46 protein-coding genes and 1 tRNA gene (2 of these 47 only partly in view) are annotated in these 57,671 nt (G+C 66.6%); 21 read left to right on the top strand and 26 right to left on the bottom strand.

All coding sequences use genetic code 11. From position 1 onward, the window contains the following. Positions 1-137, bottom strand: the beginning of a protein-coding gene (locus ACW179_RS15795; protein ID WP_492060416.1) for a class I SAM-dependent methyltransferase. Its footprint begins 916 nt before the window's first position; the window shows 137 of its 1,053 coding nt (coding positions 1-137); the start codon lies at positions 135-137; the stop codon falls past the left edge of the window. Between the two features lie 7 nt (positions 138-144). Then, complete coding sequence (locus tag ACW179_RS15800) at positions 145-1,374, bottom strand: class I SAM-dependent RNA methyltransferase (protein ID WP_492060418.1); 1,230 nt, start codon at positions 1,372-1,374, stop codon at positions 145-147. Between the two features lie 282 nt (positions 1,375-1,656). On the opposite strand from ACW179_RS15800, the gene ACW179_RS15805 reads away from it, so the two are divergent. Beyond that, a complete protein-coding gene (locus ACW179_RS15805; protein WP_492060419.1) occupies positions 1,657-2,283 on the top strand; it encodes a hypothetical protein in 627 nt (208 codons plus the stop codon). 90 nt (positions 2,284-2,373) lie between these two features. Here the strand turns inward: ACW179_RS15805 and ACW179_RS15810 are convergent, their stop codons facing one another. Further along, the gene (locus tag ACW179_RS15810; RefSeq protein WP_492060420.1) at positions 2,374-3,105 is read right to left on the bottom strand and encodes a TlyA family RNA methyltransferase; all 732 of its coding nucleotides are present in this window, start codon (positions 3,103-3,105) and stop codon (positions 2,374-2,376) included. A 99-nt stretch (positions 3,106-3,204) separates the two neighbouring features. Between ACW179_RS15810 and ACW179_RS15815 the strand changes: the two genes are divergently transcribed. After that, a complete protein-coding gene (locus tag ACW179_RS15815; RefSeq protein WP_492060421.1) occupies positions 3,205-4,689 on the top strand; it encodes an amidase in 1,485 nt (494 codons plus the stop codon). Positions 4,690-4,720: 31 nt separating this feature from the next. Here ACW179_RS15815 and ACW179_RS15820 read toward each other — a convergent pair whose 3' ends face one another. From ACW179_RS15820 to ACW179_RS15850, 7 genes are all read right to left on the bottom strand, one after another. Next, positions 4,721-5,086, bottom strand: coding sequence for an iron chaperone (locus ACW179_RS15820; protein WP_492060422.1), 366 nt, complete (start codon positions 5,084-5,086; stop codon positions 4,721-4,723). A 26-nt stretch (positions 5,087-5,112) separates the two neighbouring features. Then, the gene (locus ACW179_RS15825; protein WP_492060423.1) at positions 5,113-6,876 is read right to left on the bottom strand and encodes a class I adenylate-forming enzyme family protein; all 1,764 of its coding nucleotides are present in this window, start codon (positions 6,874-6,876) and stop codon (positions 5,113-5,115) included. Between the two features lie 175 nt (positions 6,877-7,051). Then, positions 7,052-9,037, bottom strand: a complete 1,986-nt coding sequence (locus tag ACW179_RS15830) for a serine hydrolase domain-containing protein (protein WP_492060424.1) — start codon at positions 9,035-9,037, stop codon at positions 7,052-7,054. An 81-nt stretch (positions 9,038-9,118) separates the two neighbouring features. Next, positions 9,119-11,839 (bottom strand): valine--tRNA ligase, encoded by a 2,721-nt coding sequence (locus ACW179_RS15835; protein WP_492060425.1) that lies wholly within the window; start codon positions 11,837-11,839, stop codon positions 9,119-9,121. Positions 11,840-11,990: 151 nt separating this feature from the next. Continuing rightward, positions 11,991-12,545: a pole-organizing protein PopZ gene (gene popZ, locus ACW179_RS15840; RefSeq protein WP_492060426.1), complete on the bottom strand. Its 555-nt coding sequence runs from the start codon at positions 12,543-12,545 to the stop codon at positions 11,991-11,993. Between the two features lie 127 nt (positions 12,546-12,672). Further along, positions 12,673-14,112: a TolC family outer membrane protein gene (locus tag ACW179_RS15845; protein WP_492060427.1), complete on the bottom strand. Its 1,440-nt coding sequence runs from the start codon at positions 14,110-14,112 to the stop codon at positions 12,673-12,675. A 147-nt stretch (positions 14,113-14,259) separates the two neighbouring features. Beyond that, the gene (locus tag ACW179_RS15850; RefSeq protein WP_492060428.1) at positions 14,260-14,832 is read right to left on the bottom strand and encodes a protein-L-isoaspartate O-methyltransferase family protein; all 573 of its coding nucleotides are present in this window, start codon (positions 14,830-14,832) and stop codon (positions 14,260-14,262) included. Between the two features lie 337 nt (positions 14,833-15,169). Between ACW179_RS15850 and ACW179_RS15855 the strand changes: the two genes are divergently transcribed. Further along, a tRNA-Asn gene (locus ACW179_RS15855) sits at positions 15,170-15,244 on the top strand. Between the two features lie 201 nt (positions 15,245-15,445). Beyond that, positions 15,446-15,862, top strand: coding sequence for a hypothetical protein (locus tag ACW179_RS15860; RefSeq protein ID WP_492060429.1), 417 nt, complete (start codon positions 15,446-15,448; stop codon positions 15,860-15,862). A gap of 4 nt (positions 15,863-15,866) precedes the next feature. Here the strand turns inward: ACW179_RS15860 and ACW179_RS15865 are convergent, their stop codons facing one another. From ACW179_RS15865 to ACW179_RS15875, 3 genes are all read right to left on the bottom strand, one after another. Then, positions 15,867-16,304 carry a VOC family protein gene (locus ACW179_RS15865; protein WP_492060430.1) on the bottom strand — a complete coding sequence of 146 codons (438 nt, stop codon included), beginning with the start codon at positions 16,302-16,304 and terminating at the stop codon, positions 15,867-15,869. A 66-nt stretch (positions 16,305-16,370) separates the two neighbouring features. Then, positions 16,371-18,299, bottom strand: a complete 1,929-nt coding sequence (locus tag ACW179_RS15870; protein ID WP_492064333.1) for an ABCB family ABC transporter ATP-binding protein/permease — start codon at positions 18,297-18,299, stop codon at positions 16,371-16,373. After that, entirely contained in the window at positions 18,227-19,069 is an 843-nt protein-coding gene (locus tag ACW179_RS15875) for a hypothetical protein (RefSeq protein WP_492060431.1), read from the bottom strand. Before ACW179_RS15875 ends, ACW179_RS15870 begins: the two co-directional genes overlap by 73 nt. Positions 19,070-19,163: 94 nt before the next feature. Here ACW179_RS15875 and ACW179_RS15880 point away from each other — a divergent pair, with 94 nt between their 5' ends. Both ACW179_RS15880 and ACW179_RS15885 read left to right on the top strand, forming a co-directional pair. Beyond that, the gene (locus ACW179_RS15880; protein WP_492060432.1) at positions 19,164-19,772 is read left to right on the top strand and encodes an LOG family protein; all 609 of its coding nucleotides are present in this window, start codon (positions 19,164-19,166) and stop codon (positions 19,770-19,772) included. A gap of 69 nt (positions 19,773-19,841) precedes the next feature. Further along, entirely contained in the window at positions 19,842-20,141 is a 300-nt protein-coding gene (locus tag ACW179_RS15885; protein ID WP_492060433.1) for a DUF8200 family protein, read from the top strand. 13 nt (positions 20,142-20,154) lie between these two features. Here the strand turns inward: ACW179_RS15885 and ACW179_RS15890 are convergent. The 5 genes from ACW179_RS15890 to ACW179_RS15910 form a co-directional block, all read right to left on the bottom strand. Further along, positions 20,155-20,918, bottom strand: a protein-coding gene (locus tag ACW179_RS15890) for an IS5 family transposase (RefSeq protein ID WP_492059466.1) whose coding sequence is annotated in 2 segments (ribosomal slippage) — positions 20,155-20,580 and positions 20,583-20,918 — 762 coding nt in all. Because the reading frame shifts where the segments join, the coding sequence is not laid out codon by codon here. A gap of 149 nt (positions 20,919-21,067) precedes the next feature. Further along, positions 21,068-21,211 (bottom strand): hypothetical protein, encoded by a 144-nt coding sequence (locus ACW179_RS15895; protein WP_492064334.1) that lies wholly within the window; start codon positions 21,209-21,211, stop codon positions 21,068-21,070. Between the two features lie 607 nt (positions 21,212-21,818). Continuing rightward, positions 21,819-22,964: an acyl-CoA dehydrogenase family protein gene (locus ACW179_RS15900; RefSeq protein WP_492060434.1), complete on the bottom strand. Its 1,146-nt coding sequence runs from the start codon at positions 22,962-22,964 to the stop codon at positions 21,819-21,821. 129 nt (positions 22,965-23,093) lie between these two features. Further along, the gene (locus ACW179_RS15905) at positions 23,094-24,308 is read right to left on the bottom strand and encodes an acyl-CoA dehydrogenase family protein (RefSeq protein ID WP_492060435.1); all 1,215 of its coding nucleotides are present in this window, start codon (positions 24,306-24,308) and stop codon (positions 23,094-23,096) included. 150 nt (positions 24,309-24,458) lie between these two features. Then, positions 24,459-25,340 (bottom strand): nicotinate-nucleotide--dimethylbenzimidazole phosphoribosyltransferase, encoded by an 882-nt coding sequence (locus tag ACW179_RS15910; protein WP_492060436.1) that lies wholly within the window; start codon positions 25,338-25,340, stop codon positions 24,459-24,461. Positions 25,341-25,450: 110 nt separating this feature from the next. Between ACW179_RS15910 and ACW179_RS15915 the strand changes: the two genes are divergently transcribed. After that, a complete protein-coding gene (locus tag ACW179_RS15915; RefSeq protein WP_492060437.1) occupies positions 25,451-25,678 on the top strand; it encodes a DUF1289 domain-containing protein in 228 nt (75 codons plus the stop codon). A gap of 6 nt (positions 25,679-25,684) precedes the next feature. On the opposite strand, the gene ACW179_RS15920 is transcribed toward ACW179_RS15915, so the two are convergent. Then, positions 25,685-26,014 (bottom strand): hypothetical protein, encoded by a 330-nt coding sequence (locus ACW179_RS15920; RefSeq protein ID WP_492060438.1) that lies wholly within the window; start codon positions 26,012-26,014, stop codon positions 25,685-25,687. A 251-nt stretch (positions 26,015-26,265) separates the two neighbouring features. Here ACW179_RS15920 and ACW179_RS15925 point away from each other — a divergent pair, with 251 nt between their 5' ends. Continuing rightward, positions 26,266-26,778, top strand: a complete 513-nt coding sequence (locus tag ACW179_RS15925; RefSeq protein WP_492060440.1) for a TIGR02281 family clan AA aspartic protease — start codon at positions 26,266-26,268, stop codon at positions 26,776-26,778. A gap of 25 nt (positions 26,779-26,803) precedes the next feature. Here the strand turns inward: ACW179_RS15925 and dusA are convergent, their stop codons facing one another. The 6 genes from dusA to kdpA form a co-directional block, all read right to left on the bottom strand. Beyond that, positions 26,804-27,838: a tRNA dihydrouridine(20/20a) synthase DusA gene (gene dusA / locus ACW179_RS15930; protein WP_492060441.1), complete on the bottom strand. Its 1,035-nt coding sequence runs from the start codon at positions 27,836-27,838 to the stop codon at positions 26,804-26,806. A 340-nt stretch (positions 27,839-28,178) separates the two neighbouring features. Then, complete coding sequence (locus ACW179_RS15935) at positions 28,179-28,868, bottom strand: response regulator (RefSeq protein ID WP_492060442.1); 690 nt, start codon at positions 28,866-28,868, stop codon at positions 28,179-28,181. A gap of 7 nt (positions 28,869-28,875) precedes the next feature. Continuing rightward, positions 28,876-31,566: a DUF4118 domain-containing protein gene (locus ACW179_RS15940; RefSeq protein ID WP_492060443.1), complete on the bottom strand. Its 2,691-nt coding sequence runs from the start codon at positions 31,564-31,566 to the stop codon at positions 28,876-28,878. A 4-nt stretch (positions 31,567-31,570) separates the two neighbouring features. Further along, positions 31,571-32,140, bottom strand: a complete 570-nt coding sequence (gene kdpC, locus ACW179_RS15945) for a potassium-transporting ATPase subunit KdpC (protein WP_492064335.1) — start codon at positions 32,138-32,140, stop codon at positions 31,571-31,573. A gap of 45 nt (positions 32,141-32,185) precedes the next feature. Next, the gene (kdpB, locus tag ACW179_RS15950; RefSeq protein WP_492060444.1) at positions 32,186-34,255 is read right to left on the bottom strand and encodes a potassium-transporting ATPase subunit KdpB; all 2,070 of its coding nucleotides are present in this window, start codon (positions 34,253-34,255) and stop codon (positions 32,186-32,188) included. An 11-nt stretch (positions 34,256-34,266) separates the two neighbouring features. Further along, positions 34,267-35,979, bottom strand: a complete 1,713-nt coding sequence (gene kdpA / locus ACW179_RS15955) for a potassium-transporting ATPase subunit KdpA (protein WP_492060445.1) — start codon at positions 35,977-35,979, stop codon at positions 34,267-34,269. Between the two features lie 623 nt (positions 35,980-36,602). Here kdpA and ACW179_RS15960 point away from each other — a divergent pair. Continuing rightward, entirely contained in the window at positions 36,603-39,425 is a 2,823-nt protein-coding gene (locus ACW179_RS15960; RefSeq protein ID WP_492060446.1) for a TonB-dependent receptor, read from the top strand. A gap of 116 nt (positions 39,426-39,541) precedes the next feature. On the opposite strand, the gene ACW179_RS15965 is transcribed toward ACW179_RS15960, so the two are convergent. Further along, positions 39,542-40,267 (bottom strand): N-formylglutamate amidohydrolase, encoded by a 726-nt coding sequence (locus ACW179_RS15965; RefSeq protein WP_492060447.1) that lies wholly within the window; start codon positions 40,265-40,267, stop codon positions 39,542-39,544. Between the two features lie 68 nt (positions 40,268-40,335). On the opposite strand from ACW179_RS15965, the gene ACW179_RS15970 reads away from it, so the two are divergent. The 12 genes from ACW179_RS15970 to ACW179_RS16025 all read left to right on the top strand — a co-directional run. Beyond that, a complete protein-coding gene (locus ACW179_RS15970; protein ID WP_492060448.1) occupies positions 40,336-41,268 on the top strand; it encodes a transglutaminase family protein in 933 nt (310 codons plus the stop codon). A gap of 104 nt (positions 41,269-41,372) precedes the next feature. Beyond that, on the top strand, positions 41,373-42,203 hold the full coding sequence (locus tag ACW179_RS15975; RefSeq protein ID WP_492060449.1) for a transglutaminase-like domain-containing protein: 831 nt from the start codon (positions 41,373-41,375) through the stop codon (positions 42,201-42,203). 171 nt (positions 42,204-42,374) lie between these two features. Next, positions 42,375-45,671, top strand: coding sequence for a transglutaminase family protein (locus ACW179_RS15980; RefSeq protein ID WP_492060450.1), 3,297 nt, complete (start codon positions 42,375-42,377; stop codon positions 45,669-45,671). Further along, on the top strand, positions 45,664-48,192 hold the full coding sequence (locus tag ACW179_RS15985; RefSeq protein ID WP_492060451.1) for a circularly permuted type 2 ATP-grasp protein: 2,529 nt from the start codon (positions 45,664-45,666) through the stop codon (positions 48,190-48,192). Before ACW179_RS15980 ends, ACW179_RS15985 begins: the two co-directional genes overlap by 8 nt. Then, on the top strand, positions 48,189-49,088 hold the full coding sequence (locus ACW179_RS15990) for a transglutaminase family protein (protein WP_492060452.1): 900 nt from the start codon (positions 48,189-48,191) through the stop codon (positions 49,086-49,088). Before ACW179_RS15985 ends, ACW179_RS15990 begins: the two co-directional genes overlap by 4 nt. Before the next feature lie 105 nt (positions 49,089-49,193). Continuing rightward, positions 49,194-49,562 (top strand): hypothetical protein, encoded by a 369-nt coding sequence (locus ACW179_RS15995; protein WP_492060453.1) that lies wholly within the window; start codon positions 49,194-49,196, stop codon positions 49,560-49,562. 67 nt (positions 49,563-49,629) lie between these two features. After that, a complete protein-coding gene (locus tag ACW179_RS16000) occupies positions 49,630-50,919 on the top strand; it encodes a TolC family protein (RefSeq protein WP_492060454.1) in 1,290 nt (429 codons plus the stop codon). Next, on the top strand, positions 50,916-52,169 hold the full coding sequence (locus ACW179_RS16005; protein ID WP_492060455.1) for an efflux RND transporter periplasmic adaptor subunit: 1,254 nt from the start codon (positions 50,916-50,918) through the stop codon (positions 52,167-52,169). The genes ACW179_RS16000 and ACW179_RS16005 overlap by 4 nt, the downstream gene beginning before the upstream one ends. A gap of 9 nt (positions 52,170-52,178) precedes the next feature. Further along, positions 52,179-55,304 carry an efflux RND transporter permease subunit gene (locus ACW179_RS16010; RefSeq protein WP_492060456.1) on the top strand — a complete coding sequence of 1,042 codons (3,126 nt, stop codon included), beginning with the start codon at positions 52,179-52,181 and terminating at the stop codon, positions 55,302-55,304. Continuing rightward, positions 55,301-55,480: a hypothetical protein gene (locus tag ACW179_RS16015; RefSeq protein WP_492060457.1), complete on the top strand. Its 180-nt coding sequence runs from the start codon at positions 55,301-55,303 to the stop codon at positions 55,478-55,480. The genes ACW179_RS16010 and ACW179_RS16015 overlap by 4 nt, the downstream gene beginning before the upstream one ends. Continuing rightward, positions 55,477-56,676 carry a 3-oxoadipyl-CoA thiolase gene (gene pcaF / locus ACW179_RS16020; RefSeq protein WP_492060458.1) on the top strand — a complete coding sequence of 400 codons (1,200 nt, stop codon included), beginning with the start codon at positions 55,477-55,479 and terminating at the stop codon, positions 56,674-56,676. Before ACW179_RS16015 ends, pcaF begins: the two co-directional genes overlap by 4 nt. A gap of 113 nt (positions 56,677-56,789) precedes the next feature. Further along, positions 56,790-57,671 carry the 5' portion of an acetyl-CoA C-acetyltransferase gene (locus tag ACW179_RS16025; protein ID WP_492060459.1) on the top strand. The gene runs 357 nt beyond the window's last position, so only the first 882 of its 1,239 coding nucleotides appear in the window; its start codon is at positions 56,790-56,792; its stop codon lies off the right edge, out of view.

The raw sequence follows: 57,671 nt of genomic DNA on the forward strand, positions 1-57,671 counted from the left end.
GCCTCGCCGCGGGAGGGCTGGGTGATGGCGCGCGCCAGGCCACCGGCGGCGCTCCACCACGCCGCCTTGGCGGCGGCCCGAGCCCGCTGGCTCGCCGCGTCTAGCGCAAAGGCACCTCGGTCACGTCGCCCGTCCATCCTGGCCTCACCGCGAAAACACGCCCACCAGTTCAATATGGGGCGACCAGACGAACTGGTCCACCGGCAGCACCTTATCCAGAGTGAAGCCGGCGTCGATCAGCATTCGAGCGTCGCGGGCGAAGGTGGCCGGATTGCACGACACGCTGATCACCCGCGCCACCTTGGACTTGGCGATCTCGACGGTCTGCTCCAGGGCACCGGCGCGGGGCGGGTCGATAACCACCACGTCGGTCTTGGCCAGTTCAGTGCTCAGCACCGGGCGGCGCACCAGATCGCGTGCCTCGGCAGTGATGGGCTTCAGGCCCGGCGCGCCGCCGATAGCCGCCTTCATTGCGGCAATGGCCGGCGCAGAGGAGTCGGCCGCATGAACAGCGGCGATCTCGGCCAGGCGGAAGGTGAAGGTGCCGGCGCCGCAATAGAGGTCGGCGATCCGGTTGGCACCCTGGGCAGCCTCGACAGCGAAAGCCACCATGGCCCGCTCGGCCTGCGGGACCGCCTGCAGGAAGGCGCCGGCCGGCAGGCCGACAATGGCCGAGCCCAGCTTCACCATAGGCTGGCGGGCCATATAGACGACCTCACCGGCCAGGGTGACGCGGGCGAAGTCGGCCTCGCCCGCCGCCATCGCCGCCAGCATCCGGGCGTCGGCCGACAAGCCGCCGCTCTTGGCTTCGACGCCGGTGATGTCGATATCCAGCCCCGTGGCCGTCAGGGTCACGTGCAGGGTTGGGGCGGACTTGGGATGCTCCAGGAACGGCTGGGCCAGACGCGCCAGGGCGGGAAAGGCGGCGACGATGCGCGGATCGGTGACCGGGCACTGCTCGATCTTGACCAGGTTCCACGAGCGGCGCTCCTTGAACCCCAGACGCACACCGCCCTTGCCGCCACGGGCGTGCAGGGCCACGCGGCGGCGCGAGGCCGCCGGCGCCGCGAAGGTCGGCAGGATCAGCGTCTCGATGCCCTCACGGGCCAACTGGAACCGCACCTGATCGCCCTTCCAGGCCAGATAGGGCTCGGCCGACCAGTGCTGGAACGCGCAGCCGCCGCAGTGACCGAAATGCTTGCAGGCCGGCGCGACGCGGTCCGGGCTGGCGTCCAGCACCTCGATCAACTCGCCGCGCGAGCCGTCCATCTGGGCCGTGACGCGCTCACCCGGCAGGGTCAGGGGCACGAAGGCCTCGCCGCGCGCGATGCCGTCGCCCTGGGCGCCGACCGCGTCGATGATCAGTTCACGCATTCCGTATCCAATTCTCGCGGCGGGAACCCTCAAAAGGTCCAGCCCTTTCATGCCCGCCGGCCCGTGTGGCCGCGCGGCGCAGAGGCCCTTCAAGGGCCTGCCCGGCTGTCCATACCCGCAAATGGCGCGCTTGGCATGAACGAAGATGAACACCTCGCTCAACGACCGTTCATGTTGGCGCGGGCAATCTTCACCGGTCAGCAGCGCCAGGCTTGGCGAGCGACAGAAAAAAGACACGCCCGACTGGGAAAGACACGCGACATGACCAACAGGACCCCCAAGATGAAAACCGCTCTGTGCGCCGTCGCCGCCATTGTCAGCGGCGCCCTCCTCCCGACCCTGGCCAGCGCCCAAGCTTACGGAGCGCCGCGCCAGACCTACGGGGCCTATGACAACTCCGGGACCTATTACGACCCTTGCGCCCGCAGCACGACCAACCGGGGCACGGGCGGCGGACTGGCCGGCGCGGGCATCGGCGCCGCCATCGGCAGTGGCATTTCGGGCAACGGCGCCCGGACCGAAGGTGCCGTGCTGGGCGGTCTGCTGGGCGCGGTGATCGGCTCGAGCATCGGCAAGAAGTCGGCCGCCTGCACCCCCGGCGTGGCTCCCCCGCCCCCGCCGCCGCCCTCGGCCTATAACGAAAGCGACAGCGCCCCCGTCGACAGCCGGGCCGGCTATGACGACCCGACCTATGGCGACCGCTATGGCGATGCACGCTATGAGGAAGCCCGCCGCGAAGCCGACCGCGATGCCCATCGCCGTGACAGCTATCGCGTCACCGACCGCGGGCCGGACGTCAACGGCTGCACCCTGGCCGAGAGCCCGATCTATCTGCCCGACGGCCGGGTGCAGAAGCGCTTTGTTCGGGTCTGCCCCGACGCCGCCGGCCGCTATCAGGTCGTGGACTAAGGCCTCAAGAGTCCTCGCCAAGTCTCTGAACAGGCTGGCCTCTTGCTGATGAACTAAACGGCCGCCGGCATTTCGCCAGCGGCCGTTTTTCTATTGGCGTCGGGCCCAGATCAGGCCTTCGACCTGACCATCACCGCCCCGGATCGGGCTCTCGGCCTGGCCCATGATCGTCCAGTCGGCCTCTTCCAGGAAGGCGATGATCTCGCGATGGACGCGGGCGATGGTCTCGGGATCCTTGACCAGCCCGCCCTTGCCGACGTGCTCGCGGCCGGCTTCGAACTGCGGCTTGATCAGCGCGACCATTTCGGTGCCGGACACGGCCAGTTCCATCACCGCCGGCAGGGCCTTGGTCATCGAGATGAAGCTGACGTCGCTGACGATGATGTCGGGATCTTCCTCGATCCAGCTGGTGTCGAGGATGCGAGCGTCGGTGCCCGACAGGTCCACCACTCGCTCATGCTCCACCAGGCTGTGATGCAGCTGCTCGCGCCCGACATCCACCGCATAGACCTTGGCGGCACCGCGCGTGAGCAGCACCTCGGTGAAGCCGCCGGTCGAGGCACCGATATCGATGGCGACCTTGCCTTCAACCTCGATGGGCCAGAGGTCCAGCGCATGGACCAGCTTCAGCGCGCCGCGGCCGACCCACGGGTGAGCCAGGGAGGCGCGAATCGACACGTGCTCCTCGACCATCTCCGAGGGCTTGAGAACCACAACGCCATCGGCGCGCACCAGCCCGGCCTCAATGGCTTCACGGGCCTTGGCGCGGCTGTCAAACAGGCCGCGCTCCATCATCAGAACATCTACACGTCTACGGGTCATGCGCGCGGTTTAGCACGGACTTGCGGTCCAGGTCGCTTCAGGATCAACTGAACGCCGTTCACCGGCGCGCCAAGACGCCGGTCGCCTGGGAGGGTAAACATGAACTTCAGTCGCCGCGGCCTGCTGGCCGCCTCGGCCGCGATCGCCGCCGCTCCATCGGTGCAGGCCAAGCCCAAGGGTGCCGCGCCCGCCCCCTGGACGCCCGACGCCACCGAACTGGCCGGCCGCATCCGCCGCAAGGAGGTCAGCACCGCCGAGGTGGTCGAGGACGCCATTCGCAAGGCCGAAGCCCTCCAGCCCAAGGTCGGTGCCATCGTCACCTCGGACTTTGATCGCGCTTTGGACAAGGCACGGTCCGGCGGCATGACCGGGCCGTTTGCCGGCGTGCCTTTCCTGATCAAGGACCTGGATCCCTATATCGGGCTGCCCACCCGGTTTGGGTCACGCAGCTCGCTGGGTGCCCGCCCGGTCAAGGCCCAGACCGCCTTTATCGACGCCTATGACCGCGCCGGCCTGATCGTGATTGGCAAGTCGTCGACCCCGGAATACGGCTTCCTGCCCACCACCGAGCCGATGGGCTTCCTGCCGACGCGCAATCCCTGGAACCTGAGGCACTCGTCCGGCGGCTCGTCGGGCGGGGCCGCAGCGGCGACAGCCTCCGGCATCGTGCCCTTCGCCCATGCCACCGACGGCGGCGGCTCAATCCGTATCCCGGCCGCCAACTGCGGGCTGTTTGGCATGAAGCCCTCGCGTGGACGGATGCTCGACGGACGCCCCAACAACAAGGGCATAGACCTCTCTGTCGCCCACTGCGTCTCCCATAGCGTGCGCGATTCCGCCGCTCTGTTTGCGATCAGCGAGGACACCGAGGCCGGGTCGAGCTTCGCCCCGATCGGCGTGGTCACCGGCCCCGGCAAGGGTCGCCTGAAGGTCGGCCTCCTGATGGAGACCGGCACAGGATTTCTTCCTGACCCCGAGGTCGTTCTGGCCGTCGAGTCTGCCGCCAAGCTGATGGAGAGCCTGGGACACAAGGTTGAGACGACCCACTGGCCCATCGATGGGAACCAGTTCGGGCGCGACTTCACCGCCCTGTGGTCAACCGGTGCGGCCGAACTGGCAGCCGGGGTCAGCAAGGCCATGGGGCGCGCGGCCGACGCCTCGGTGCTTGAGCCGTTCACCCTGGGCATGGCGGAGCTGGTGCGCGGCCTGAAGCCCGGCGACATAGCCGCAGCCGTCGCGCGCCTGCAGGCCGCCGCCAAGGCCTATGATACCTGGCTGACCCGCTATGACGTGATCCTGTCGCCGGTGCTGGGCCATGTACCGGCCGATCTCGGCTTCGTCAGCGGCGATGTGACCTTCGAGACGCTGCAGGCGCGGCTGCTGTCCTATGTCGGCTATACGCCGCTGCACAATGTCGCCGGGGCTCCCGCCATGAGCGTGCCCCTGCACTGGACGGCCGACGGCCTGCCGGTCGGGGTTCACTTCGCAGGACGGATCGGCAGCGAAAAGCGGCTGTTCGAGCTAGCCTATCAGCTGGAGGCGGCCCAGCCCTGGGCGCACCGCAAGCCCCCGACGTCTCTCTAAGGCCGACGGCCCCCGTGTGATGCGGGGGCCGTTACCCACAGGCCGGGGCCATGCGCGCCTTCACGTCGGCGACGATGTCGGCGATGATCTCAAACTTCATGGCGTCGGGCTTGCTCCAGCGAATGCAGCCCTTGCCGAAACTGGCCTTGCCCAGGCTCGCGCCGAACCGGGCGATCGCGTCCTGACCGGCATAGAGCGCGATGTGCTGCTTCTGGCTGTTGAAGGCGATCCATGGGGTCTTCGGGTCGCCATAGGCCGGCATGCCGAAAGCCATTCGCTCATGCTCGGCTCCGAAGGCCTCCAGACAGAGGCTTCGGAGCCGCTCCAGCGCCGGGCGGCGCTCGTCGGAGACCTCCAGCAGGAAGTCATCGACGGTCTGCGCCTTGGACTGAACCATGTCGCCCCCTTCCCGGGAGGGCTGGATCAGCCCTCCACAAACACCTTTTTCAGTTCGTTCTTCATGATCTTGCCATTGGCGTTACGAGGCAAGGTCTCGTGCCAGAACACCACCTTGATCGGCACCTTGAAGGCCGCCAGACGGTCGGCGACGAAGGCGCGCAGTTCGGCCTCGGTGGCATGGGCCCCCGGCTTGAGCGTAACCACGGCCGCCGGCTCTTCACCCAGGGTCTTGTGTTCGATGCCCACCAGGGCGGCGTCCATCACCGCAGGGTGGTCGTAGAGGCAGTTCTCGACCTCGATGCAGTAGATGTTCTCGCCGCCCCGGATCAGCATGTCCTTGGCGCGGTCGATGATGAAGCAGAAGCCCTCCGCGTCCAGACGCGCCAGGTCGCCGGTTTTGACCCAGCCGTCGATGAAGGTCTGGGCGGTGGCTTCAGGCTTGTTCCAGTAGCCGCGCACCACCTGAGGGCCCTTGCACCACAGCTCGCCGACCTCGCCGATCGGCAGCTCGCGGTGCGGCTCCTCGACGGTCATGATCTTCAGGTCCGTGACGGGCACGGCCGGACCGCAACTGTCAGGACGGTTTTCGTAGTCTTCAGCCGAGTTGCTGGTGGCCGTGGCCGAGGTCTCGGTCATGCCCCAGCCGTTGCCGGGGGCGGCCTTGGGCCAGACTTCCTTGATCTTGCGCACCAGTTCGGGCGCCGACGGCGCGCCGCCATAGGCCACGGCCTCGATGGACGACAGATCGTAGTTCTCGCGATTGGGATGCTCAATGATCTGCCAGGCGATGGTCGGCACGCCGCCCATCGAGGTCAGACGCTCGTCCTGGATCAGCTGCATGGCCTTGTCAGGATCCCACTTGCGGATCATGGCGATCTTGGCACCGCCGAACAGCGACGGATTGAGCACAGCGAAACAGCCCGTGGCGTGGAAGAACGGCACGGAGATCAGCGAGCCCTTCTGCGGCAGGCTGGGATCGGGCTGGGGCGGTGCCTCGCCGCGTCGCAGGAAGCTGCGGGCCCCGGCGGCGGCGGCGGCGAAGATATTGCTGTTGACGTTGCGATGGGTGCCGATGGCACCCTTGGGTTTGCCTGTCGTGCCCGAGGTGTAGAAGATCGTCGCGTCGTCATCGGCTGCGATCGGCGCTGTGGACAGCGGCTTTTCCTCAAGCGCGGCCCAATCGTTGGGGCAACCGATCACGGTCTCCAGACGCGTGACATAGGGATGGGCGATCTCTTCCCTGGCGCGGCTCACATAGACGCGCTCCAGGTCGGGGCAGTTGTCGAAATGCTCGGCCATGCGCTCATAGCGCTCGATATCGACCACCAGGGTCTTGGCGCCTGAGTCCAGCAGGCCGTATTCCAGCTCCGGCCCTGTCCACCAGGCGTTCAGCGGCGTGACGATCGCGCCGATCGACAGGGCACCATAGAAGGCGACCGGCCATTCAGGCAGGTTGCGCATGACGATGGCGACCCGGTCGCCCTTCTTGACGCCTTTGGCTTCCAGATCGGCGGCGAAAACAGTGACGGCGCGATAGAAGGCCTCGAAACTGACCCGCTCGTCCTCATGGATCAGGAAAACCCTCTCGCCGTGCGTGCGCCCGACCAGCAGGGTGTCGCGCAGGGTCGGCGGGGCATTCTTCCAGACCCGGGTCTTGACGCCGCGGATCTCGATCTCCTCCATTTCGCCCGCCGTGCCCGGCTGGGTGATCAGGGCATAGGCCTGCTGGACCGACATGGCGGGCCACGGAATCGAGGCGGGGGTCGGCGCGGATTGTGCCTGGGTCATGTTACTCTCCCGGTATGGTCGCGCCCTTATTCAATGAGCGCGTTCACGAGCGAGAAAGCACAGGCTGAGGCGTGATGCAAACGCCCGTTTGATCGTAAGGGAACATTGATAAGTTAGGCCTGGCCAGCAGGCGATTGAGAAGGTGTTGTGGCGCAAACCCGGGCCTGATCACGCTTCAGGGGCGCGCGACGTAGACATATTCGTGCTGGCTGTCGCGCAGGATCAGCGCCGGACGCCCCGACCGTTCGCTGACCACAAACTGATCGCCGCCAATTCCTGGATCGATGGTGACAAAGGAAATCGTCCCGTCCTGGTTCTGGCGGGAACCGGCATGCGACCGCCACCCTCCAAAATCAAAGAGGAGTCCCGAGGCGTCCTTCGAGACATCGATATGGCCCAGATCCGGGTTCTCGTAGCGGGCCGCCAGAGCGGCAACCAGAGCCTCGGGCGGGGGAACACTCAGCCCTTCGCGCCCGGAAGCATTTCGCGACTGCAGGGCGACAGCCCGAGTGGAGACCTCCTGAGACGCCTCGTTCCTGCCATCATAGAGTACCTCCAGCAGTCGGCGCATGAAGGGCCCCATAAGCGCTCCGCCCTGGTCGGCATTGGTTAGCAACACAGCCCCGACCCCGGCATCTGGGACGATGATGAAGTCGGACTTGTAGCCAACAAGGCTACCTCCATGATGGATGACCTCTACGCCCCAGGTCCTGTCGGTTTCGAGACCCATGCCGTAGGCCATGTTCTCACCCGTCGACACACCGGGTTTGCGGCGTTCAAGCAGATTGCCGGCCGAGACGAGCCGCTTGCCGTCGGGCAGCAGACCCTGTGCAAGCTCGTTCTGGACATAGGCGGCCATGTCATGGGCCGACGACCATGCGCCGCCTGCAGGTCGATAGGGCAGCACGGAAGCGTTGAAATCCATGCTCGCCACGACGGTCGCGCCCGCCAGATCGACTCCATGGGGCGAAGCATGGTTGCCGGCCAGCGCCTCGGGCATGCTGAAGGTCGTGTCTGCCATCCCAAGGGGATTGAAAATCCTTTGCTGCAAAGCGGCGTCATAGGCCGCGCCCAGCTCCATCCCGGGATAGGCGATATGGCCACCGATGTAGCCAGCGGCAGAGGCCATGAGATTGTTGTACTGGAACACCTCGCCAAACCCACTCGTGGGTTCGGTGGTAGCGAGCTGATCGAATGTGACGGATGCCGGCGTGTCCGGACGGGTGTTGAAACTCCACGCCATGTCTTTTCGCGGCAAGCCTGTGCAGGCGCAGACCAGGTGGCGGACGAGCACCTTTTTCGTGACCTCGGGACTCCCCAGCTTGAATGCAGGAAAGACCTCGATGACGGGCTGATCCCAATTCAATCGCCCCTCGTCGACCAGCTGGGCCAACAGAAGCGTCGAAAAGCTCTTGGTATTGGACGCGATCATGAACCGGGTATGGGCGTCGACGGCCTCGGATCGACCCAGTTTCCGCACGCCAAGCCCGCCTTCATAGACGACCTGCCCGTGATCGATCAGAGCCAGCCCAGCGCCCGGAATGCCAAGTTCCCGCATGCTGGTTTCAACGAAGGACTTGATCTGTGCGATCCGCGCCGCGTCCAGACGATGCGCCCGACGGTCGGAAAAGGTTTCGCGCGTGTAGCCCTTGGGCCTGACACTCTGAAAGACAAGGTCAATCGCGGCCCAGCGCTTGTCGGCAACGGCCTCCTGGCTGTCCAGGATCTGCACCGTCCACTGCGAGCCAACCCGCAGGGCAATCGCCAGTGTGGCTCTCAAGGCATTCGGCGGGGTATCGTACTCAAGAAATTGCCGCTCTTCCCAACCGTTCTGGGGGGCCTGAAGCGTCGCCAGCTTGAAGGTCGGGTTGGCTTCCGGGCGGTAGAGCTTCCAGGCCTTGGCGGCCGCTTCCCTAGCGTCAGAAGCGGCCCCCACCTCGACGACAGCCAGTCGACTGTCAGGTTCAGGTGCCGACAGCACCCATACAGCCGGCGATTCTGCATGTGCCGTCCATGCCGACGGAGCGGTGAAGGTGACTCCCGATACGGTCGACGTGACCGTATCGGCGGCCAAAAGAGACGGCACGGCTGTCACCTCGCGTGCCTGCAAAGGGGCAGCGTAAAAGGTGAACAACGCCAGCAAGATCGGCACTAGGCGCATGGCGAGCCCTCCCCCTGATTGACCAAGCCTAGTCAATCAGGTTGAGCGAAGCAAACTCAGGTTGCAGTCGAGATTGGGCCCCTACCCCACCGCCGCCAAACGGCTCAGCGCCGCTTCCAGCTTGGCCTTGGCCGCTTCAGCCTCAGCGAGGCGTTCGCGGTTCTCGGTAATCGCCTCTTCCTTGGCTCGGGCCAGGAAGTCGGGATTGCCCAGCTTCTTGGCGGCTTTCTCGATGTCGGAGACGTGGCCGGCGATTTCCTTGGTCAGGCGGGCCTTTTCGGCTGCCAGGTCGATGAACTCGGCGATGGACAGGGCACCGGTCGCCTCGCCCAGCACGAAGGGCACCGCGCCGGTCGGCGGGGCATCAGCTTCGCGGGCGCTGTCGAGGCGCGCCAGGGTCAGCAGCAGGTCGCGGTGACGGGACAGACGCGCCTTGGTCTCGACGCTGGCACCGATCAGGGTCAGCGGCGGCTTGGCACCCGGCGGCACGTTCATCTCGGCGCGGACCGAGCGGATCTCGCTGACCGTGTCGACCAGCCAGCCGATCTCGGCCTCGGCGTCGGCGTCGATCCAGCTTTCGGGAAGCTCCGGCCACTTTTCGACAATCAGCATGCCGTCGCGGGCGGCGCCGAACTCGGCGGTCTTGTCCCACAGCTCCTCGGTGATGAACGGCATCACCGGGTGCAGAAGCTTCAGGATCACGTCCAGCGCCCAGGCGGCGGTGGCGCGGGTCTCGGCCTTGGCTGCGGCGTCATCCCCGTTGAGGATCGGCTTGGCCAGTTCCAGATACCAGTCGCAGAACACGTTCCAGATGAACTTGTAGAGCGCGCTGGCCGCCGCATCGAAGGCCGGCGCTTCAAGGGCGCGGGTCACCTCGGCGACCGTCTTCACCGTTTCGCCGCGGATCCACTTGTTGATCGGCTGCTGGACGGTGGCGGGATCGAAGCCCTCGACCCGCACGCACTCGTTCATCTGGGCGAAGCGCGAGGCGTTCCACAGCTTGGTGCCGAAGTTGCGATAGCCTTCAATGCGTTGCTTGCTCAGCTTGATGTCGCGCGCCTGTCCCGACATCGCCGTCATGGTGAAGCGCACCGCGTCGCAGCCCAGTTCGTCGATCAGGACCAGCGGGTCCATCACATTGCCCTTGGACTTGCTCATCTTGGCGCCCTTCTCGTCACGGACGAGGGCGTTGATGAACACCTGCTTGAACGGAACCTCGCCCATGAAGTGGATGCCCATCATCATCATCCGGGCGACCCAGAAGAAGATGATGTCAAAACCGGTGACCAGGGTGCTGGTCGGATAGAAGCGCGCCACGTCGCTGGACTTTTCAGGCCAGCCCAGGGTCGAGAACGGCCACAGGGCCGACGAGAACCAGGTGTCGAGGACGTCTTCGTCGCGCTTCAGTGCGGTCGGCGCGCCGTAGTGCGCCGCTGCAGCGGCCAGGGCCTCTTCTTCGGTCTCTTCGACGAAGATCTCGCCATCCGGCCCAAACCACGCCGGGATGCGGTGACCCCACCAGAGCTGGCGCGAGACGCACCAGGGCTCGATGTTGCGCAGCCATTCGAAATAGGTCTTTTCCCAGTGCCGGGGCTCAAAAACGGTGTCGCCGTTCTCGACGGCCTTCAGGGCCGGCTGGGCCAGGGTCTTGGCATCCACGTACCACTGGTCAGTCAGGAAGGGCTCGATGACCACGCCCGAACGGTCGCCGTGCGGGACCATGTGCCTGGTCTTCTCGATTTCCTTCAGCCAGCCCTCTTCCTCGGCGCGGGCGACGATGGCCTTGCGCGCGGCAAAGCGGTCCATGCCGACATACTCGGCCGGAACGGCATCGTTGAGCTTGGCCTCGACGGTCAGTATATTGATAACTTCCAGCCCTGCCCGCTTGCCGACGCCGAAGTCGTTGAAGTCATGGGCCGGGGTGATCTTCACCGCGCCCGAGCCCTTGGTCGGGTCGGCATAGTCGTCGGCGACGATAGGAATGCGGCGGCCGACGATCGGCAGGGTCACGAACTTGCCGACCAGAGCCTTGTAGCGCTCGTCGGTCGGGTGAACCGCGACGCCGGTGTCGCCCAGCATGGTCTCCGGGCGGGTGGTGGCCACGACGATATAGTCGCGGGTCTCGAATTCGGTGGCCTTGCCCTCATCGTCGAAGGCGACCGGGTGCTGGTAGGTGACGCCGTCGGCCAGCGGATAGGCAAAGTGCCAATAGGCGCCGTCGACCTCCTTCTGCTCGACCTCGAGGTCGGAGATGGCGGTCTGGAACTGCGGGTCCCAGTTGACCAGGCGCTTGTCGCGATACAGCAGGTTCTGCTTGTAGAGCTGGACGAACACCTTGCGGACGGCGGCCGACAGGCCCTCGTCCAGGGTGAAGCGCTCGCGCGACCAGTCGCAGCTGGCGCCCAGGCGGCGCAGCTGGTTGGTGATGGTCCCGCCGCTCTCGGCCTTCCATTCCCAGACCTTGTCGACAAAGGCCTCGCGGCCCATGTCGCGCCGGCCCACATTGCCGGCGGCGGCCAGCTGGCGCTCGACCACCATCTGGGTGGCGATGCCCGCGTGGTCGGTGCCCGGCAGCCACAGGGCGGCCTTGCCCCGCATGCGGTGGAAGCGCGTCAGCACGTCCTGCAGCGTGTTGTTCAGCGCGTGGCCGATGTGCAGCGAGCCCGTCACATTGGGTGGCGGGATCACGATGACGAACGGCTCGGCGTTCGGATCATCGCTCGGCTTGAAGGCACCGGAGGCCTCCCAGGCGGCGTACAGGCGGGGTTCGGCGGCTTTGGGGTCGAAGGTCTTGTCAAGCATGGCGCTGCGGGTATGCCATCTGCGGCCGCCGCGCGAAACCGGGCGACCTTGGATTCAGGGGAAGTTTGAACGGAAAAAGGCGGCCGCCGGAGCGACCGCCTTCAGATTTTCGAGGTCCGCGCCCGCGTTGCGGCGGGCAACAGACCCGTTTCTATACGCCGCGACCGCGGGCGATGCGGTGAACTTCTTCTTCGACCTTGGCCTCGACGATGCGCGGCAGGTTGTTGTCGAGCCACTCTTTCAGAAGCGGCTTCATCAACTCGCGGACAACATCTTCCAGCGTGCGGCCGTCGCGCGGCATCAGAACGGCGGCCGACAGGCTGCCAAACGCGCTGGCGGCGAGGGTAGAGGCATGGTCACCGACCAGGTTCTCGGCCACTTCATCGCGATTGAACGCCGGCCGCGGAGCCGGCGGCGGGGTGTAGGGCTCAGGGGCCGGTTCGGGTGTCGCGGCATAAACGTCCAGATCGCCCAGGCTCTCGAACCGCTCGGGCTCGGGCTCGGGCTCAAAGGCGGGTTCCGGCTCAATGGGGTCGGTCAGGTCGAGAACGTCTTCTTCGACGGGCTCCTCGAACACGGGTTCCGGTTCGGGCGGCGGCGCGGCGGCGGCCGCCGGCTCCGCAGGCGCATCATCCTCCGAGATGATGCGCCTGATGGAGGCGAGGATTTCCTCCATCGTCGGTTCTTGGGAGCTCTGGTCGGACATGTGTGGGGCCGTCGAAAAGAGGTACGAATCCTTGTGCGCCCCGAAGGCCGCTAGCCCCGATGGTGCAGACTTGAGCAGCTTAAGCAAGCGCAAGGATTGCGGGTGGGCGAAATGGACGCGGTAAGGGCTACTTCGGGGCCGGGGTCGTGACCGGCGCGCCTAGCCTGTCGACGGCCTCCACCACCGGCTCCCATGGCACCCAACCGGCGGCTTGGTTGACGCGGTCGTATGAGGTCTTGGGATCGTAGCGGGTGACGTTCGGAGCCAGGGCGGCGATATCCAGCGCGCCCATGGCCTGAAGCACGCTGGCACTGGCGACATATTCGTCGCGACGGGCCGACACCAGGGCCAGCTCGGCCGAGCGCAGCTCCTGCTGGGCGTTCAGCACGTCCAGCGTGGTGCGAAGGCCCACCTGCTGCTCCTGGCGCACGCCCTCGAAGGCGATACGGGTGGCGCGAACCTGTTCCTCGTTGGACACCAGGCTGGAGCGGGCGGCCAGCAGATTGCTCCAGGCGTTCGAAACCGACTGCAGGGCGGTGCGCTTGGCACCTTCCACGGCAATGCGGGCGGCGTTTTCGCGCTCGGCGGCGGCACGCACCTGCGAGGTGTTCAGTCCGCCGGTGAACAGCGGGATCGAAGCCGTGACCCCGCCTGTGATCGAGCGGTCATAGTCCTTGAACTGGCTGCCGACGCCGTTGCGGTCGCTTGCGTCATAGCCGAGCGAAGCGCGCGCCGAGACCGTGGGGCGGTAGCCGGCGCGGGCCGAGGAGACCCGGGCGGCGGCGGCGCGCTCATTGTACTGGGCGGCCAGCACTTGAGGATTGTTGGTCTGGGCACCGTCGAAGGCCTTCTCGACCGTGGCCGGCAGCAAGGCCTCCAGCGAGGGTTCGGCCGCGAGGTCGGTCGGGCTCTGGCCGACTATGGCCGCATAGCTGGCCCGGCTGATCGAAAGCTGCGCCTGGGCCGAGGCCAGTTGGGCCTGCGCCGCGGCGCGGCGGGCCTGCGACTGGGCCACGTCTGTGCGGGTGATCTCGCCCACATCAAAGCGCGCCTGCGATTCGTCCAGCTGGCGGTTCAGGACCGAAACATTCTCCTGCGAGATCCGCAGGCGCTCCTGGTCGCGGCGCACATCGACATAGGCCTGGATGACACTGATCAGCACGCTCTGCTCGACGCTGCGCAGACCTTCGCGCGCCGAAAGCACATCGGCCTGGGCTGCGGAGAGGTTGGCGCTGGCGCGGCCGCCCGAATAGATCGGCTGGCTCAGCGACAGGGTCGCGCCGCTGCCATAGGTCTTGGTCGACGCACCATTGTTGGCGGGGTCTGAGCGCAGGGCCGTCAAATCAGCCGAGGCGCTGGCCGACGGGCGGAACGCGGTCTTGGCCTGGACGACGCTTTCGTCGGTGGCGCGCTGGCTGGCGCGCTGCTGCTGCAGCGTGGGATTGGTCTGGTAGGCCAGGGCTATGGCGTCGGTCAGCGTCTCGGCCTGGGCGGCGGAAACGAAGCCGGCCATCAGGCCGAAGCTGCAAGCGGCGGCCAACAATCCGGCCCGGCGGCTAATCGACATCAAGTTCTATCCCCAAGTCACGCGCAGCTCGCGCTCGCATCCTACCCAGCGCGTGTACGGCCCGAAGTCACTGGCCGCCAGTTAAGGTTTTTTCACGCTCACGTTGCGCGTTTGTTGCGAGCCCGACAAACAGCGCCGTGCAGCGCTCTAGAACGCGAAACCGGTCACGGCCGAGAAGCCGGACATGACCGGCGGTGTCGAATCAAAAACCGTACGGCGACCCACGCCATCCTCGGCGTGGACATAGAGCATGGCATGGCCCACGGGGCCGCTGCGCTCCACCACGCCAAGGCGTCCGCCCACGGCCAGCGCCTGGGTCCAGGCAGCCGGCGCGGCGCTGACAGCGCCTTCGCAAATGATGACATCATAGCCTGTGCCAGAGACGGCGCTAAGGTCGTCGCTATCCAGGCGCGTGACCGACAGGCCCATGGTCTCCAGAACCGCCGCCGCATAGGGCGCAGCAATGGCCAGGGCCTTTTCGCCAGCGCGCGGCTTAACGCATTGCAAGAGCTTGCCCACATCGCGGGGACGCAGCAGCCAGCGGCCCGGCGCATACTCCACTTCGGTCTCGGCATAGGCCAGCCAGGCCTTGCCCGCCGGAACGACGGTTTCGCGCGCCACTACCCGCAGCGCGTCCTGCAACGGCAGGTCGGTCACGTCGGCGGTGCGAATCTGGCTTTCCACCATGTTCAGCCGCGCGGCGGCGAAATCGGTGCTCATGGAATCCCTCGGCGGACTTGGCGTACGTGCAGGCTTATAGGTCCGCGCCTTGGTTCAAGGCAATGAGGAGGCTGCAGTCGTTGCTCTCGCCAGCCCGATTTTCCCTGCTGCTGGTCAGGCCAAAGCCCCATGAGCCGCCCCCGCAACCGCTCGGCTAAAGATCAATTTAAGATTCAATTAACCATAAACCCGCACATTGCGCGGGTCTTCAATGAAGACACCCACCATCACTGACTTTCCACAGCCCGGCCACAAGCCGGGCTGTTTTTTTATCCGAAGACGCTTGCGCCGAGTCACCGAGGCGGCTATCACCCGGCCTCTTCCTGAGGCGACCTGTTCCGCGGTAGCTCAGTGGTAGAGCAGCCGGCTGTTAACCGGCTGGTCGTAGGTTCGAATCCTACCCGCGGAGCCACCTCCTCTCCTGATTTTTCAGGAGAGGGTGCACCATACCCACCCCCGACAATTTGTTTGGTTGTCATCCTGGTTTTTCCAGGCGGGGCACGGGCGTGCGTTTGGCGGTTACGGTAACCGATGCCGTAACTATATGATTTAGACGCTTTTTATCTTCTTGCTGGGACTGATGGGCCACGAAGAGGCTTCTGAAGGCTGTCCCATGACCCCCGCCGACGACCATTGGCCAGCGACCTTGCAGCGCGTCGTCGCTGCACTTGAGTTCAAGCTGGGCCCCGCAAGGGGCCTCACGCCGGCCATGGCGCTGCAGCCCAGGGGAAATCTGGGTGCCCTGCCCGCCCTGATCCAGACCGCAGTCGACGCGGCCATCGAGATCGACAGCTGGATCGCAGACGAACGACAGGAGGCCGCCATCAATCGCGAGGCCGTTGTCGCTCGCAAAGCCCTGGTCCGCGCGCTGGCGTCAGAGCCGCCCGGCAGCAGCCACTCGCCCTTCACAGACGGCTATGCCGCCGCCTATCGCCTGCAACTGGCCCGGGCGGTATGGGCGGCCATCGCCGACCATCCGCGCCGCCGCCTCGAAGACCTGGCCAGCTGCCGGGCCTCCGTAGCCGCCTGAAGCCCTACCAGGCCCCAATATTGGGCATTGACGCCCACGGCTCGGCAGGCGGCAGGGCGCCGTCCTGCAGCAGCTCCACAGAGATGTTGTCGGGCGAGCGGACGAAGGCCATGTGCCCGTCACGCGGCGGCCGGTTGATGGTCACGCCCATGTCCATCAGCCGCTGGCAGGTCTTGTAGATGTCGTCGACCCGATAGGCCAGGTGGCCGAAATTGCGTCCACCCTGATAGTCTTCAGGGTCCCAGTTATAGGTCAGCTCGACCAGCGGAGCCTTGCGCTCTTTCGCCAGTTCGACGTCTTCCGGAGCCGCCAGGAAGACCAGGGTAAAGCGGCCCTTGTCGTTCTCCATCCGGTACATCTCTGTCAGGCCAAGACCCTGGCAATAGAACCGCAGCGAGGCGTCCAGATCGCGGACGCGGACCATGGTGTGCAAATAGCGCAAGGGCGGACTCCCAGACAGGATTGAGACGAAGATATAGGCGCTGTGCCAGCCCGGAAGAAGGGCGCATCAGGCCGGGACGCGATCCCGGGTCTGGCGCCGCCAAAGGGCGGCATACTCGCCACCCGCTTCCAGCAAGGCGGCGTGCCCGCCCCGTTCGACGATCTTGCCCCGCCGCAACACCACGATCTCGTCGGCGTCGGCGATGGTTGACAGGCGATGGGCGACCACCAGCGTGGTGCGGCCGGCCCTGGCCTTGCGCAGGGTCTCTTGAATGGCGGCCTCCGTGCGGCTGTCCAGCGCGCTGGTGGCCTCGTCCAGGATCAGCACGCGCGGCTGGGCCAGCAGGGCGCGAGCGATCCCGACCCGCTGGCGCTCCCCGCCCGACAGTTTCAGCCCCCGCTCGCCGACCTTTGTGGCCATGCCTTCGGGCAGGTTGCGGATGAACTCGCCCAGTTCGGCGGCCTCGGCGGCGGCCCAGACCTCGGCTTCCGATGCGCCTGGCCGGGCAAAGCCGATATTGCTCAGCAGGGTATCGTTGAACAGGGCCACATCCTGGGGCACCAGGGCCACGGCGCTTCGCAGGGACGCCTGACGCAGGTCACGCAGGTCGCAGCCATCCAGAGTGACCCGGCCCGCCTGCGGATCGATCATCCGCAGGGCCAGGCGCACCAGCGTGGTCTTGCCCGCGCCCGACGGCCCCACGATGGCCACGGTGTGGCCCGGCGGGATCGAGAACGAGACGTCGCTCAGCCCTTCGGAGCGCGCTCCGTGACGGAACGAGACCGCCTCGAACGACACCGCACCGCCCCGCTGGTCGATGCACGGCGGCAGGTCAACGGCGTCGGGGGCGTCGGCCACATCGGCGCTCTGGCGGCGCAGATCCATCATCGCCTCCATGTCGATGAAGGACTGGCGGATCTCGCGATAGGCAAAGCCCAGGATGTTGAGCGGCGCGTACAGATTGATCAGGATCAGCACGGCGGCCGTGACATCGCCCGGCCCCATCCGCCCGGCTGAGGCCTCGACACCAGCCAGAACGGCCATGCCGCCCAGCCCCACGCTCATCACCGCCGACTGCACGACATTGAGCAGGGTCAGGGAGTTGGTCGCCTTGACCTGAGCGTCGCCATAGACCTTCAGGGCACCCGTATAGCCGGCGACGGCGCGGTCCTCGCCGCCGAACGACTTGACGGTTTCGTAGTTGATCAGAGCGTCCACGGCCCGCCCAGCGGCTTCGGCGTCGGCTTCGTTCAGTGCGCGGCGATGACCGATCCGCCAGTCCGAGATTGCGAAGGTCAGATAGCCATAAACCCCGACGGTCAGCAGGGCGATGGCGGCGAAGCGCCAGTCATAGGCCTTGGCCAGCACGACGGCGGCCATGACCAGTTCGATGGCGGTCGGACCCAGGTTGAACACCAGGCTGCGCAGCAGGAAGTCCATCGACCGTGCGCCCCGGTCGATCACCCGGGACAGCGAGCCCGTCCGCTTGGACTGATGGAAGTCGATCGACAACGACAGGGCGTGGGCGAAGGTCTCGACCGCTGCACGGTTCTGGGCGGCCTGGGCCACGGGGGTGAACACAGCGTCACGCGCCTGGGGCGCAGCGGCGGAAATGAAGCGCACCAGGGCCCAGCCCGTGGCCAGCCCGGCAAAGGTCCAGGTGACGGTGGCCGCAACGCCCTGGCCTGCTGCCAGGCGATTGACGGCTGCGCCCAGCAACAAGGGCGCGATCACGCCCAGGGCCTTGCCCACCAGGGTGAAGGCCAGGGCCAGGGTCACACGCCAGCGCAGTCCGGGCGCGTTAGAGCGCAGCACCAACCGGAAAAGATCGCCCATCGCGGCCCAGAAGCGGATCTTCACGGCCGGCGGCGCGACAGCCTCCGGAACAGCCTGTCGCGCAGATGGTGCCGAGCCAAAGCCCCTCACCGGCCGGCACCCTGAACGATGGTCGTGGTCTGCACCCCGCCGCCGGGCGTAATCCAGTCGATCCGCCAGCCGATCTCGGTCCTTTGGGCCCTGACGGGACCATCAGTCATCGGCCCGGCAGGGGAAACTGTCAGCTTGATCTTCTGCTCGCCCCCCTCGCCGCTCACCTGAATGTCGTGCGGGCCAGCGCCCAGAGGCTGGTCCAGTGAGAGGAAGAAGCGGCCGTCGTCATCGGCCTGGCCCACGGCGCGGGGCGTGCGATCCACGCGAACCCCCAGCCCCGCGCCCGGCGAGCCGGTCCCCGAGATCACTGCCCCGCCCTGCGGATCGACATCCACAGCCAGGATACGCGGCGAGACCGAATCCACGCCCATTGTCAAAGCGCCCGAACCGGCGCGCAGCAGGGCCAAGGTCCCCTCTGGCGTGATCAGGACGTAGCCTTCTGCCTGCACAGTGCGGTCGCCCTTGGTCATCGACAGCCCGTAAAGACGCACGCTGTCACCGACCGGCGCACTCAGGGTCCATCGTCCCTGGGCGTCGGCCTGGCCAACAACCGCCTCGCCCGTCGGCGCGCCCAAGCGAATGCTGGCACCGGGCGCCCCCATGCCGGTCAGCAGGAACCCGCCGGGCGTGCGCGTCACCTGCTCAACACTGGGCGGAGCCACATAACCGGCCTCGACAGCATCGACCTGCGGCGAGGGCGTCGAGGCCTGGGGGCGCCATTCGGTCTTCCCCGTTCGGTCGCAGGCCGACACCGCCAGCAGGCCGCAGCACAACAACGGCATAATGCCGGCCCGTGCGACCATCGACTTGAAACGAAGGGTGCGAATCCTGATCATACGGCGCTCATGTCGGCGCGATCTGGCGCACCGGCGTTTACATAGGCGGCGCGCGATCTCGGCGCGCCCTTTTCTTTTGCTGGAGTGAACGACGATGCCCGATGAGTCTAGGCGCCTGGACTCCGTCTGCGTCTATTGCGGATCCTCCAACGACGCCGACCCCGCCTTCATAAAGGCAGCCGGCGACATCGGGATCAGCTTCGCGCAAGCCGGCCTCAAGCTGGTCTATGGCGGCGGTGGTGTGGGCCTGATGGGTGCCACGGCTCGCGGTGCGCACAGCGCCGGCGGAAGGGTACTGGGCATCATCCCGAAGTTCCTGACCGGACGCGAACAGCCGTTCGACGATGTCGAGACCATCGTGGTCGACAACATGCACGAGCGGAAAATGCTGATGTTCGAACGCTCGGATGCCTTCGTGGTGCTGCCTGGCGGCATCGGCACGCTCGAGGAGATCATCGAACTTCTGTCCTGGCGGCGCCTGGACCTGCACCAGAAGCCCATTGTTTTCCACAATCCGCGCGGCTTCTGGGACCCGCTGTTCACCCTGCTCAAGCACACCATCGACGAGGGCCTGACACCACCGGCCCTGGCTGACTGTTGGCGGTCGGTCGAGCGCGCCGAGGATGTGACGCCCGCGCTCTTGTCATGGGACGCGGAATTCTATCAAAGCGGCCCTCAAACAAGCGTTCGCCTGTTGACTTAGTTTCTAAACGCAACGCATTTTTGGAGCAGGCCGACCTCCCCGTCGGCCAAGGGGATAAAGGAAACAGTCATGCGTATCTTTCTGACCACGCTCATCGCCGTCTCAGCCCTGTCGACCGCAGCGCTCGCCGCTGAAGGCGCGGTTCTCAAGCTGAAGGCACCGGCCAAGGTTCCCAGCCTCATCCAGGACGGGGCCGCCTGGCGCTGCAACGGCGATGTCTGCGCCGCGCCTCAGGTCAAGGCTCTGCCGATCGGCCGCGCCTGCCGAAAGGTCGCCGCCGAGCTGGGCGCCGTGACCTCGTTCCACTATCGCGGCGAGGAGCTGGACGCCGCAGGCGTCGCCGACTGCAACACGGCCGCGAAGCCCTAGGAGCTGTGGACACTTATCGCATCCAGAGTATTGCGGCAGCGAGGTGCAGGACGGCGAGGTAGTTTCTCGCCGTCTTCTCGAAGCGGGTGGCGACACGGCGGAACTGCTTGAGGCGACTGAAGCAGCACTCGACGAGGTGGCGCTGGGCGTAGAGGTGCGGGTCGAGCGTATATTTCTGAGCGCGTGAAGGATTGTTGGGGATGACGGCGACGGCGCCCTTGGCGGTGATCGCCTGACGCAGATGATCTGCATCGTAGGCGGTGTCGGCCATGACGACCTTGGCCGGCAAGCCTTCGATCAACGGACCCGCTTGAGGTGCGTCTCCCCGTTGCCCGGCCGTGAGAATGAACCGGACTGGTTGGCCCAGGCCTCGCACGGCCATGTGGACCTTGGTGCTCAGTCCGCCGCGCGAGCGTCCAAGGGCTTGATCTTCAGACCCCCCTTTTTGGCCCCGCTAGCGTGCTGGTGGGCGCGGACGATGGTGGAGTCTATGATCAGGTATTCGAAGTCTGGATCGCCCGACATCGCCTCGAAGATCCGCCGCCAGACGCCCTTCTGGCTCCAGCGACTGAACCGCCGGAAGGCGCTATTCCAATCGCCGAACACCTCGGGCAGATCGCGCCAGGGCGAGCCCGTCCTCACGATCCACAACACGCCCTCGACGAACATCCGGTTGTCGCGGCCGGTCGAGCCCTTCTGGTCAGGACGCCCGATGATCAGGCCAGACATCCGGTCCCAATCAGCGTCACTCAGCACCAAACGATCCATCACACCCAAGACCGCCTCCCAAAAGACAGTCTTGAATCACGCTTCGCACCCTTCGGGAATCCCTAGAGTCCACAGCTCCTAAGCCGACCCGGCTTCAGATCTAATCAGCTCGAACAGGCGGCCCGCACCATGCGGGCCGCCTGTTTTCGTTTTGCGCCTTACTTACGCTCTTGCGAACGCGAGGACGGGCGCGGCGCCTTGGGCGTCGCCCCCGTCCGGGGGCCGACCAGCATGCCGCCCATCAGGGCGAAGGACAGCATGGCGTGGTTCATCTTCGATACATTCATGGCGGCGTCTCCCAGACTCGCTTGAAAAACAGACAGGCCGTTGGACCAGGAGACGCGCGCGGCTTACAGGGGCGGTCCCCTCCTAGTCGTCAGCGCGTCGGGGGCAAACATGAGCCAAACCGAGCGCCGCGCAAGCAATTTTTAATCCGATGACTGATCAAATCAGCCCACGGAAAATGTGTTTTCAGGGTCGCCAAACCCGCTGAATATTAATCCGACTACAGATCTAAATGGCCGACATCGCACGGTCGGCTTAGCAGTCACTTCGGCAGCTCTGCCCGCGGCCTTGCCGCCGCAGACCACACCCTTAGCGGCGCGCTGAATGGCCCCTTGGCCACACTCAATGGCGCAATCCATTGGTCTTGACGGTCAGTTCCTGCGCTTCGGCTTCAACGGGCGCGATCGCCGATACCCGGCGTGATCTGCCTGCCGTGCATGTCCTGGCCCGTCATCCGCCTGCCGCCTTCCGTTCGACGAAGGCTTGAACGGCGGCCCGCTGGAGCCCCGGATAGCAAATCGACGGTCGAGCAAAGAAAAAGCCGCCTGCGTCGGCATGACGCAGGCGGCTCTCCATTTTTAAGGCGTTGTTCCGTGGACGTTACCGCCCACGCGCAGCATCAGATCATGCGGCGGTGTCGAACGACAGGCCTTCGTAGCGCTTCAGGTGGTGGTCAACCGAGCCAAACAGGCCTTCGATGATCGAGGCGCGCTTGAAATAGTGGCCGATGGCCAGCTCGTCGGTCATGCCCATGCCGCCATGGATCTGGATGGCATTCTGGCCCACGAACTTGCAGGCCCGGCCGATCTGCACCTTCATGGCCGAGACGGCCTGGGCGCGGGTCGCGGCGTCTTCATCGATCTTGATGGTGGCCATGTAGGTCATCGACACGGCCTGCTCGACATTGATGAACATGTCGACCATCCGGTGTTGCAGCACCTGGAAGTTGGCGATGGCGGTGCCGAACTGCTTGCGCTGCTTGGCATAGTCGAGCGTGTTTTCATGCAGCTTGCGCAGCACACCCACGGCTTCTGCGCCGACAGCGGCCGTGGCCTCGTCCATGATCTTGTCGACCAGCGCCAGGCCCTCGCCCTCGCCACCGATCAGGGCGTCAGCCGGGATCGAGACGTTCTCGAAATAGACTTCCGAAGCCCGGCCGCCGTCGACGGTGGGATAGTCGCGGGTGACGATGCCCGGCAGGCTCTTGTCGACCAGGAACACCGAGACGCCCCCGGCGTCGCGCTGGGCACCGCCGGTGCGGGCCGTGACGATCAGGTGGCTGGCGAACGGCGCGCCCACGACCACGGCCTTGTGACCGTTGAGGACATAGCCCGAACCGTCCTTCTTGGCGGTGGTCTTCAGGTCGCGCCAGGTGTAGCGGGCCTGGGGCTCGGCATAGGCGAAGGCGATGGTGGTGGTGCCCCCGACAATGCCCTCAATCACCGAGGCCGCATGGGCATAGCCCGAATGCTTCATGAAGCCGCCGCCGATGACGACCGTGCCCAGATAGGGCTCGATGACCAGGGCTTTGCCGAACTCTTCCATGATGATCATGTTGTCGACGGCACCGCCGCCCAGACCGCCCAGATCTTCGCTGAACGGCGCGCCCAGAATGCCGAGCTCTTCGGCGAAGGCCTTCCAGTAGTCAGCGCGCCAGCCGCTTTCCGAGGCCACGATCTTGCGACGCGTCTCGAAGTCGTACTTGTCCTGCAGGAAGCTCGCGACCGTGTCGCGGACCATCGACTGCTCTTCGGTGAAATTGAAATCCATCCCAGGGTTTCCCGTCTTTTTGTTCTGTCATCCCGGCCGCAGCGAAGCGGAGAGCCGGGACCTTCAAGGTCGGTGAATTGGCGGTCCCGAGTCACGCCGTCGGCGTGCCCGGGATGACAAGAGCGCTCGCTAGAGCCCGAGCACCATCTTGGCGATGATGTTGCGCTGGATCTCGTTGGAGCCGCCATAGATCGACGTCTTGCGGACGTTAAAATAGTGGGGCGCGGCGCGATGCGCGAAGTCCGGGCCGATCGGGTGGGCATTGTCGCCGTCGTTCGGGAAGCCCCGGAAATAGGGCGCGCCATAGTGGCCGGCGGTTTCCAGCACCAGTTCGGTGATGCGCTGCTGGATCTCTGTACCCTTGATCTTCAGGACGCTCGACTCCGGACCAGGGCCCTTGCCGGCCGCTTCGCCCGCCAGGGTGCGCAGCTCGGTGAACTCCAGGGCGGTCAGGTCAATCTCCAGTTCGGCGACCTTGCGCTTGAACACCGGGTCGGCCAGCAGGCTTTCGCCGTCGTCCGACATTTCGGTCGAGGCGATGGCGCGGATCCGCTCGATGCCGCGCTTGGAGCGCGCGACGCCGGCGATGCCCGAGCGCTCGTGGGCCAGCAGGAACTTGGCGCAGGTCCAGCCCTTGTTCTCGTCAAAGATCCGGTTCTCGACCGGCACCTTGACGTTCTCGAGCCAGACCTCGTTGACCTCGTGCTCCCCGCCCAGGGTGATGATCGGACGGACGGTAACGCCCGGCGACTTCATGTCGATCAGCAGGAACGAGATGCCTTCCTGGATCTTGGCGGTCGGGTCGGTACGGACCAGGCAGAAGATCCAGTCAGCGTGCTGGGCCAGGGTGGTCCAGGTCTTCTGGCCATTGACCAGGTAGTATTCCTTGCCGTCGTCGCCGGTGAAGCGCTCGGCCTTGGTCTTGAGGCTGGCCAGGTCGGAACCTGCGCCCGGCTCGGAATAGCCTTGGCACCACCAGATGTCGCCCGACAGGGTGTGCGGCAGGAACCGCTCTTTCTGCTCGGGCGTGGCAAAGGTGTAGATCACCGGCCCGACCATGTTGATACCGAAGGGCAGGATCGGCACGCAGTCGGCGCGGGCGGTCTCTTCGGACCAGATGTAGCGTTGAACCGACGTCCAGCCCGGACCACCAAACTTCTCGGGCCAGGCGGGGGCCACCCACCCCTTGTTGGCCAGAACGCGGTGCCAGGCCAGGAAGTCTTCCTTGGCCATTTCCTCGCCCTCTTCCTGCTTTTCGCGCAGGCCGGCCGGATAGTTCTCGGCGATGAAGGCACGGACTTCGTCGCGGAACGCGACGTCTTCGGGCGAAAAGTCGAGGTTCATGGCGGGCTCCCGGTTCCGGCCCTTCATTATAGGGGGCCGTTATTGCGTTTCGGATGCCACGATAGATGTCGAACGGACGTTTGGAAAGATGACGTTAGCGTCAACGGAAGCGAATATGATCCGCGTTCAGTTAAGTTCGCCTCCGCCCGCCTAGCGCGCCTCGCAGGCCAGCTTGACGAGCGCCAGGGCAGTGGCACCGCCCACCCCTTCCTCGTCGGCGATATCGAGCGCCAGAAGCGGGCGCTTGTCGAGGGCCGAGAGCAACCGGGCATGACCTTTCGACAGGCCGACATGGGCGGCCAGGCAGTGGGAAATCAGATCGGCGTCGAGGCGCGCCAGCACGGCGGCAGCGGCGCAGGCGGCATAGCCATCGAGAAGAACCGGGATCTTCTGAACCCGGGCCGCCAGGATCGCGCCGGCGACAGCGGCCGTCTCGCGACCGCCCAGCTGACGCAGGACCTGCAGCGGATCGTCCAGACCGCCCTCCTCCCGCGCCCGCTCGACGGCGGCGATGACCAGGTCCGGCGCGTCGGTCCAGTCGCCGGCCTCGCCGCCGAACAGGGCATAGGCGAGGCTGGCGGCAATCATGTCGGTTTCGGCGGCGATCACACCGGGGATCAGCAGATCGGGCTGCTTGGCCAGGGCCTCCATGCCGAACGCCATGGTCGCGGCGCATTCCTTCTCGCTCATCGTCGCCTTGTCGACAGCGTTGGGCGTCGGGCGATCCACGGCCAGGTCGAAGGCTTCCAGCCCCGCGCCCTGTACGCCGGCCAGGCGACAGATAGTCGCTCCGCCCGAAGCCACAGCTTCCAGCCGATCCCGTGCATAGCCGCGCGGCCCTACCCCCTGCCGGGCACCGGCATACAGCGCCACCACCGGACGATTGACCACTGGCGGGGTCTTGCCCGTCCATCGCGTCAACCAGGCAGAGATCTCGGCCAGACGGTCAGCCTGAACGAGCGTGGGGGCTGAACCCGCCGCCGGAGGGGCATAGGCCAAGGCGCGGATGTCGTCGAAAGGGGATGCGGTCATGGGCGCGGGCATATAGTCGCCCGCGCTCAATGCAAGCCTCGTTTGCGAGAGCTGCACATTGCCGGCGACCCGGACTTGCGCCCAACCCGCACAGCAGAGAAGATTGTGCGATGAGCTTGCCTGCCCAACCGCCTCGCCCGATCACTTCGCCGTGCATCAAGGTCTGCGCCGTCGATGGGGCCAGCGGCTATTGCCTGGGCTGCAGGCGTACCCTGCCAGAAATCGCCGGCTGGGCGCGTCTGGGCGAGCAGGCGCGGGCCGACATCATGGCCGCACTGCCCGCCCGTCCAGATCCGATGGCTCGGCTGATGACCGCGATAGCCCCCAGCCCAACCTGATTGCGGCTACTGCCCGCGTTGCCGCACGGCGGCGCGGGGGCCGCTCCACTCTGCCAGAAGTTTGTCCCGCTTGGCACCCGACGCCTTGTCGCCCTGGGCGGTCGCGGCGGCAAGCTTGTTTGCGGCCGAGGTCCGGACAGCAAGGTCACGGCTCTGGGTCTGCGCTCTCAGGAAGGCGTCGATGGCCGTGGTGTCCAGCTTGCCCAAGCCTTCTGACGCCGCCAGCCCCCGACATCGCGCGGCCTGCAGGACCTGGATGTCCGACACGGCGGGCGCTGCCTGGACCGCGGAGGCCAGGCCCATCAGCGCAGGGGTCGAGATCCGGATCGTCTTCATGGTGTATTCGCTCAATGCAAAATTGTTGCACCGACGAATACTTCGACTGACATCCAACCTTGGCTAGAATTGGAGCTATATATTATAACTCCGGAACGGATTCACAGGTTAGGAAGTTTGCACAATCCCGATTTACGATATCATTAACTATAAGCTATAAATCAAATCGGATATTCACGGCTTGCAAAGGCTTCACCCTCTAGGATCTGGCTCAACGACCGGCGAAACGGTCACAAAGCCTATTTGGCAGGGTGTCTTCAATGTTCAAGTTCGCGGCGATCGCGATGGTGGGAGCTTTGTCGGCGGTGGGTGCGGCCAAGGCCGTCGTCTCCCTCGATGATCTGCGCCAGCCTGACCTGCGCGCCCCCACGGCGGCAACGGCGACCCTGGGCGACACCCAGTCCGCCCAGATCACCAAGGGCACCGACGGTCACTTCTGGGCTGAGGCCACCGTGGACGGCAAGGCCGTGCGCTTCCTCGTCGACACCGGCGCGACGGCGGTTTCACTCAGCCTCGCTGACGCCAGGCGCCTGGGCATCGACCCCAGCACGCTGACCTATGACTACAGCGTCATCACCGCTGATGGCCGCACCCGCGCCGCCTCGGTAAAGCTGGCCAGCGTGGCGATCGCCGGGGCCCGGGTCCGCGACGTCGACGCGCTGGTCATCGAAAGCGGCCTCGAGACCTCGCTGCTGGGCATGAGCTATCTGGGTCGCCTGTCGCGCTTTGAGGCCACACCCAAGGCGCTGATCCTGCACCCCTGAGACGGATAGTCTTACGACCAGGCGACTAAAGCGTATCGAGTTCCAGATTTGACGGCGCCGTGAGCGCGCGCGCCGCCTTGGCCGCGACGGCTTCGCGCACCACATCGAGGGCGCGGTCAACCACATCCAGCCCGGCTCCGGCCTTCACGCCCTCAACCGTCAGGATTCGCCGCCAGGCCCTCGCGCCCGGCTGGCCGTGGAACAGGCCCAGCATGTGCCGGCTCATCGCAGCCAGATGTACGCCCGCCTCAAGCTTTTCAGCCATATAGGGCTTGAAGCGTTCAACGGCCTCAAACTCGGATACATCCCCGCCGACTCCGAACACCCGGCGATCCACTGCGCCCAACAAGCCTGGCTCGTGATAGGCCGCGCGGCCCAGCATCACGCCGTCCACATGTTCAAGATGGGCCTCTACGGCGTCAAGATCAGCTATGCCGCCATTGATGACAATGGTCAGGCCCGGTCGTTCGCGCTTGAGCCGATAGACCAGCTCATAGTCCAGCGGCGGGATGTCCCGGTTCTCCTTGGGCGACAGCCCCTTCAACCAGGCCTTTCGGGCATGGACAACGAAGCTGTCGATCCCCGCCCCGGCGCACGCGTCGACCAGGCCGAACAGGCTTTCTTCCGGGTCCTGGTCGTCGACGCCAATGCGGCACTTGACCGTCGCGCGAACAGACACAGCAGCCTTGATCGCCGCCATGCACTCGGCCACCAGGTCCGGCTCGCGCATCAGACAGGCCCCGAAGCGGCCGCTTTGCACCCGATCGGACGGACAGCCGACATTCAGGTTGATCTCGTCATAGCCATAGTCCTGGCCGATCCGCGCGGCGGTGGCCAACCCGACGAGATCCGAACCGCCCAGTTGCAGAGCGACCGGGTGCTGGTCGGCGTCGAAGCCCAGCAGCCAGTCCCGGTCGCCATGGATCACCGCGCTGCTGGTCACCATCTCGGAATAGAGCAAGGCCTGGCCCGAAAGTACGCGGTGAAATGACCGGCAATGTCGGTCACTCCAGTCCATCATCGGGGCGACCGAGAACCGGTGCGGCTGGAATTTCGTCATGTTCACAGGTTCATCAACGATCTGAATCGACCACAGCACACCACGTCCGGCGAGCGATCGACCCACGCAAGGGCGCTATATAGGGGAGACTTGGCGAGGGCGCGAGACGGTCAGCGCTGTGCGCGCCCGACACTGCAGAGCGCAAAAAAAGAGGCCCGGCTTTGCGGCCGGGCCAGTTATTAGGGAGGAAACGCCCAGGAAGGGCAGAGGCGCAGCGCGCCTCACCCCCCTAAGTTAGCGCTACCAATTCACATTTCAAGGTCGTGCCTGTCAGAAACTTTCTGACGAGACAATTTGGCGCAGCGCGGCCAAGCCCGCCCGTCCGGGCCGGCTGCAAAAATCAGGTCACGAAACGGTACCCGACGCCCGGTTCTGTCACCAGGATCTTCGGCGAGGCAGGGTCGGCTTCCAGCTTCTGGCGAAGTTGGCTCACGAAGACCCTCAGATACTGGGTGTCGTGCGCATGGGCCGCGCCCCACACGGCGACCAGCAGTTCCTTGTGAGTCAGCACCTTGCCCTGCCCCAGGGCCAACCGCGCCAGAACGTCATATTCGCGCGGCGAAACCTTCACGACCGCGCCGGCCCGGGTGACGAGGCGCTTGTCCAGATCGATCAGGACATCACCCGAGACGATCGGCCCGTGCGGCACCGGTGTCCGGCTGGTCTGGCGCAAGGCCGCCCGCAGTCTGGCCAGCAGTTCGCCGACGCCGAAGGGCTTTTCGACATAGTCGTTGGCCCCGCGATCCAGGGCCTGGATCTTCTCGATTTCGCGGTCGCGGGCCGAGAGGATCAGGATCGGCCCGTCATAAAAGGCGCGGGCCTTTTCCAGCACGTCCTTGCCGTCCATGTCGGGCAGGCCCAGGTCCAGAACCACGGCGTCGGGCGACCACAGGGCGATGCCTCTCAGCCCTTCCTGGCCGCTGTCGGCGCGCAGGGGCTCATAGCCCGCCGCATCCAGGGCCGGACCCAGGAAGCGGTGGATCTGCGGCTCGTCATCAATGACGAGAATCCGGTGGCGAAACGCGGTCATGGCACGGTCATAGCAGGTGATGGGGCGTCGCGACGCCCTTGGGCAGACTGATCAGGATCCGCGTGCCCTTGCCGTCATGGATCGGGCTGGCGGCAGCGATCCGCCCGCCCAGCGCTTCGATGAAGCCCTTGGCGATCGAGAGGCCCAGGCCGGCACCCTGGCTGCGGTCGCTGGGCTCTTCCATGCGCCGGAACTTCTCGAAGATCCGCTCCAGCTCGGCGGGTGGTATGCCCCTGCCCTCATCCTCGATACTGATCACAACATTGGCGCGATCCTCGTAGGCCGCCATCTCGATGCCTGCGCCCGGGGCGCTGTAGGCGATGGCGTTTTCGAGCACATTGACCACAACCTGCTCCAACAGCCCGCCATCGGCCCGAACCAGGCTCAGTTCCGCCGGAAAATCCCGGCTCAGGGGACGCCCGCCCAGTCGTCGTGTCACGCGCTCGGCTGCGGCGTTGAGGACGTCGCGTACATCGATCCAGTCAGATCGCAGCCGCAGGACGCCGCCCTCGATCCGGGTCATGTCCAGCAGGTTGGCGACATAGCGATTGAGGCGCTCGGCCTCCTCGCGAATGCTGACCAAGAGGTCGTCGCGAACCGACTTGGAAAGCTTGTCGCCATAGTCGATCAGGGTGGTGGACGCGCCCAGCACGGTCGAGAGCGGCGTGCGCAGGTCATGACTGACCGAATTCATCAGGGCGGAACGGAAACGATCGGCCCGACGCAGCGTCTCGGTCTCCAGCGCCTCGGTCGCCAGTTGCGAGCGCTCCAGCGACACCGCGCCCTGCTCCAGCAAGGCCAGGACCAGGCGCTCGTCGTCAGAGCCGCCGGCCATCGCCCCGGCCTCGACCCCGGCGACACCGGTCCGGGCGCGAACGCCGTCAAGCGGCCAGAACGTCCATCGCGCCTGAGGCAGGGTGCCCGTCCCGAAACCGGCGACCTCGCCACGCTCCCAGGCCCAGCGGGCCACGGCCATCGGCGCGGTGTCCAGCGGCTCAAGATCGGGGGCCCCGGCCACGGCGACGATCTCGCCATCGCGGGGCAACAGCACCATGGCCCGCGCCCCGGCGGTGGCCGCGACCTGTTCGGCCAGGGCCTGGGCGACAGCGTCCCGCCCCGTGGCGGCCGAGAGCGTGCGGCTGGCGGCCAGCAGGGTCGAGACCGCCGCCGCCCGCCGCTGCGAGCCCAGGGCCTGGTCCCTGACCCTTCCGGCCAGCCCGCCCGACGCCAGGGCCACGGCCCAGAAGACGATCAGCGTCAGGAAATCGGTCGGCGTTCCGACGACCAGGCTGTAGCGGGGCTCAAGGAACAGATAGTTATAGACGAGAAAGGCGACCGTCGCGGCGGCCAGAGCGGGCCGCAGGCCTTGCAGCACTCCGGCCGCCAGCACGGCGGCCAGGAAGATCATGCCCAGGTCGACCCGATCGAAGGCGACATCCAGCCCCCAAGCCGCCAGGGTGGCCGCCCCGACGAACACCGCGCCGGTCAGATAGGGTCGCCATGCGCCCTTTTGTGAAGACTTGACGCGCCGGAGCTCGCGCTCCTGACTGGCCTCGGTGACGACATGGATCGCCTCGCCCCGCGCCTCGCGCAATAGGGCCGCCGCCAGCGACCGGCCCAGCAGTTCGCGCCAGCGACTGTCGGCCGACTTGCCGATGACGATCTGGGTAATGTTGTTGCGCCGGGCATAGGCCATCACCAGGCCGACGATGTCGCTGCCGGTCAGGGCGACCGTCGTCGCACCCAGCTGCTTTGCCAGCTTGAACGCGTCGCGAAGGCGCGCCCCGGCCCCCTCGCCCGCCGCCGGCTGATCGGTGCGCTCGACATGGGCGACCGTCCAGGGCGCGTCCATCATCATGTCCGACAGGCGTCGGCCGGCCCGCACCAGGCCACCGGCCATGGCGTCGCCGCCCACCAGCACCAGGATCCGCTCGCCCGCCGCCCAGGGCCCCTCGACGCCCTTCTCGCGCATCGCCGCGACCAGTTGGTCATCGACTGTCTGGGCGGCCCGGCGCAGGGCCAGCTCGCGCAAAGCTGTGAGGTTCTCGACCTTGAAGAAGTTCTCCGACGCCAGCCGCGCAGTTTCGGGCACATAGACCTTGCCCTTACCCATCCGCTGGCGCAGTTCGTCGGGGGTGATGTCGACGATCTCGATGTCGTCAGCCCGTGACAAAGCGCTGTCGGGCACGGTCTCGCGCTGCCGCACACCGGTGATGCGCTGGACCACATCGACCAGGCTTTCCAGGTGCTGGACGTTGAGGGTGGTCCAGACATCTATGCCGGCCGCCAGGATTTCCTCAACGTCCTGCCAGCGCTTGGGATGACGCGAGCCCGGCGCATTGGAGTGGGCATATTCGTCGACCAGCAGCAGCTTGGGCCGACGCTCCAGCGCCGCATCGATGTCGAACTCCATCAGGATCCGGCCGCGATAGTCGATGGGCTTGCGCGGCAACACATCCATCCCGCGCAGCAGACTCTCGGTTTCGCGGCGACCGTGGGTCTCGACCAGCCCGATCAGCACGTCCTGGCCCTCGGCCTTGCGACGCCGGGCGGCACGCAGCATCTCGTAGGTCTTGCCCACGCCCGGTGCCATGCCCAGAAACACCTTGAGGCGCCCCCGGCTGGCCCGATTGGCGGCCGCCAGGAGCGCATCGGGATCGGGGCGCCCGTCAGCAAATGTGCGTTCGTCAGCCGGCAAACGTCTAGTCCGCCGCGCGGGCATCGAGCACCCGGTTGACCGCCAGCACATTGACGCGTGGCTGACCGATGAAGCCCAGCAGGCGGTCCTGAACATGCCTGTCGATCACGGCCTTGACCTCCGCTGTCGGCAGGCCGCGCGCCTTGGCGATGCGAGCGGCCTGCAGATGGGCGTAGGCGGGCGAGATGTCGGGATCCAGGCCCGAGGCCGAGGCTGTGACCGCGTCGGCGGGAATGGCCACGCCGGGCGCTTCGGCGCGAAGGGCGGCGGCCTGGGTCTTTTCCCGCGCGATCAGGGTCTCGTTCAGGGGACCCATGTTTGAGCCGCTGGACGCGGACGCGTCATAGCCGCCGCCGGCCGCCGAGGGGCGCGGATGCAGATACTCGGGTCTGGCAAAGCTCTGGCCGATCAGGGCCGAGCCGACCACGACACCTTTGGCGTCGCGGATCAGGCTGCCATTGGCCTGGACGGGAAACGCCGTCTGGGCCACGCCGGTGACCGCCAGCGGATAGGCCAGGCCCAGAACGGCAGTGAAAAGGCCCAGGGTGACGAGGGCCGGCCTGAAGTGAGCCATGAAGGGATGGGAGAGCATGATGGGTGAGTCTCCGAGGACTTGAGCTTAGGCCAGGCCGAGGGTCGAGACCACGAGGTCGATGAGCTTGATGCCCACAAACGGCGCGATCAGGCCGCCCAGGCCATAGACGGTGAGGTTGCGCGACAGCAGCTTGCCGGCGCCGATGGCCCGGTACTTCACCCCGCGCAGGGCCAGCGGGATCAGGGCGACGATGACCAGGGCATTGAAGATCACCGCTGAAAGGATCGCGCTTTCCGGGCTGTGCAGCTTCATCACGTTCATCGCGCCCAGCGACGGCAAGGCCACCACGAACAGGGCCGGGATGATGGCGAAGTACTTGGCCACGTCGTTGGCGATGGAAAAGGTCGTCAGGGCACCGCGAGTGATCAGCATCTGCTTTCCCACCTCGACGATCTCGATGACCTTGGTCGGATCGCTGTCCAGATCGACCATGTTGCCGGCCTCGCGGGCGGCCTGTGCGCCGGTCTGCATCGCGACGCCGACATCGGCCTGAGCCAGGGCGGGCGCATCATTGGTGCCGTCGCCGCACATCGCCACCAGACGTCCCTTGCCCTGCTCCTCGCGGATCAGCCGCAGTTTGTCCTCGGGCGTGGCCTCGGCCAGGAAGTCGTCGACCCCGGCTTCCGAAGCGATGGCTGCGGCGGTCACCGGGTTGTCGCCGGTGATCATCACGGTGCGCAGGCCCATCCGGCGCAGGTCGGCGAAGCGTTCCTTGACGCCCGGCTTGACTACGTCCTTCAGGTGAATGACGCCGACCAGGACACCGTTTTCACTGACCGCCAGGGGCGTGCCGCCCGAACGGGCAATACGATCCACGGCGGCGCTGACCTCGGCCGGGATCATGGTCGGATCCAGGGCCAGGCTGCGATAGACGGCATCGACCGCACCCTTGCGCCAGGACATCGGCCCAGCATCCAGTCCAGACTGACGGGTGGTGGCGCTGAAGGCGATCGAAGTCGCGCCGGCCGGAACCTCGACGACCAGACCCCGATTGCGGCCCAGCTCGACGATGGAACGGCCTTCGGGAGTCTCATCGGCCAGCGAGGCGCTGACGGCGGCGCGCAGGGCGACGTCCGGAAGCACGCCGGGCGCGGCGATCACTTCGGTGGCCATGCGGTTGCCGAAGGTGACGGTGCCGGTCTTGTCCAGCAGCAGGGTGTCGACGTCCCCGGCGGCCTCGACCGCGCGGCCCGAGGTCGCCAGCACATTGACCTTCAGCAGGCGGTCCATGCCGGCGATGCCCACGGCAGACAGCAGCCCGCCGATGGTCGTGGGGATCAGCGTGATGAACAGCGCGCCCAGCACCAGCGGGTCCAGGGCCACGCCCGAGAACTGGCCCAGGCCCAGCAGGGTGACGACGGCGATCAGGAAGATCAGGGTCAGGCCCGCCAGCAGGACCGCCAAGGCGATCTCGTTGGGCGTCTTGCGACGGTCAGCGCCCTCGACCATGGCGATCATGCGGTCAAGGAAGGTCGAGCCGGACTCGGCCGTGACCCGCACCTTGATCCAGTCGGAGACTACCGTGGTCCCACCGGTGACGGCGGAACGGTCGCCACCACTTTCACGGATCACCGGCGCGCTCTCGCCGGTGATGGCCGCCTCGTTGACGCTGGCGACGCCTTCGATGATCTCCCCATCGGTAGGGATCACATCGCCGGCCTCGACCAGGATCACCTCGCCGACCCGCAGGCTGCTGGCCGGGGACAGCGTGATGGTTCCCGCCGTTTCGTCGATGATCAGCTTGGCCTTGGTGGTCACGCGGGTGGCCCGAAGGCTGTCAGCCGCCGCCTTGCCCCGCCCCTCGGCGATGCTCTCGGCCAGGTTGGCGAACAGCACCGTGGCCCACAGCCACAGGGCGACCTGGATGGCGAAGCCCGCAGGCTGGCCGTCGGCCACGGCTGCCACGGCCGAGACCGAGGACAGCAGGGCCACGATCCAGGTGGCGAAGATCACCGGATTGCTGGTCAGCCTGCGCGGGTCCAGCTTGACGAACGCGTCCTTCGCCGCCCGGGCCAGCAGCGGGCCCGAGAAGCTTCCGGTCAGGGCGGAGGCCTTCCGGCGGCCCTCGCCGGCCGGGATGTCTATGGAGGTCATGAGGTCACCCATCAGTGAAAGGCGGCGACCGCGGCGAGCACCTGGAAGTGCTCGACGATCGGTCCCAGCGCCATCGCGGGGAAGAATTGCAGGCCGCCCAGGATCAGGATCACCCCGATCAGAAGGCCGATGAACAGTCCGCCGTCCGTAGGCAGGGTCCCGGCATTGGGAGCCAGGCGGGGCTTGGCGGCGAGCCCCCCGGCGATGGCCAGCACGGCCACGATCGGCGCAAACCGTCCAAGGGCCATGGCGATGCCCAGGGTGGTGTTCCACCACGGCGCATTGGCGGTCAGGCCGGCGAAGGCCGAGCCGTTGTTGGCAGTCGCAGAGGTGTAGCCGTAGAGGATCTCCGACAGGCCGTGCGGCCCTGAGTGCGTCAGTCCCTTGAGGGCTTCGGGCAGAACGGCCGCGATGGCCGAGAAGCCCAGCATCGACAGCGGGATCACCAGAACCGCCAGCATCGCCAGCTGGATCTCGCGGGCCTCGATCTTCTTGCCCAGATATTCGGGCGTGCGGCCCACCATCAGGCCGGCGACGAACACCGACAACAGGGCCATCACCACCATGATCGCGATGCCCGAACCGATACCACCGGGCAGGATTTCGCCCAGTTGCATCAGGAACATGGCGATGGCACCGCCCAGCGGCATCAGGCTGGAGTGCATGGCGTTGACCGAGCCGTTCGAGGCGCCGGTGGTCATGGCGACCCAGACGGCCGAGGCCGGCGCGCCGAAGCGGACCTCCTTGCCTTCCATGTTGACGGAAGCTTCGACGCCGGCCGCGACCTGGGCCGGGGCCGGACGGGTCTCGGCGGCATAGACGCCCGCCGCGCCGGCGGCCAGGAGGATGAACGCCGCCGCGACCAGGGCCCGGATGTCCTTTTTGGCCAGGGCGCTGCGGCCGAACGCGAAGAAGGCCGCCCAACCCAGCACGTTGATCGACACCGCGGTCAAAAGATTGGTCAGGGGCGTGGGGTTCTCGAACGGGTGGGCCGAGTTGGCGTTGAAGATCCCGCCGCCATTGATGCCCAGCATCTTGCTGGCTTCCTGGCTGGCGACGGCATAGAGCGAGATCTTCTGCTCGGCCCCTTCCAGGGTCTGGGCGGTGACGCCTGCGGCCAGGGTCTGGGGCAGTCCCAGTGCCACCAGAACGATGGCGAAGATCAGCGACAGTGGCAGCAGCACATAGAGCGTGGTGCGAACCAGATCGGCCCAGAAATTGCCCAAACCCTCGCCCCTGTTGGCCACGAAGGCCCGCGCCAGGGCGGCGGCGATGGTCGCACCGGTGGCGGCGGAGACGAAGTTCTGGACGGTCAGAACCAGCATCTGGCTGAGCGTCGACATCGTGGTCTCGCCGGCATAGCTCTGCCAGTTGGTGTTGGTCACGAAGCTGATGGCGGTGTTGAACGCCAGATGGGGCGACAGGCCGGCAAACCCCTGCGGGTTCAGCGGCAAGGCGCCTTGCAGACGCAGAACGCCATAGACCGTCAGGCAGCCGACCAGGTTGAAGGCCAGCAGCGCGCCGGCATAGCCAAACCAGGTCTGGCTCTTTTGCGGATCGACCCCGGCGGCCTTGTAGAAGATCGCCTCGACGGGTCTGAGCACCGGGTCGAGCCAGGTGCGTTCGCCGTTCCAGACGCGCGACATGTAGATGCCCAGCGGCCATCCGATGGCGACCGCCAGGCCAAGCGTCAGGGCGATCTCCGCCCATCCTTGCCAGTTCATTTGAAGATGTCCGTCAGAACTTGTCGGGTCGCAGCATCGCCGCGACCATGTAGCCGGCGACGACGATCGCCCCGGCGGCCCAAAGCACACTCACCAGCATGGTCACACACGCCTCAGGGCGGCGGCGAAGCCGGCGAACGCGGCGAACAGAGCCAGCGTCAGCGCCACAAAGATCAGATCAGCCATAGCGGCCTCCGGTTTCAGCGTAACCGGAAGGACCACAGGGCCGCGTAAGGCCTCCATACGGATAGGGTCGGCGCGCATAAGGGCGGCATAAAGGTTTCAAGCTCACCGATCCTGCCCTTGAGGGCAGGATCAGCGGGCCGGGACCGGCGACCTCTCGAAGAGGTCTGTGGCCCAGCCGCCCAGCCCCATCCCGCCCTTTAGAGTCGTGACCTATTGGCCGCACCTGCGCGCCCATTCATGGCGGGCCAGGATAGGCTCTTGTCGCATGGCTATGGTCTTGCTACCGGTGTCATTGTCACCGGTGTCAAAGTTGACGGCGTTTCTCGGTGAACAAGAAAAGACGGCCAGGAACGGCCGCGCGGGATGAAGCGCGGCTGAACTCTGTCCGAACGATGCCCAAAGCGTCGGTTCCTAGGGTTCTACGGGAGGAGAAACCATTGTCCCAAGTCACCAAGCATAACGCCCTGCTCGCGCTCAAGATCGGCGTTTCGAGCGGCGCACTGGCCCTGGCCCTGGCGGGCGCGGCCAACGCACAGACGGCTGCGACGACCCCCGCCCCTGCGGCTGACGAAGCTGTCGTTGAAGAAGTGGTCGTCACCGGCTTCCGTCGCTCGCTGGACGCTGCGCTCAACGTCAAGCGCTCGTCGGTCGGATCGGTCGACGTCATCGTCGCCGAAGATATCGCCAAGTTCCCTGACCAGAACCTGGCCGAGTCCCTGCAGCGCATTCCCGGCATCTCGATCGTCCGTGACGGCGGCGAAGGCCGCGCCATCACGGTTCGCGGCCTGGGCTCGCAGTTCACCCGCGTTCGGGTCAACGGCATGGAAGCCATCGCCACCACCTCGGACGGCGCCAGCGCCAACCGCGAACGCGGCTTCGACTTCAACGTCTTCGCCTCGGAACTGTTCAGCTCGCTGGTCGTCCACAAGACGGCCGAGGCCTCGCTCGACGAAGGCTCGCTGGGTGCCGTGGTCGACCTGAACACCGGCAATCCCCTGGCCGGCAAGGACGGCTTCACCCTGGCCCTCAGCGCCCAGGCGCAATACAACGACCTGAACAAGGAGCTGGGCCCGCGCCTCGCCGGCCTGGTCAGCTATCGCGACGAAAGCGGCGTGTGGGCCGCGTCAATGTCGGTGGCCTATTCCAAGCAGCAACAGGTCGAGTCGACCAACAACACCGTGCGCTGGGCCCAGGCCCGCTTTAACGCGGTGGCCGGAACCAACTGCTTCACCACCCAGAACTCGGGCGGTGCCTATGTGCCCAGCGCCAGCTGTAACCAGGTGGCCCTGGCCTTCCACCCGCGCATCCCGCGCTATGGCGAAGTCACGCATGATCGCGAGCGCCTGGGCCTGACCGGCAGCGTCCAGTACGCACCGACCGACCGCACCAAGATCTCGGTCGATGGCCTCTATTCGCGCTACAACGCCATCCGCAACGAGAAGTATGCCGAAGTGCTGTTCCGCTCGAACGAGCGGTCGATCAGCGTTCGCGACTACACCATCGACAGCAACAACAACCTGATCAAGGGCACGTTCGACAACGCCTGGGTGCGTATCGAACACTATGAGCGCGAGCTGGACACCACCTTCTACCAGCTGAGCCTGAACGCGACCCACGAGTTCAACGACAAGTTCAAGATCCAGGGCCTGGCGGGCTTCTCGAAGTCGGACGCCGACATCCCTTACGAAACCACGATCATCTATGACGACCGCGACGCCACGGGTTACAAGTACGACTATACCGACATGAAGAAGCCGGTGCTGTCGTTCGGCACCAGCGTCAGCGATCCGACCAACTTCCAGTTTGCCGAGTTCCGCGACCGTCCCTCGAACAACACCAACAAATTCGAGACCGTGGCGCTGAACGCAGACTATGCGATCACGGATGAGCTGACCTGGAAGGCCGGCGCCGTCTACCGCGAGTTCAGCTTCAACCTCACCGAAGGTGCACGCGACTCCACCTATTGCGCGGCCTTCACCTGCGCGACCGGGACCTACGGCGCTCCGGTGACCTCGGCCCTGACCACCAACTTCAACCTGACCGGCGCGAACGCTCCGGCCGGCACGACGACCAGCTGGGTGGTGCCCAACCTCGACGCCGCCGCGGCCCTGATCAACCTGTACCAGCGCCCCCTGATCACCCAGGCGGGCAACACCCGCTCGGTCACCGAGAAGGACACCGGCGGCTTCATCCAGTTCGACGTCAAGAGCCAGATCGGCGGTCTCGACTACGCCCTGAACGGCGGCGTTCGCTATGTAAAGACCGAACAGTCCTCGACGGGCATCAACAACAGCCAGACCGTGACGGTGAAGCGCGCCTATGAGGACTGGCTGCCCGCAGCCAACCTGGCGCTGTATCCGATGGACAAGGTCATCGTCCGCGGTGCCATCGCCAAGGTCATGACCCGTCCCAGCCTGGGCAGCCTGACCCCAGGCGGCAGCGTCGACGGCTTCAACTACCGGATCACCTCGGGCAACCCGGCGCTGAACCCGTTCCGCGCCACCACCTATGACGCCTCGGTGGAATGGTACTTCGCTCGTGAATCGATCTTCTCGGTGGCGCTGTTCAAGAAGGACATTGCCAGCTTCCCGATCACTGCCTCAACCCAGGGTTCATACGCCTCAACCGGTCTACCGCTGTCGCTGATCCTGGCCAGTTCGCCGGCTGCCCTCAACCCCGAAGGCCAGACCTGGACCATCAACTCAACGGTCAATGGCGAAGGTGCCAAGCTGCAGGGCGTCGAGTTCTCGGTCCAGGGTCCGTTCAGCTTCCTGCCGGGCATGCTGTCCAACTTCGGCGGTATCGCCAACGTGACCCTGGTCGACTCTGACGTCGATTATCGCGTTGCAGGTGCGGCGACCACCGCCACACCAACGGACGCCCAAGGAAGGCCTGTGGCCTTCCCTGCACTGGTCAACCGCGACGAAACCGAGCGTCTCTTCAACCTGTCGCGCCGGGCCTATAACGCCACGCTCTACTACGAAGCCGACAAGTTCAGCGCCCGCGCTTCGGTGGCCTATCGCAGCGGCTTCATCGATGCGACCAGCGGCACCGGCAACGTGTTCGAGGGCTATAACAGCTCGGTCAATGTCGACGCCTCAATGCGTTACCGCCTGAACGACAACCTCGAATTCTCACTCGAGGGCGTCAATCTGACGGACGAGTACCGCGACCGCTTCACCGATCTCGAAGCCGACCGGAACTATGAATACAACCACTTCGGCCGCACGATCATGATCGGCGCGCGCTACAAGATGTAGTTGAAGCCTGGCGGCGCTCTCCGGAGCGCCGCCAGAAGTCTTTTCAGGCGGGATTAGAGCGCGTTCCGAAAAGTGGGAACCGGTTTTCGGAATTAAACGCGCGTAAAAACAAAAGACTAGTCCGGCCGTACGATCGCCAGCGCTTCTCGCAGTACCGGCACCAGCAGGTTGGCCATGGCGACCTGCCCCTCAGAGTCCGCCAGCAGATCCTGGCGCACTTCCAGTTCCAGATAGTCCAGCCCGTTCGCGTCGGCATGCAGCGGTACGGTGTTGTCGGTCTCGTCCATCCGATAGGGTTCGTTGTCGCCCACGGCCTGGCCCAGACGCGCGCGCAGGGCTGCCAGCACAGCATCCGAAAACGGCGAGTCGCCCCTGTGCAGCACACCAAGGTGCCACGGCCGATCAAAGCCGTTCATCGAGGGCGTAAAGCTGTGCAGCGACACCAGGATCGGCCGCGTCGCCAGACGCGCATCGATCGCCTCGCCGATGGCCCGCTGATAGGGCGTATAGATCGCGTCCAGACGCTGCGCCCTGGCAGCGTCGGACAGATCAAGGTTGCCGGGAATGCGCACACCGTCGCTGACCTGCGCCATCGAGCCCGGCGCGCCAGGCTTGCGATTGCAGTCCACGACCAGGCGCGAATAGGCCTGGCTGACGAAACAGGCGTTCAGCCGTCGCGACAAATGCGCGCCCAGGCCCGCCACGCCGATATCCCAGGCGATGTGCAGATCCAGCTCGGCATCGCCCAACCCCAGCCGATCAAGCCCGGCGGGTATGGCCCGGCCGGCATGATCTCCCAAAAGCAGCAGCGGCCCCGGGGCGCCTGCGTTCGTGACAATCACCGGACACGGATCACCTGCGGCAAGAAGGTCGCTCGACGCCGGGGACGAATCCAAGCCAAACTTTTTCAATGCCCGTGCTCTCGGTTCGCCATCTGACGCGCTATCGATATCGCAATCCCGTCGCGTTCGGCGAACATCGCATGATGTTCCGGCCACGCGAAGGCTGCGATCAGCGCCTTGTCACGTCAAACGTGCTGATCGTGCCCACTCCGGTGCATCTGCGCGACGTGCAGGACGTGTTTGGCAACTGGGTCAGCCTTGCGCGCTTCAACGGCCGGGCGTCGGAGCTGTTGTTCGAGAGCCGCGTCACCCTGGAGCACACGCCCCTGCCCGCCTTCGGCGACCTGCATGGCGATGTCGGCTTCCTGTCCGGCGGCCGGCCCTTCGCCTATGACGAGGACGATCTGCCCGACCTGCAGCGGTCCATCGAACCGCAGCACCCTGATCCGCACGGCGAACTGGCCCGGTGGGCGCGGCGCTTCGTCAAGGCCAAGGGCACCACCAACCTACAGCACCTGCTGGCCGACATGACCCAGGCGATCTATGCCGGGCTCAAATACGGCAAGCGCCTGGAACACGGCGTGCAGTCGCCCCTGACGACGCTCAGCACCGGCAGCGGCACCTGCCGCGACTTCGCCGTTCTGATGATCGAGGCGGTGCGCTCTCTGGGACTGGCCGCCCAGTTCGTGTCCGGCTACATCCACAGCCCCTCGCGCAAGCTGGGCCAGCCCGAGCGCACCGGCGGTGGCCACACCCACGCCTGGCTGAGGGTCTATCTGCCCACCTGCGGCTGGATCGAATTCGACCCAACCAACGGCATCGTCGGCAATACCGACCTGATCAGCGTCGCGGTGGTCAATGATCCGCGCAAGGCCTCACCCTTGGTCGGTGCCTGGTCTGGCTTTCCGACCGATTTTCTGGGCATGGATGTCGAGGTGGACGTCACCAGCGTCGAAGGCGACTTCACCTTCGCCCAGCCGGCCATCGCCGCCTTCGGATAACAACCACCGGCTCATCGCATCCCGGGTCTCGGTGACGCGTTAGCACACGGCTCCATGCCCGCGACTGCAAGACGCACGCGCGCCACCCTGTTCGCGAGAAGACGATGCTGATCCGCCATGGCTACGAAATCACGGTCAACTGCTGGCAGCCGACGCCCATGGTCACCCAGATGGCCATTCACGACGACCGCCGCCGCGATCTGCGTGCGCCCGAGCGTTTCGCCACCACGCCCAGCATCGACACCTCGACCTATCACGACCTGTTCGGAAACCTGTGCCGCCGCTTCATCGCGCCCGCAGGGGACCTGACCCTCTGGAGCGACGCCATCATTGAGGACAGCGGGCTGATCGACGGCTATCACCCCGAGGCGATCCAGCATGACGTGGCCGACCTGCCCGACGAATGCCTGCAGTATCTGATGGGCAGCCGCTACTGCGAAACCGATCGCCTCAGCCAGATGGCCTGGGACACCTTCGGGCACACCCCCTTGGGCTGGGCCCGCGTCCAGGCGATCTGCGACTTCGCGCATGCCCGCATCGCCTTCAACTATCAGAACGCCCGCTCCACCCGAACAGCCTTCGAAGCCTATGAAGAGGGCACCGGGGTCTGTCGTGACTATGCCCATCTGGCTGTGGCCCTGATCCGCTGCATGAACATCCCGGCCCGCTACGTGAACGGCTACCTGCCCGACATCGGCGTCCCGCCGGCAAATCCGATGGATTTCTGCGCCTGGGTCGAGGTCTATCTGGGCGGTCGGTGGCACACCTTCGACCCGCGCAACAACATCCCGCGCACCGGCCGCATCGTCATCTCGCGCGGCCGTGACGCCGCCGACGTGGCCATGGTCAGCTCATTTGGCCCGCACATCCTGAACGGCTTCCGGGTCTGGGCCTATCAGGTCGATTCGGCTGATCCCGACCGTCCTCTGCGCTGAGGCACGACGGCGCGATTTTCAGACGCCGGCGCCTTTCCATCCGCCTGCGTGATCAGCAGTCTTGTCGTGGGCCGCGCAACGGCCCTACTGGGTCTGGCCAAGACCGTGGCGGTCTCGCTGCATGGACAGGCCCCTTGATGCGACGCCGCCCTGGACGGCACGGAGAATGTCTTGTCGATCACCGCCGCCCTGCACCACGTAACCCGTTACACCTATGACCGGCCGGTCGAGCTGGGCCCTCAGGTCGTGCGCCTGCGCCCTGCGCCGCACGCCAGAACCCGCATTCCCAGCTATGCCCTCAAGATCACGCCGGCCCAGCACTTCATCAACTGGCAGCAGGATCCATTCGGCAACTGGTTGGCGCGGCTTGTGTTTCCAGAAAAGGTCACCGAGTTCTGCGTCGAGGTGAACCTGACCGCCGAGATGTCGGTGATCAATCCGTTCGACTTCTTCGTCGAGCCCTATGCCGAAGGCCTGCCCTTCGCCTATCCGACCGAACTGGCCGGCGAGCTGGCGCCCTATCTGGTGGTCGAGGACGACAGCGCCGCGCTGGACGCCTATGTCGCCACCTTGCCGCCCACCGCGCCCAGCACCATCAACTTCCTGGTCGACATCAACGCCCGCCTGCAGCGCGAAATCAGCTATCTGGTCCGCATGGACCCGGGCGTGCAGACGCCGGAACAGACCCTGTCCCTGGCATCCGGCTCGTGCCGCGACAGCGCCTGGCTGCTGGTGCAGATCCTGCGCAAGCTGGGCCTGGCCGCACGCTTCGTGTCCGGCTACCTGATCCAGCTCAAGCACGACATCACCGCCCTGGACGGTCCCACCGGCACCGATGTCGACTTCTGCGACCTTCACGCCTGGGCCGAGGTCTATCTGCCCGGCGCCGGCTGGATCGGGCTGGACGCCACCTCGGGCCTGCTGTGCGGCGAGGGGCACATTCCGCTGGCCGCCACGCCTCACCATCGCTCGGCCGCGCCGATCACCGGCGTGGTCAGCGCCGCAAATGTGGAATTCGGCTTCGAGATGTCGGTCACGCGCCTGATCGAGCCGGTTCGAATCACCAAGCCGTTCGAGGACGACAAGTGGCAGGCCCTGGACGCCCTGGGCGAAGCGGTGGACCGCGATCTGGTCGAGCAGGACGTGCGCCTGACCATGGGCGGCGAGCCGACCTTCTGCTCGATCGACGACTTCCAGTCGTCCGAGTGGAACACCGCCGCCGTAGGGCCCACCAAGCGGGGCCTGGCCGATGATCTGATCCGGCGTCTGCGCACGCGCTTCGCGTCTGGCGGACTTCTGCACCACGGCCAGGGCAAGTGGTATCCCGGCGAGCCCCTGCCCCGCTGGGCCTTCGCCCTCTATTGGCGCGAAGATGACCAGCCGGTCTGGCGCGACATCGACGCCCTGGCGCGCGAGCCCTCGGCCGATGGGCCCAAGGCGGGCAATCCGGAAGCGGCCCGCTTCGCACGCCGCTTTGCCGAGACGCTGGGGCTGGACCCCGGCTGCGTGATCACCGCCTTCGAGGACCCGCTTTGCTGGATCGGCAAGGAAGGCGCCCTGCCCGACAATTTCGACGCAGAAGGCCTTGAGCTGGATGAGGCCGACGAGCGCGCCCGCCTGCTTAAGGTGCTCGACCACGGCCTGACCCGGCCCAGGGGCTACGTCCTGCCGATCCGGCGCTGGCGCGCGGGCGAGGAAAGCGGCTGGCTGACCGAGGCCTGGACGCTGCGGCGGGGCCGGATGTTCCTTGCGCCGGGCGACTCGCCGGTCGGCTTCCGCCTGCCGCTGAACCAGCTGCCGGTGCTTTCGGACGACGACTACCCCTATCTCACCCCGCGCGATCCCTTCGAGCCGCGCGAGGCCCTGCCGTCGCATGATGCCCTGCGCAAGCCCGGCGGCGAGACCGTCAAGGGCCCGGCCAGCGCCGCACGCACCAAGGCCAAGGCCGGCTATGTCCGCACCGCCATCAGCTTCGAGCCGCGCGATGGCCTGCTCTATGTGTTCATGCCTCCGGTCGAGACGCTGGAGGACTATCTGGAGCTGGTGGCCGAGATCGAAGCGGTCGGTGCCGCCAGCGGCCAGACCGTTCGGATCGAGGGCTATGCCCCGCCCGACGATCCGCGCGTGAACGTCATCAAGGTCACCCCCGACCCCGGCGTGATCGAGGTCAATGTCCAGCCGGCCAAGAGCTGGCGCGAGACCGTGGACATCACCACCGGCGTCTATGAGGAGGCGCGCAAGACCCGCCTGGGCGCCGACAAGTTCATGATCGACGGGCGCCACACCGGCACCGGCGGCGGCAACCACGTGGTGGTCGGCGGGGCCCAGGCGCCGGACTCGCCGTTCCTGCGCCGGCCGGACCTGCTGAAGAGCCTGCTGCTCTACTGGCAGCGCCATCCTTCGCTGTCCTACCTGTTCTCGGGCCTGTTCGTCGGCCCCACCAGCCAGGCGCCGCGCATCGACGAAGCGCGTCATGACGGCCTCTATGAGCTGGAAATCGCCCTGGCCGCCGTGCCCAAGCCGGGCGAAGGCGAAGCCCCCGCGCCCTGGCTGGTCGACCGCCTGTTCCGCAACCTGCTGGCCGATGTGGGGGGCAACACCCACCGCACCGAGATCTGCATCGACAAGCTCTATTCGCCCGACGGCCCGGCCGGGCGCCTGGGTCTGCTGGAGTTCCGGGGCTTCGAGATGCCGCCGGAAGCCAAGATGAGCCTGGCCCAGCAACTGCTGATCCGCGCCCTGATCGCCTGGCTGTGGCGCGAGCCCCAGACCGGCGGCCTGGCCCGCTGGGGCACGGCCCTGCATGACAAGTTCATGCTGCCCCACTTCGTCTGGACCGACTTTTTGGGCGTGCTGGATGACCTGCGGGCCGCCGGCTACGACTTCAACCCGGTCTGGTTCGAAGCCCAGCGCGAATTCCGCTTTCCGGCCCATGGCCGGGTCGAGCACGGCGGCGTCGCCCTCGAACTACGCCATGCCCTTGAGCCCTGGCACGTCATGGCCGAGGAAAATGCCGGCGGCGGCACGGTGCGGTTCGTTGATGCCTCGGTGGAGCGGCTGCAGATCCTGGCGACAGGGTTCACGCCCGAGCGCCATGTCATCACCTGCAACGGCCGCCCCCTGCCCATGACCTCGACCGGGGTTTCCGGCGAGGCCGTGGCCGGGGTCCGCTACAAGGCCTGGCAGCCGGCCAGCGGCCTGCATCCGACCCTGCCGGTCGATGCGCCCCTGACCTTCGACATCGTAGACCGCTGGAATGGGCGCTCGCTGGGTGGGTGCATTTATCACGTCGCGCATCCGGGCGGTCGCAACTACGATACCTTCCCGGTCAACTCGTACGAGGCCCAGGCGCGCCGGCTTGCCCGATTCCAGGAACACGGCCACACACCCGGAGCCATCACGATCCCAACTGAAACCCGCAGCGGAGAGTTTCCGCTGACCCTGGACCTGAGAACACCCGTTGCCTGATAGATCCGCCCTTCGTGTTCAGCCCTTCCTCGACGACGGTGCCCAGGCTCGTCTGAAGGGCTGGCTCGACGGCTATCGCCCGCTGGTCGGGGCACCCGACGAACTGGTGCGGCCCGACGGCTCGACGCCCGACGCCTGGCGCAAGTTCCTGGGCGCCCTGGCCGCCTTTCCGCCGGGCGAGTTCGAGGACCGCTTTGCCCTGGCAACCCGTCACATCCGCGACTCGGGCGTCTCCCACCGCATCTATGGCGACGACACCGAACGCACCTGGCCGCTCAGCCCCCTGCCGCTGATCCTCGGCGAGGACGAATGGGCCAAGATCGCCGCCGGCGTCGAGCAACGGGCCACCCTGCTGGAGGCGGTGCTGGGCGACGTCTATGGCGAGGGCAAGCTGGTCGAGGAAGGTCGTCTGCCCGCCGCCGCGATCACCGGCAGCACCGACTTCGTAAGGCCCATGCGCGGCGTCGCCCCGACGGGCGGGCGACACATGCACCTCTATGCCGCCGACCTTGGACGCGGCCCGGACGGCCGCTGGTGGGTGCTGGATGATCGGGCCCAGGCCCCGTCCGGCGAAGGTTACGCGCTTGAGAACCGCATGGTGCTCTCGCGCGCCTTTCCCAACCTTTACAACGCCATGAATGTCCAGCGGCTGGCGCCGTTCTTCAGCGACTTCCGCGCCAGCCTGGCCAATGCGGCCCATCGCAGCGATCCCCGGATCTGCCTGCTGACCCCTGGCCCGTTCAGCGAAACCTATTTCGAACAGGCCCACCTGGCCCGCTATCTGGGCCTGCTGCTGGTCGAGGGCGACGATCTGGTCGTGCGCGACGGCCAGGCCTATGTCCGGACCATTGCGGGCCTGAAGCGCGCCGACGTCATCTGGCGACGGGTGGACGCCGACTTTATCGATCCGCTGGAGATGAACAGCGCCTCGCGCCTGGGCGTGCCCGGCCTGTTCGAGGCCATCCGGGCCGGCGGCGTGGTGGTGTCCAACATGCCCGGCTCGGGCCTTATCGAATCCCGCGCCCTGCTCAGCTTCCTGCCGGCGCTGAGCAACCACCTGCTGGGCGAGCCGCTGAAACTGCCCAATGTCGCCACCTGGTGGTGCGGCCAGCCCGCCGAACGCCGGCAGGTGGAACAGCACATCGACACCCTGGCCATCGCCAAGGCTTTCGCCGGTCCGGGCCATCCGGCCCTGGCGCGCGGCCCGCGCATGATGTCCGACCTGACACCGGACGAGCAGACCTCGCTGCGCGCCGCCATGCGTGAACGGCCGGTGGACTTTGTCGGCCAGGAAGTGGTGCGCCTGTCGACCACGCCGGCCTGGCGCGACGGCGGCCTGCACCCCAGCCCCTTCGTGCTGCGCGTCTATGCGGCGGCCACCCCTGACGGCTGGAAGATCATGCCCGGCGGCTTCTGTCGGGTTTCCGACCAGCGCGACGCCCGCGCCATCTCGATGGGCGAAGGCGCCCAGGCGACGGACGTCTGGGTGCTGTCGGAGCAGCCGGTTGAAAGCGTGTCCCTGCTGGCCCACCGTGACAATGTGAAGGTGCGGCGGATCATGGGCCACCTGCCCAGCCGCGCTGCAGACAACCTGTTCTGGCTGGGCCGCTATCTGGAGCGGGCCGAGGCCACCCTGCGCCTGGTCCGCAGCCTGTCGACCAGCCTGATGGACTCTGACGCCGCCGTTCACGGCAGCGGCGAGACCCTGACCAAGCTTCAGGGCCTGCTGGTCGACTGGGGCGCCGTCGACAAGGAGGCGGGGAGCCGCAAGGTCGCCGACGCCGCCTGCGCCGCCCTGCATGATGAAGACGCCTATGGCTCGGTGATCAGCCTGATCCGCTCGGCGCGCCGCGCCGCCTCCAGCATGCGCGAACGGCTGTCGGAAGACTTCTGGAAGCTGCTGCTGAACCTGGAAAGCCGGCTGAAGAACAAGCGTAACGACGTGCTGACCGAGGCCGAAAGCCTGGCCCGCGCCGAGGCGGCCCTGCAGACCCTGGCCACCCTGTCGGGCCTGACCCAGGAGAACATGAACCGCGTCGCCGGCTGGCGCTTTCTGGATATGGGCCGGCGCATCGAGCGAGGCGTCAACACCTGCCGGATCATGCGCCAGTTGGCCGGGCCGGACGCCACCCTCGACGATCTCGACCTGCTGCTGGACCTGGTCGACAGCCAGATCACCTATCGCTCGCGCTATCTGGAAGGCATTGCCCTGACGCCCGTGCGGGACCTGACCATTCTGGACCCGTTCAACCCGCGCTCTGTGGCTTTCCAGGTCGAGACCCTCAAGTCCCACCTGGCCGCCCTGCCAACCCTGCAGGAAGACGGCATGCCCGAGGAGCCCTCGCGTCTGCTGATCCGGCTGTCCAGTCAGGTCGAAACCGAGGACGCCGCAAGGCTAGGCGTGCCAGAGGTGCTGGCCTTCGAACAGATGCTGATGGGTCTGTCGAACGCCATTTCCGACCGATACTTCCTGCAAGGCTCCAACGCCACCCCGACCAAGAAGCTGGGCGGGCTGGCGTGATCTACGACCTGCGCCACCTTACGACCTATCACTATGGCAAGCCTGTCAGCTTCGCGCGCTGCTCGCTGCGCCTGGCCCCCCGGCGGGGACCCGACCAGACGGTGACGCAAAGCCAGTTGACGATCACGCCCGTCCCGTCGCGTCAGGAGACCCATATCGGTGCCTTCGGCGAACAGGTGCTGACCGCCACCATCGAGACGCCGCATCGCGAACTGAAGATCCTGGCCCGCTCTCGCGTGGCCATCGACCGCCCGCTCCTGCCTCGTCCCCTGACCGGCCCCGCCTGGAATGATGTGAGGGACCAGGCTTTCGGCTCCCGGCGACTGGACATCAGCTCGCCCGCCCATTTTATCTACCCCACCCCCATGACCGCGCTTCAACCGGCCATTACCGCCTATGCCGCCAGCTGCTTCACGCCCGGCCGGCCCGTGCTGGAGGCGGCGTTCGACCTGACCTGCCGGATCCGCGCCGAGTTCGCCTACGATCCGGAATCCACCGAGGTCTCAACCCCGGCCATCGAGGCGTTCCACGCCCGGCGCGGCGTCTGCCAGGACTTCGCGCACATCATGATCAGCGGCCTGCGGGGGCTGGGCCTGCCGGCGGCCTATGTCAGCGGCTATCTGCGGACCATACCAGCGCCCGGCAAGCCACGACTGGAAGGCGCTGACGCCACCCATGCGTGGGTCGATCTGTGGTGCGGTGAGGCCCTGGGCTGGGTCGGCTTTGACCCCACCAACGCCCTGATCGTGGCCGGCGACCACATCATCCTGGCGGTGGGCCGTGACTATGCCGACGTGGCCCCGATCGGAGGCGTGATCCTGGGCCCCGGTGGCCAGACCATCGATGTGGCTGTCGATGTGGTTCCCGTGGAGGAGCCGCTTCTGCGTCTGGGTTGAACCGGGGTGCGACCAGTGCACTGTTCGGCACACCTGTTTCAAAGCCTTGTCGCGCCGGCACCGAGCGGACTTGCCTGACGGGGCGGCATAAGGCATCACCAAGCCATGGCCCTGGCGATGTTTCGACGGTCAAGCAGGTGGATCGCCGTGCTGTGCATGGCGATGACGCTGGCGCTTGTCGGCCATGGCGTCGCCCTGGCCTTCGATGCAGGCGACCACGCAGGCCACCATGCGGCCGAGACCGCGGCCGACGCCGATCCTCATCATTGCGAAGCCAGCTCCGGTGACGAGCCAGAGGAGCCCGCCGGCGAGCCGCATCATCACCACCAGACAGACCATCACTCGGTGACCCTGGGCTTGGATATGGCTGGGTTTGCACTTCTGGTGCCCCTGCGCGACGGCATTGCCCCGTCGCGCGGCCAGCGTCATGCCGGGCTTGCCGGCTATGGCATCGAGCGACCGCCCAAGGGCTGATCCAGACCTGACCGTCTGAGCCGCGCCGCCTGCCTGCGGCGCTGATCCCCGTCCCTGGAGACTACCCATGCCCCCGTTTTCGCCGGGCCGCGCGCCCGCATGGCGAAGCCTCATGCCTGCGCAGGCGCTCGCTCTGAGTTTTGCGTTGCTGATGGCCACGCCCGCCCTGTCACAGACACCTCGCCTTTCCCTCAATGAGGCCCTGCGCCTTGCCCTGACGGCCGATCCGGCCGCGCCCGCCGTCCGGGCTCGCCTGGAAGCCGCCAAAGCCAATATGCGCCAGGCCGATACGCGGCCAAACCCGAGCCTTGGCCTGGAGGTCGAGAACTTCACCGGAAGCGGTCGCTTCGCGGCCCTGGCCCGCACGGAGACAACCCTCTCCTACCATCAGACCTATGAGCGAGGCGGCAAGCGCCAGGCCAGGACCCTGCTGGCGCAGCGTGAGATCGATCTGGCCGCCGCGCGCGCCCAGGTGCGTCGTCTCGACCTGGCCAGGGCCGTGCAACTGGCCTTCATCGAGGTGCTGGCCGCGGACGCCCAGGTTCTGGTGGCTGAGGATCAGGCAAGCGTGGCGCAGCGCGCCCAAGAAGAGGTAAGCCGCCGCGTGGCCGGGGCCCGCGATCCGCTGTTCGCCGGGGCCCGGGCCGAGGCCGAGCTGGCCCAGGCCCGCGTCAGCCTGGACCGAGCGAAGGCCAACGCCCGTAACGCCCGCGCCGCCCTGGCGGCCTACTGGCGCGGCGAGGCCAGCTTCCTGACCCCAAGCGAGCTTTTCGAGGACATCCGCCAACCACCGGTCGCCGCCCTCTCGGCCAGCCTGCCGGATCTGCAGCTTCTGGCGGTGGAGCGTGACATCGCCGCCGCGCGGATCGCCGTCGAGCAGGCCCGGGCCGTGCAGGACCCCAGCCTCTCCCTTGGCGTTCGGCACCTGCAAGACGAAGGCGCAATGGCGCTGGTCGTCGGCGGCACACTGCCTCTGGGCCGCTACGACACCAATCGCGGTGCCATCGACAGGGCGCGCTCGGAGCGCACGGCGATAGAGGCCGATCTGGAGGCCCTGCGCCTGGAGCGCGAGCGCGAAATCGCCCTTCTGATCGCGCGTCGGGCCGCTGCTGCGGCTGAACTACGCCACATGGACGATGACGTGATGCCCAGCGCGGAGCGCGCCGTAACCCTGGTTCGCGACGGCTTTCGACGCGGCGGCTTCAGCTATCTGGATGTCATCGCCGCCCAGCGGGCCCTGATCGAGGCCAAGTCCCGGCGCGTCGAAATTCTCAAGGCCTTCCATCAAGACGGGGCGAGTCTGGATCGCCTGACCGGCGCGCACGCCACGCTCGCCAGCACGGAGACCCAGCCATGAGCACCACCCTGACCCGCCGCCCGCTGTGGGCGATGCTGCTGGCCGCGACCGCCCTGAGCCTGACCGCCTGTGGCGAGAAGGCCGCCAAGCCCGATGAGCATGGCCAAGCCGAGGCCGAGTTCGAGCGCGGCCCCCACAACGGCCGCCTGCTGCGCGATGGCGACTTCAGCCTGGAGGTCACGATCTATGAAACCGGCGTCGAGCCGGAGTTCCGCGTCTATGCCTATCGCAAGGACAAGCCGATCGATCCCCGGCAGGTGAACCTGGACGTGGCCCTGACCCGCCTCGGCGGCCAGGTTGATCGCTTCGCCTTCAGCCCGCAGGAGGACTTTCTGCGCGGCGCGGGTGTGGTGACCGAGCCCCATTCGTTCGACGTGGCGGTAACCGCGCGTGAGGGTGGCAAGACGCATGCATGGCGCTACGCCTCGTATGAAGGCCGCACCACGATGTCTGCCAAAGCAGCTGAGGCCAGCGGCGTCAGGGTCGAGGTCGCCGGCCCGGTGTCCATCGACGAAACCGTGCTGCTCAACGGTCGCATCGAGGTGACGCCGGAGGGCAAGGGCGAGGTTCGCGCCTGGTATCCCGGCCGGATCATGAGCCTGCGCGGGGAACTGGGGCAGATGGTCCGCAAGGGCCAGATCCTGGCCCGCGTCGAGTCGTCCGACAGCCTCCAAACCTATTCGATCCCGGCCCCGATCTCGGGCCAGATCATCGAGAAAAACAGCAATGTCGGAGACGTGGCCTATGACCGGCCGATCTTCGTGATCGCGGACCCGACCAAGCTTCACGCCGAACTGTTCGTCTATCCGCGCGATTCCGAACGGGTGCGCATTGGTCAGACGGTGGAGGTCCGCAGCCTGTCGGGAACCGACCGCATCCTGGCCACGGTGGAGTCGATTCTGCCATCAGCCGATTTCACCAGCCAGACCCAGCTGGCGCACATTCACCTGCCAGATGGGGCCGGGCCTGCCTGGCGGCCGGGCCTGGGCGTCGAGGGTGCTGTCACCGTCGCATCACGGCAGGTGCCGCTCGCGGTCCGAACCAAAGCCATCCAGCGGTTCCGCGATTTCGACGTCGTCTTCGCCCGGGTCGGCGACACCTATGAGGTGCGGATGCTGGAGCTTGGCACCCGAACAGCCGAATGGACGCAGGTGCTGGGCGGACTTGAGCCCGGAACGACCTATGTCACCGACGGCGCCTTCCTGATCCGCGCGGACATCGAAAAGTCCGGCGCGAGCCACGATCACTAGGGGGGCGTCATGTTGAACCGTATCATCCGCACCTCCATCGCCCATCGCTGGGCGGTCATGGCGGCCGTCGCCCTGCTGGCCCTGCTGGGACTCTGGAGCTTTCAGCGCCTGCCAATCGACGCCACGCCCGACATCACCAACGTCCAGGTTCAGATCAACACCGAGGCCAAGGGCTATTCGCCGCTGGAGGCCGAGCAGCGTGTCACCTTCCCCATTGAAACCGCCATCGCGGGCCTACCCGGTCTGGACCATACCCGCTCCATCTCGCGCTATGGCCTGAGCCAGGTAACCGTAGTGTTTCGCGACGGGACCGACATCTACTTCGCCAGGCAGTTGATCAATGAGCGCCTGCAAGGCGTTCGAGGCCAGCTCCCCGACGGGGTCGAACCCGAGCTTGGCCCCATCGCCACGGGGCTCGGCGAGATCTTCATGTACACGGTCGAGGCCAGCCCCGGCGCGCGCAAGCCAGGCGGCGGCATCTATACGCCCGAAGACCTGCGTACCCTTCAGGACTGGGTGATCCGTCCGCAGATCCGCAACACGCCCGGCGTCACCGAGGTCAACACCATCGGCGGCTTTGTGCGCCAGTATCATGTCACGCCCTGGCCCCAGCGGCTGGCGGCCTATGGCGTGACGATGGACGAAATAGTGGCCGCGCTTGAGGCCAATAACGCCAATATCGGCGCAGGCTATGTCGAGCGGCATGGCGAACAGTATCTGGTTCGCACCCCGGGACAGGCGACCGGGATCGAAGACCTGGAACGCGTGGTCGTCGCCCGCCGTGGCGGCGCACCGATCCGCGTGGCCGACGTCGCTGATGTCGTGATGGGCGAGGAACTGCGCACCGGCGCCGCCACCGAGAACGGTCACGAGGTGGTCCTGGGCACGGTGATGATGCTGGTCGGCGAAAACAGCCGCACCGTGTCTCGCGCCGTCGCCGCCCGCCTAGAAGAGGCCGCCAAGGCCCTGCCCGCCGGCGTCACCGCCAAGCCGATCTATGACCGCACCGATCTGGTGGATCGCACCATCGCCACAGTCGAGACGAACCTGGTCGAGGGCGCGCTGCTGGTGATCGTGGTGCTGTTCCTGCTGCTGGGCAATATCCGCGCGGCCCTGATCACGGCGGCGGTCATCCCGCTGGCCATGCTGATGACGATCACCGGCATGGTGCAGACCAGAACCTCGGGCAATCTGATGAGCCTGGGGGCGCTGGACTTTGGCCTGATCGTCGACGGCGCGGTGATCATCGTCGAGAACTGCCTGCGCCGCTTCGGCATGGCCCAGCACCAGCTCGGCCGGCTGCTGACCCGCGAGGAACGTTTCGACCTGGCGGCCGAGGCCAGCGGCGAGGTGATCAAGCCGTCGCTGTTTGGCGTGCTGATCATCACGCTGGTCTATATCCCGATCTTCGCCCTGACCGGGGTTGAGGGGAAGATGTTCCACCCCATGGCGATCACCGTCGTCATCGCCCTGACGGCGGCCCTGCTGCTGTCCCTGACCTTCGTGCCCGCCGCCGTGGCCCTGTTTGTCACCGGCAAGGTCGAGGAGAAGGAAAGCCGGGTGATGGGCCTGGCCCGGCGGGCCTATGAACCGGCCCTGGCGACAGCGCTTCGGTTCAAGAGCGCGTTTGTCGGTGGCGCTGTGGTTCTGGTGCTGCTGGCGGGTCTTGCCGCTTCTCGCATGGGCTCGGAATTCATTCCCAGTCTCGACGAGGGCGACATCGCCCTGCACGCCCTGCGCATACCCGGAACCAGCCTGACCCAGGCCGTGAAGATGCAGGCGGTGCTGGAAGCGCGGATCAAGCAGTTCCCGGAGGTCGACAAGGTTGTGGGCAAGATCGGCACCGCCGAGGTGGCCACCGACCCCATGCCCCCCAGCGTCGCCGACACCTTCATCCTGCTCAAGGACCGCAAGGACTGGCCTGACCCGCGCAAGCCCAAGGCCCAGCTGGTCGCTGAACTGCAAGAGGCGGTCGAGGCCGTGCCGGGCAACAATTACGAGTTCACCCAGCCGATCCAGATGCGGTTCAATGAGCTTATCTCAGGCGTGCGCTCGGACGTGGCGATCAACGTGCACGGCGACGATCTGGAGACCCTGCTGGCCGCCGGACAGGCGATCGAGAGCGTGGTCAGCGGCATCGAGGGTGCCCAGGACGTCAAGGTCGAGCAGGTCACCGGTCTGCCCGTGTTGCAAGTCACCCCCGACCGCGACGCCCTGGCCCGCTTTGGCCTGAATGTCTCTGACGTGCAGTCGGTGGTCGCCACCGCCATCGGCGGGACGACCGCCGGCCAGATCTTCGAGGGCGACCGGCGGTTCGACATCGTCGTGCGGCTGCCCGAGACGCTGCGCGGCGACCTCGACGGGATCGGCCGGTTGCAGGTCCCCCTGCCCGCCGGCGATGGCCCCCGGGGGTTTGTGCCCCTGGCCGATATCGCCCGCATCGAAACCGTGATCGGTCCCAACCAGATCGGCCGCAGCGACGGCAAGCGCAAGATCGTGGTCACCGCCAATGTGCGGGGTCGCGACCTGGGCTCGTTCGTGACGGACGTCCGAAAAGCGGTCGAGGCCGAGGTGGAAATCCCGAGTGGCTACTGGGTGACCTATGGCGGCACGTTCGAACAGCTGACTTCGGCCGCACGGCGGCTGCAACTGGTGGTTCCCGCCGTGCTGCTGCTGATCTTCGGCCTGCTGTTTGCGCTGTTCCGCTCGTGGAAGGACGCCGCCGTGGTGTTCTCGGGCGTCCCCCTGGCCCTGACCGGCGGGGTGGCCGCGCTGCTGATGCGTGGCCTGCCGCTGTCGATCTCGGCGGCGGTCGGCTTCATCGCGCTCTCGGGCGTGGCAGTGCTGAACGGGGTGGTGATGATCAGCTTCATCCGTAGCCTGATCAACCAGGGCCAGGCAGCGGACCAGGCGATCACCGAAGGCGCCCTCACCCGGCTGCGGCCGGTGCTGATGACCGCCTTGGTGGCCAGCCTGGGCTTCGTGCCGATGGCCTTCAATGTCGGCGCGGGTTCGGAAGTTCAGCGGCCGCTGGCCACCGTGGTGATCGGCGGGATTGTCTCCTCGACGATCCTGACGCTGTTGGTGCTGCCTGCGCTCTACGCGCTGGTCTCAAGGCGGGTCAGAACCGGATGACAAGCCTGCAAGCGGCCGGCGAAAGCGGGATCGACACCGCGATCGCCGGCCCTTGCCTGTTCGACCTCGACAGCGAGGCTGACGGACTGCCCTTGATCGGGCTGGCACCGGGCGTCACTCTGGACGCGATCCGCGCCAAGACGGACGCCGATTTCAATCCGGGAGCCTTCACATGACCAGCGCCTATATCTGTGACGGCATCCGCACGCCCATCGGCCGCTACGGCGGGGGCCTGGCCAAGGTGCGGGCCGACGACCTGGCCGCCATCCCGATCAGGGCCCTGATGGCCCGCAATCCCGGCCTCGACTGGAGCGCGGTGGACGAGGTGGTGCTGGGCTGCGCCAACCAGGCCGGCGAGGACAATCGCAATGTCGCCCGCATGGCCGCCCTGCTGGCCGGGCTGCCCGACAGCGTGCCGGGCGTCACCGTCAACCGCCTGTGCGCCTCGGGCCTGGAAGCCCTCGGCTATGCCGCCCGCGCGGTGCTGTCGGGCCAGGCCGATCTGGTCGTCGCCGGCGGGGTCGAGAGCATGAGCCGCGCCCCCTTCGTGATGGGCAAGGCTGACAGCGCCTTCTCGCGCGCCGCCAAGATCGAGGACACCACCATCGGCTGGCGTTTCGTCAATCCGGCCATGCAGAAGGCCTACGGCGTCGATTCCATGCCCGAGACGGCCGAGAACGTCGCCGCCGACTTCCAGGTCAGCCGCGCCGACCAGGACGCCTTCGCCCTGCGCAGCCAGCAACGCGCCGCCGCCGCCATCAAGGCCGGCTTCTTCGACGGCGAGATCACCCCGGTCGAGATCCCCGGCAAGGCCGGCCCCACCATCGTCGACCGCGACGAGCACCCGCGCGAGACCACGCTGGAGACCCTGGCCAAGCTGAAACCCGTGGTCCGACCGGACGGCACGGTGACGGCCGGCAATGCCTCGGGCGTCAATGACGGTGCGGCCGCCCTGCTGATCGCCTCGGAAGAGGCCGTCCAGCGCCATGGCCTGACCCCGCGCGCGCGCATCCTCGGCTATGCCACGGCCGGCGTAGCCCCCCGTGTCATGGGCATCGGCCCGGTGCCCGCCACCCAGCGCCTGATGGCCCGCACCGGCCTCTCGATCGGCGATTTCGACGTGGTCGAGCTGAACGAGGCCTTCGCGGCCCAGGGCCTGGCGGTTCTGCGCCAACTGGGCCTGGCCGACGACGGCGCCCATGTGAACCCCAATGGCGGGGCCATCGCCCTGGGTCACCCCCTCGGCGCATCGGGTGCCCGCCTCGCCCTGACCGCCCTGCGCCAGCTGGAAGCCGCCGGCGGAAAACGCGCCCTGGCCACCCTGTGCATCGGCGTAGGCCAGGGCGCGGCGCTAGCGCTCGAACGCGTCTAGCCCGAAGGAGGGCTCGGGCGCGCGAAATTCCTGCTGGACTGACCCAAGGGCGCCGCCTGTCTGATCGGGTCAACAGACTTCGTCACACGAAGCCCCAGCAGGAAGGAAGCCCCATGCCCGAAGCGCTTATCATCGACGCCTGCCGCACGCCGCGCGGCATCGGCAAGGTCGGCAAGGGAGCCCTTGCCGAGTTCCACCCCCAGCATCTGGCCGCCACGGTGCTCAAGGCCTTGGCCGAGCGCAATAACCTCAACACCGCCGATGTCGACGACATCATCTGGGGCACCAGCACCCAGCGCGGCAAGCAGGGCGGCGACCTGGGCCGCATGGCCGCCCTGGACGCCGGCTATGACGTGCGCGCCAGCGGCATGACCCTCGACCGCTTCTGTGGCTCGGGCATCACCACCGTGAACCTGGCCGCCGCCTCGATCATGTCGGGCATGGAAGATGTGGTCATCGCCGGCGGGACCGAGATGATGTCCTACACCGCCGCCACGGCCGACCGCACCTCGGTGGGGCTGCTCGATTCCGGCAATCTGCGCCTGCGGGCCCGCCATCCGCAGAGCCACCAGGGCGTCTGCGCCGACGCCATCGCCACGCTTGAAGGCATTTCCCGCCAGGCGCTGGATGAACTGGCCGTGACCAGCCAGCAGCGCGCCGACCAGGCGATTCGTGAAGGCCGCTTTGACCGGTCCCTGGTTCCGGTCCTGAATGACGACGGCACGGTGGCCCTGGCCCGCGAGGAATTCCCGCGTCCGCAGACCACCCTGGAAAGCCTGTCCCAGCTCAAGGCCTCGTTCGAGATGATGGCCGGCGTGCCCATCGACGAAAGCGGCATGACGCTGGGCGGCCTGATCCATCAGGTCTATCCGGACCTGAACATCACTCACGTCCACCATGCGGGCAATTCGTCGGGCGTCGTCGACGGTGCCGGCGGCGTGCTGCTGGCTTCACCGGCCTATGCCGCCGCCCATGGCCTGAAGCCGCGAGCCCGG

The organism is Caulobacter sp. AVps18, from assembly GCF_058681425.1.

Coding starts and splice junctions, on each gene's coding strand:
- ACW179_RS15970 (WP_492060448.1), top strand. CDS start 40,336: ATGCCCGTGCTCTCGGTTCGCCATCTGACGCGCTATCGATATCGCAAT.
- ACW179_RS16015 (WP_492060457.1), top strand. CDS start 55,301: ATGACAAGCCTGCAAGCGGCCGGCGAAAGCGGGATCGACACCGCGATC.
- kdpA (WP_492060445.1), bottom strand. CDS start 35,979: ATGAACTGGCAAGGATGGGCGGAGATCGCCCTGACGCTTGGCCTGGCG.
- popZ (WP_492060426.1), bottom strand. CDS start 12,545: ATGTCCGACCAGAGCTCCCAAGAACCGACGATGGAGGAAATCCTCGCC.
- ACW179_RS15910 (WP_492060436.1), bottom strand. CDS start 25,340: ATGACCGCATCCCCTTTCGACGACATCCGCGCCTTGGCCTATGCCCCT.
- ACW179_RS15915 (WP_492060437.1), top strand. CDS start 25,451: ATGAGCTTGCCTGCCCAACCGCCTCGCCCGATCACTTCGCCGTGCATC.
- ACW179_RS15845 (WP_492060427.1), bottom strand. CDS start 14,112: ATGTCGATTAGCCGCCGGGCCGGATTGTTGGCCGCCGCTTGCAGCTTC.
- ACW179_RS15820 (WP_492060422.1), bottom strand. CDS start 5,086: ATGGTTCAGTCCAAGGCGCAGACCGTCGATGACTTCCTGCTGGAGGTC.
- ACW179_RS15860 (WP_492060429.1), top strand. CDS start 15,446: ATGACCCCCGCCGACGACCATTGGCCAGCGACCTTGCAGCGCGTCGTC.
- ACW179_RS15885 (WP_492060433.1), top strand. CDS start 19,842: ATGCGTATCTTTCTGACCACGCTCATCGCCGTCTCAGCCCTGTCGACC.
- ACW179_RS15800 (WP_492060418.1), bottom strand. CDS start 1,374: ATGCGTGAACTGATCATCGACGCGGTCGGCGCCCAGGGCGACGGCATC.
- ACW179_RS15810 (WP_492060420.1), bottom strand. CDS start 3,105: ATGACCCGTAGACGTGTAGATGTTCTGATGATGGAGCGCGGCCTGTTT.
- ACW179_RS15875 (WP_492060431.1), bottom strand. CDS start 19,069: ATGATCAGGATTCGCACCCTTCGTTTCAAGTCGATGGTCGCACGGGCC.
- ACW179_RS15825 (WP_492060423.1), bottom strand. CDS start 6,876: ATGACCCAGGCACAATCCGCGCCGACCCCCGCCTCGATTCCGTGGCCC.
- ACW179_RS16005 (WP_492060455.1), top strand. CDS start 50,916: ATGAGCACCACCCTGACCCGCCGCCCGCTGTGGGCGATGCTGCTGGCC.
- ACW179_RS15835 (WP_492060425.1), bottom strand. CDS start 11,839: ATGCTTGACAAGACCTTCGACCCCAAAGCCGCCGAACCCCGCCTGTAC.
- ACW179_RS15995 (WP_492060453.1), top strand. CDS start 49,194: ATGGCCCTGGCGATGTTTCGACGGTCAAGCAGGTGGATCGCCGTGCTG.
- pcaF (WP_492060458.1), top strand. CDS start 55,477: ATGACCAGCGCCTATATCTGTGACGGCATCCGCACGCCCATCGGCCGC.
- ACW179_RS15935 (WP_492060442.1), bottom strand. CDS start 28,868: ATGACCGCGTTTCGCCACCGGATTCTCGTCATTGATGACGAGCCGCAG.
- ACW179_RS15975 (WP_492060449.1), top strand. CDS start 41,373: ATGCTGATCCGCCATGGCTACGAAATCACGGTCAACTGCTGGCAGCCG.
- dusA (WP_492060441.1), bottom strand. CDS start 27,838: ATGACGAAATTCCAGCCGCACCGGTTCTCGGTCGCCCCGATGATGGAC.
- ACW179_RS15900 (WP_492060434.1), bottom strand. CDS start 22,964: ATGGATTTCAATTTCACCGAAGAGCAGTCGATGGTCCGCGACACGGTC.
- ACW179_RS15805 (WP_492060419.1), top strand. CDS start 1,657: ATGAAAACCGCTCTGTGCGCCGTCGCCGCCATTGTCAGCGGCGCCCTC.
- ACW179_RS15850 (WP_492060428.1), bottom strand. CDS start 14,832: ATGAGCACCGATTTCGCCGCCGCGCGGCTGAACATGGTGGAAAGCCAG.
- kdpC (WP_492064335.1), bottom strand. CDS start 32,140: ATGGCTCACTTCAGGCCGGCCCTCGTCACCCTGGGCCTTTTCACTGCC.
- ACW179_RS15920 (WP_492060438.1), bottom strand. CDS start 26,014: ATGAAGACGATCCGGATCTCGACCCCTGCGCTGATGGGCCTGGCCTCC.
- kdpB (WP_492060444.1), bottom strand. CDS start 34,255: ATGACCTCCATAGACATCCCGGCCGGCGAGGGCCGCCGGAAGGCCTCC.
- ACW179_RS15905 (WP_492060435.1), bottom strand. CDS start 24,308: ATGAACCTCGACTTTTCGCCCGAAGACGTCGCGTTCCGCGACGAAGTC.
- ACW179_RS15815 (WP_492060421.1), top strand. CDS start 3,205: ATGAACTTCAGTCGCCGCGGCCTGCTGGCCGCCTCGGCCGCGATCGCC.
- ACW179_RS16000 (WP_492060454.1), top strand. CDS start 49,630: ATGCCCCCGTTTTCGCCGGGCCGCGCGCCCGCATGGCGAAGCCTCATG.
- ACW179_RS15830 (WP_492060424.1), bottom strand. CDS start 9,037: ATGCGCCTAGTGCCGATCTTGCTGGCGTTGTTCACCTTTTACGCTGCC.
- ACW179_RS15880 (WP_492060432.1), top strand. CDS start 19,164: ATGCCCGATGAGTCTAGGCGCCTGGACTCCGTCTGCGTCTATTGCGGA.
- ACW179_RS16010 (WP_492060456.1), top strand. CDS start 52,179: ATGTTGAACCGTATCATCCGCACCTCCATCGCCCATCGCTGGGCGGTC.